Origin of the sequence: Bradyrhizobium sp. HKCCYLS3013 (assembly GCF_051167615.1) — a bacterium.
Classification (GTDB): Bacteria; Pseudomonadota; Alphaproteobacteria; order Rhizobiales; family Xanthobacteraceae; genus Bradyrhizobium.
The window spans coordinates 168,578-226,248 of record NZ_JBNPTK010000010.1; the positions used below are offsets into that span (position 1 = coordinate 168,578).

49 protein-coding genes and 1 riboswitch (2 of these 50 running past the window's edge) are annotated in these 57,671 nt (G+C 66.2%); of the genes, 11 read left to right on the plus strand and 38 right to left on the minus strand.

Translation table 11 applies throughout. The annotated features are described in order from the left end of the window. From ACQR1F_RS19375 to ACQR1F_RS19415, 9 genes are all read right to left on the minus strand, one after another. Positions 1 to 736, minus strand: the 5' portion of a protein-coding gene (locus ACQR1F_RS19375; protein WP_434913686.1) for a pyridoxal phosphate-dependent decarboxylase family protein. The gene continues 701 nt to the left of window position 1, outside the view; only the first 736 of its 1,437 coding nucleotides appear in the window; its start codon is at positions 734 to 736; its stop codon lies off the left edge, out of view. A gap of 68 nt (positions 737 to 804) precedes the next feature. Further along, a complete protein-coding gene (locus ACQR1F_RS19380) occupies positions 805 to 1,995 on the minus strand; it encodes an ATP-grasp domain-containing protein (RefSeq protein ID WP_434913687.1) in 1,191 nt (396 codons plus the stop codon). Between the two features lie 52 nt (positions 1,996 to 2,047). Next, on the minus strand, positions 2,048 to 3,676 hold the full coding sequence (locus ACQR1F_RS19385) for a hypothetical protein (protein WP_434913660.1): 1,629 nt from the start codon (positions 3,674 to 3,676) through the stop codon (positions 2,048 to 2,050). Between the two features lie 11 nt (positions 3,677 to 3,687). Further along, positions 3,688 to 4,494 carry a hypothetical protein gene (locus ACQR1F_RS19390; RefSeq protein WP_315804314.1) on the minus strand — a complete coding sequence of 269 codons (807 nt, stop codon included), beginning with the start codon at positions 4,492 to 4,494 and terminating at the stop codon, positions 3,688 to 3,690. A gap of 94 nt (positions 4,495 to 4,588) precedes the next feature. Then, a complete protein-coding gene (locus tag ACQR1F_RS19395; protein ID WP_434881033.1) occupies positions 4,589 to 6,460 on the minus strand; it encodes a flagellar protein in 1,872 nt (623 codons plus the stop codon). Between the two features lie 15 nt (positions 6,461 to 6,475). Beyond that, positions 6,476 to 8,338, minus strand: a complete 1,863-nt coding sequence (gene flgK / locus ACQR1F_RS19400) for a flagellar hook-associated protein FlgK (RefSeq protein ID WP_316182989.1) — start codon at positions 8,336 to 8,338, stop codon at positions 6,476 to 6,478. Positions 8,339 to 8,382: 44 nt separating this feature from the next. Continuing rightward, the gene (locus tag ACQR1F_RS19405) at positions 8,383 to 10,188 is read right to left on the minus strand and encodes a flagellar hook-basal body complex protein (RefSeq protein WP_316182988.1); all 1,806 of its coding nucleotides are present in this window, start codon (positions 10,186 to 10,188) and stop codon (positions 8,383 to 8,385) included. A gap of 296 nt (positions 10,189 to 10,484) precedes the next feature. Continuing rightward, positions 10,485 to 10,988 (minus strand): peptide-methionine (R)-S-oxide reductase MsrB, encoded by a 504-nt coding sequence (gene msrB, locus ACQR1F_RS19410; RefSeq protein WP_316182987.1) that lies wholly within the window; start codon positions 10,986 to 10,988, stop codon positions 10,485 to 10,487. 97 nt (positions 10,989 to 11,085) lie between these two features. After that, positions 11,086 to 12,516 carry an NAD(P)/FAD-dependent oxidoreductase gene (locus ACQR1F_RS19415; protein WP_315804319.1) on the minus strand — a complete coding sequence of 477 codons (1,431 nt, stop codon included), beginning with the start codon at positions 12,514 to 12,516 and terminating at the stop codon, positions 11,086 to 11,088. Between the two features lie 105 nt (positions 12,517 to 12,621). Here ACQR1F_RS19415 and ACQR1F_RS19420 point away from each other — a divergent pair, with 105 nt between their 5' ends. Together ACQR1F_RS19420 and ACQR1F_RS19425 are read left to right on the plus strand one after the other, a co-directional pair. After that, the gene (locus tag ACQR1F_RS19420; protein ID WP_315804320.1) at positions 12,622 to 13,164 is read left to right on the plus strand and encodes a SixA phosphatase family protein; all 543 of its coding nucleotides are present in this window, start codon (positions 12,622 to 12,624) and stop codon (positions 13,162 to 13,164) included. 51 nt (positions 13,165 to 13,215) lie between these two features. After that, positions 13,216 to 13,641, plus strand: a complete 426-nt coding sequence (locus tag ACQR1F_RS19425; RefSeq protein WP_284420907.1) for a universal stress protein — start codon at positions 13,216 to 13,218, stop codon at positions 13,639 to 13,641. A gap of 486 nt (positions 13,642 to 14,127) precedes the next feature. Here ACQR1F_RS19425 and ACQR1F_RS19430 read toward each other — a convergent pair whose 3' ends face one another. From ACQR1F_RS19430 to ACQR1F_RS19440, 3 genes are all read right to left on the minus strand, one after another. Continuing rightward, positions 14,128 to 14,868 carry a class I SAM-dependent methyltransferase gene (locus tag ACQR1F_RS19430; RefSeq protein WP_434913661.1) on the minus strand — a complete coding sequence of 247 codons (741 nt, stop codon included), beginning with the start codon at positions 14,866 to 14,868 and terminating at the stop codon, positions 14,128 to 14,130. A 71-nt stretch (positions 14,869 to 14,939) separates the two neighbouring features. Further along, positions 14,940 to 15,527 carry a YdcF family protein gene (locus ACQR1F_RS19435; RefSeq protein ID WP_434913662.1) on the minus strand — a complete coding sequence of 196 codons (588 nt, stop codon included), beginning with the start codon at positions 15,525 to 15,527 and terminating at the stop codon, positions 14,940 to 14,942. An 89-nt stretch (positions 15,528 to 15,616) separates the two neighbouring features. Beyond that, positions 15,617 to 16,207, minus strand: a complete 591-nt coding sequence (locus ACQR1F_RS19440) for a hypothetical protein (RefSeq protein WP_434913688.1) — start codon at positions 16,205 to 16,207, stop codon at positions 15,617 to 15,619. 48 nt (positions 16,208 to 16,255) lie between these two features. On the opposite strand from ACQR1F_RS19440, the gene ACQR1F_RS19445 reads away from it, so the two are divergent. Beyond that, positions 16,256 to 16,690 (plus strand): hypothetical protein, encoded by a 435-nt coding sequence (locus ACQR1F_RS19445; protein WP_315712681.1) that lies wholly within the window; start codon positions 16,256 to 16,258, stop codon positions 16,688 to 16,690. 72 nt (positions 16,691 to 16,762) lie between these two features. Here ACQR1F_RS19445 and ACQR1F_RS19450 read toward each other — a convergent pair whose 3' ends face one another. Next, on the minus strand, positions 16,763 to 17,269 hold the full coding sequence (locus tag ACQR1F_RS19450; RefSeq protein ID WP_316239268.1) for a ferritin-like domain-containing protein: 507 nt from the start codon (positions 17,267 to 17,269) through the stop codon (positions 16,763 to 16,765). 388 nt (positions 17,270 to 17,657) lie between these two features. On the opposite strand from ACQR1F_RS19450, the gene ACQR1F_RS19455 reads away from it, so the two are divergent. After that, entirely contained in the window at positions 17,658 to 18,749 is a 1,092-nt protein-coding gene (locus ACQR1F_RS19455) for a lysylphosphatidylglycerol synthase transmembrane domain-containing protein (RefSeq protein ID WP_315804325.1), read from the plus strand. 103 nt (positions 18,750 to 18,852) lie between these two features. Further along, positions 18,853 to 20,802, plus strand: coding sequence for a hypothetical protein (locus ACQR1F_RS19460; RefSeq protein WP_434896312.1), 1,950 nt, complete (start codon positions 18,853 to 18,855; stop codon positions 20,800 to 20,802). Positions 20,803 to 20,989: 187 nt separating this feature from the next. Here the strand turns inward: ACQR1F_RS19460 and ACQR1F_RS19465 are convergent, their stop codons facing one another. From ACQR1F_RS19465 to ACQR1F_RS19475, 3 genes are all read right to left on the minus strand, one after another. Further along, on the minus strand, positions 20,990 to 21,370 hold the full coding sequence (locus ACQR1F_RS19465) for a DUF3551 domain-containing protein (RefSeq protein WP_434848205.1): 381 nt from the start codon (positions 21,368 to 21,370) through the stop codon (positions 20,990 to 20,992). Positions 21,371 to 21,444: 74 nt separating this feature from the next. After that, positions 21,445 to 22,053, minus strand: a complete 609-nt coding sequence (locus ACQR1F_RS19470; RefSeq protein WP_315804353.1) for a DUF2147 domain-containing protein — start codon at positions 22,051 to 22,053, stop codon at positions 21,445 to 21,447. A 171-nt stretch (positions 22,054 to 22,224) separates the two neighbouring features. Beyond that, positions 22,225 to 23,253 (minus strand): NAD(P)/FAD-dependent oxidoreductase, encoded by a 1,029-nt coding sequence (locus ACQR1F_RS19475; RefSeq protein WP_315804328.1) that lies wholly within the window; start codon positions 23,251 to 23,253, stop codon positions 22,225 to 22,227. Positions 23,254 to 23,425: 172 nt separating this feature from the next. Here ACQR1F_RS19475 and ACQR1F_RS19480 point away from each other — a divergent pair, with 172 nt between their 5' ends. Next, positions 23,426 to 23,890: an acyl-CoA thioesterase gene (locus ACQR1F_RS19480; RefSeq protein WP_434913663.1), complete on the plus strand. Its 465-nt coding sequence runs from the start codon at positions 23,426 to 23,428 to the stop codon at positions 23,888 to 23,890. 50 nt (positions 23,891 to 23,940) lie between these two features. On the opposite strand, the gene ACQR1F_RS19485 is transcribed toward ACQR1F_RS19480, so the two are convergent. Continuing rightward, entirely contained in the window at positions 23,941 to 24,261 is a 321-nt protein-coding gene (locus ACQR1F_RS19485; protein ID WP_315707114.1) for a 2Fe-2S iron-sulfur cluster-binding protein, read from the minus strand. Positions 24,262 to 24,344: 83 nt separating this feature from the next. After that, positions 24,345 to 24,689: an Hpt domain-containing protein gene (locus ACQR1F_RS19490; RefSeq protein ID WP_315804330.1), complete on the minus strand. Its 345-nt coding sequence runs from the start codon at positions 24,687 to 24,689 to the stop codon at positions 24,345 to 24,347. A gap of 415 nt (positions 24,690 to 25,104) precedes the next feature. Here ACQR1F_RS19490 and ACQR1F_RS19495 point away from each other — a divergent pair, with 415 nt between their 5' ends. Beyond that, entirely contained in the window at positions 25,105 to 30,717 is a 5,613-nt protein-coding gene (locus ACQR1F_RS19495) for a methyl-accepting chemotaxis protein (RefSeq protein ID WP_434913664.1), read from the plus strand. Between the two features lie 309 nt (positions 30,718 to 31,026). On the opposite strand, the gene ACQR1F_RS19500 is transcribed toward ACQR1F_RS19495, so the two are convergent. The 3 genes from ACQR1F_RS19500 to ACQR1F_RS19510 form a co-directional block, all read right to left on the minus strand. Then, on the minus strand, positions 31,027 to 31,899 hold the full coding sequence (locus ACQR1F_RS19500; protein WP_315804332.1) for an MlaD family protein: 873 nt from the start codon (positions 31,897 to 31,899) through the stop codon (positions 31,027 to 31,029). Positions 31,900 to 32,050: 151 nt separating this feature from the next. Next, on the minus strand, positions 32,051 to 32,821 hold the full coding sequence (locus tag ACQR1F_RS19505) for an ABC transporter ATP-binding protein (protein WP_315804333.1): 771 nt from the start codon (positions 32,819 to 32,821) through the stop codon (positions 32,051 to 32,053). Between the two features lie 6 nt (positions 32,822 to 32,827). Continuing rightward, positions 32,828 to 33,961 carry an ABC transporter permease gene (locus tag ACQR1F_RS19510; protein WP_315804354.1) on the minus strand — a complete coding sequence of 378 codons (1,134 nt, stop codon included), beginning with the start codon at positions 33,959 to 33,961 and terminating at the stop codon, positions 32,828 to 32,830. 158 nt (positions 33,962 to 34,119) lie between these two features. Between ACQR1F_RS19510 and dgcA the strand changes: the two genes are divergently transcribed. Beyond that, a complete protein-coding gene (gene dgcA / locus ACQR1F_RS19515) occupies positions 34,120 to 35,115 on the plus strand; it encodes an N-acetyl-D-Glu racemase DgcA (RefSeq protein ID WP_434913665.1) in 996 nt (331 codons plus the stop codon). Here the strand turns inward: dgcA and ACQR1F_RS19520 are convergent. Then, on the minus strand, positions 35,097 to 36,284 hold the full coding sequence (locus tag ACQR1F_RS19520; protein ID WP_434913666.1) for an MFS transporter: 1,188 nt from the start codon (positions 36,282 to 36,284) through the stop codon (positions 35,097 to 35,099). The genes dgcA and ACQR1F_RS19520 overlap by 19 nt on opposite strands. 75 nt (positions 36,285 to 36,359) lie before the next feature. Here ACQR1F_RS19520 and ACQR1F_RS19525 point away from each other — a divergent pair, with 75 nt between their 5' ends. Together ACQR1F_RS19525 and ACQR1F_RS19530 are read left to right on the plus strand one after the other, a co-directional pair. Next, complete coding sequence (locus ACQR1F_RS19525) at positions 36,360 to 37,979, plus strand: hypothetical protein (RefSeq protein ID WP_434848757.1); 1,620 nt, start codon at positions 36,360 to 36,362, stop codon at positions 37,977 to 37,979. Positions 37,980 to 38,132: 153 nt separating this feature from the next. Then, the gene (locus ACQR1F_RS19530) at positions 38,133 to 39,839 is read left to right on the plus strand and encodes a caspase family protein (RefSeq protein WP_434913667.1); all 1,707 of its coding nucleotides are present in this window, start codon (positions 38,133 to 38,135) and stop codon (positions 39,837 to 39,839) included. A gap of 10 nt (positions 39,840 to 39,849) precedes the next feature. Here the strand turns inward: ACQR1F_RS19530 and ACQR1F_RS19535 are convergent, their stop codons facing one another. The 15 genes from ACQR1F_RS19535 to ACQR1F_RS19605 form a co-directional block, all read right to left on the minus strand. Further along, positions 39,850 to 40,839, minus strand: a complete 990-nt coding sequence (locus ACQR1F_RS19535; RefSeq protein ID WP_434913668.1) for a threonine ammonia-lyase — start codon at positions 40,837 to 40,839, stop codon at positions 39,850 to 39,852. A 47-nt stretch (positions 40,840 to 40,886) separates the two neighbouring features. Further along, positions 40,887 to 41,699: a UDP-2,3-diacylglucosamine diphosphatase gene (locus tag ACQR1F_RS19540; RefSeq protein ID WP_315804339.1), complete on the minus strand. Its 813-nt coding sequence runs from the start codon at positions 41,697 to 41,699 to the stop codon at positions 40,887 to 40,889. Between the two features lie 192 nt (positions 41,700 to 41,891). Then, on the minus strand, positions 41,892 to 43,310 hold the full coding sequence (gene pyk / locus ACQR1F_RS19545; RefSeq protein ID WP_316239278.1) for a pyruvate kinase: 1,419 nt from the start codon (positions 43,308 to 43,310) through the stop codon (positions 41,892 to 41,894). A gap of 171 nt (positions 43,311 to 43,481) precedes the next feature. Further along, positions 43,482 to 44,555 (minus strand): tartrate dehydrogenase, encoded by a 1,074-nt coding sequence (locus ACQR1F_RS19550; protein ID WP_315804341.1) that lies wholly within the window; start codon positions 44,553 to 44,555, stop codon positions 43,482 to 43,484. A 96-nt stretch (positions 44,556 to 44,651) separates the two neighbouring features. Beyond that, positions 44,652 to 46,886 (minus strand): glycogen debranching protein GlgX, encoded by a 2,235-nt coding sequence (gene glgX / locus ACQR1F_RS19555; RefSeq protein WP_434913669.1) that lies wholly within the window; start codon positions 46,884 to 46,886, stop codon positions 44,652 to 44,654. 64 nt (positions 46,887 to 46,950) lie between these two features. Next, a complete protein-coding gene (locus ACQR1F_RS19560; RefSeq protein ID WP_316182970.1) occupies positions 46,951 to 47,226 on the minus strand; it encodes a DUF3606 domain-containing protein in 276 nt (91 codons plus the stop codon). A 790-nt stretch (positions 47,227 to 48,016) separates the two neighbouring features. Next, positions 48,017 to 49,408, minus strand: a complete 1,392-nt coding sequence (locus ACQR1F_RS19565; protein ID WP_316218809.1) for a serine hydrolase domain-containing protein — start codon at positions 49,406 to 49,408, stop codon at positions 48,017 to 48,019. Positions 49,409 to 49,914: 506 nt separating this feature from the next. Then, positions 49,915 to 50,385, minus strand: coding sequence for a GNAT family N-acetyltransferase (locus tag ACQR1F_RS19570; protein WP_315805359.1), 471 nt, complete (start codon positions 50,383 to 50,385; stop codon positions 49,915 to 49,917). A 45-nt stretch (positions 50,386 to 50,430) separates the two neighbouring features. Continuing rightward, positions 50,431 to 50,540, minus strand: a riboswitch (SAM-I-IV-variant riboswitch). A 152-nt stretch (positions 50,541 to 50,692) separates the two neighbouring features. After that, positions 50,693 to 50,944 (minus strand): DUF3551 domain-containing protein, encoded by a 252-nt coding sequence (locus tag ACQR1F_RS19575; protein WP_434893829.1) that lies wholly within the window; start codon positions 50,942 to 50,944, stop codon positions 50,693 to 50,695. A gap of 168 nt (positions 50,945 to 51,112) precedes the next feature. Continuing rightward, the gene (locus ACQR1F_RS19580; RefSeq protein WP_315805358.1) at positions 51,113 to 51,724 is read right to left on the minus strand and encodes a hypothetical protein; all 612 of its coding nucleotides are present in this window, start codon (positions 51,722 to 51,724) and stop codon (positions 51,113 to 51,115) included. Between the two features lie 539 nt (positions 51,725 to 52,263). Further along, positions 52,264 to 52,959, minus strand: a complete 696-nt coding sequence (locus tag ACQR1F_RS19585) for a VIT1/CCC1 transporter family protein (RefSeq protein ID WP_315805357.1) — start codon at positions 52,957 to 52,959, stop codon at positions 52,264 to 52,266. Positions 52,960 to 53,019: 60 nt separating this feature from the next. Continuing rightward, a complete protein-coding gene (locus ACQR1F_RS19590; protein ID WP_315805356.1) occupies positions 53,020 to 53,568 on the minus strand; it encodes a cytochrome b in 549 nt (182 codons plus the stop codon). Positions 53,569 to 53,676: 108 nt separating this feature from the next. Further along, positions 53,677 to 55,095: a sensor histidine kinase gene (locus ACQR1F_RS19595; RefSeq protein ID WP_316239286.1), complete on the minus strand. Its 1,419-nt coding sequence runs from the start codon at positions 55,093 to 55,095 to the stop codon at positions 53,677 to 53,679. Continuing rightward, positions 55,092 to 55,757 (minus strand): response regulator transcription factor, encoded by a 666-nt coding sequence (locus ACQR1F_RS19600; protein ID WP_315805354.1) that lies wholly within the window; start codon positions 55,755 to 55,757, stop codon positions 55,092 to 55,094. Before ACQR1F_RS19600 ends, ACQR1F_RS19595 begins: the two co-directional genes overlap by 4 nt. Further along, on the minus strand, positions 55,758 to 56,063 hold the full coding sequence (locus ACQR1F_RS19605; protein ID WP_315805353.1) for a PepSY domain-containing protein: 306 nt from the start codon (positions 56,061 to 56,063) through the stop codon (positions 55,758 to 55,760). 346 nt (positions 56,064 to 56,409) lie between these two features. Between ACQR1F_RS19605 and ACQR1F_RS19610 the strand changes: the two genes are divergently transcribed. Then, entirely contained in the window at positions 56,410 to 56,655 is a 246-nt protein-coding gene (locus ACQR1F_RS19610) for a hypothetical protein (RefSeq protein WP_316218807.1), read from the plus strand. A 35-nt stretch (positions 56,656 to 56,690) separates the two neighbouring features. Here ACQR1F_RS19610 and arsB read toward each other — a convergent pair whose 3' ends face one another. Continuing rightward, positions 56,691 to 57,671, minus strand: partial view of an ACR3 family arsenite efflux transporter gene (gene arsB, locus ACQR1F_RS19615; protein WP_316218806.1) — the 3' portion only. Its footprint extends 48 nt past the window's final position; only the last 981 of its 1,029 coding nucleotides appear in the window; its start codon lies off the right edge, out of view; it ends in the stop codon at positions 56,691 to 56,693.

The window sequence follows — 57,671 nt, forward strand, 5'->3', positions numbered from 1 at the left end:
GGCAGAGCTCGGCAACAGCCGCGAGGTCGTCGATGGCGCCGATATCGACGGTGCCAGCGGAGGCGACGACGAGAAACGGATGCAGGCCCGCGGCGCGATCGCGCGCGATCGCGGTCCGCAGCTCGCCGACGTCGACGCGATGTGCGGCATCCACCGCGATGCAGCCGAGCGCGTCGCTGCCCAGTCCGCAGATGTCCATCGCCTTGGCGATGCAGCCATGCGCCGCCTTCGACGTGTAGGCGCGCAAGCGCCGCCCCTCCTCACCGAGACCCGCCGAGCGAACCGACGCGCCGAGCTCGGCGCGGCGCGCCACCAGCACCGCCATCAGGTTCGCCATCGAGGTGCCGGTGACGAAGATGCCGCTGGCGCATACCGGAAAGCCGAACAACTGGCGCGTCCAGTCGACGACCTGCCGCTCGATCTCGATCGGCGCATGGTCGCGGCCGCCGAGATTGGCGTTCAGTCCGGCAGCCAGCATCTCGGCAAGCATGCCGACCACGGTGCCGCCGCCGTGCACCCAGCCCATGAATCCGGGATGCACGTTGCCGGTCGCGTAGGGAACGACGAGCTCGCTGAAATCGCGATAGACCTCGGCGAGATCGGTCGGCGCATGCGGCAGCGCGCGGCGGAAGCTCTGCCGTGTCGCCGGCGACATCGGCTGCCACACCGGCCGGTCGCGGATATCGGCGACATAGTCGATCATGTCGTCGAGCATGCGATGACCGAGCGCGCGCATCTGGTCCCAATATTGCGGATCGAGCGTCTCCGCCGTCCGCGACGCGGGATCGATGCGCAGCCCGGCGGTCACGCCGCCTGCTCCGCCCGAGACGCGGCGCGCTTCTCGATCATGGCCGCGAAGGCCGCGAAGATCTTCTGCATCTGCGGCGGCTTGTAGGGGAAGATCTCCGGCGAATCCATGTTGTGGACGACGGCTGTATTGTCGGCCTCGAACACCAGCAGCGCGCCGTCCCTGGTCTCCGCGCAATCGATGATGAAATAGTCGAGACCGACGCGCGCGGCGATCGCATCGAGCACACTGCGATGACGGCGGCCGAAGCCGATGTCGAAGGTCTGCATGAAGGTCGCCTCTTCGAGGCGCTTGCTCTCGCTGCCGGCCATGTTGGCGTTGAGGTACCAGATGTCCCAGCGCCGCGCGATCGCCATGTGGCAGGCATAGGCCTTGCCGTCGACGAACACGATGCGGTACTTGCGGAACTGGCTGTCCTCGCTGGCATAGTCGACGAAGCGCGAGACGAAGAACTCCTGCTCGTCGCGCTCGTCGAGATAGAGCGACAGTTCGAGCGGCTCGTCGACCTTCTCCAGTCCGACGCCGGCATGCGAGCCACGCGGCCGCACGATCACCGGAAAGGCGAGCGACTCGTCGACATCCGCAATCAATTCGCGCTCGTCGGCGATCTCGATCAGGCGCTCGCGGTCGACGGGGATGGTCGCCGGAATGGTGAGCCCGTCGATGCAGGCCAGCAGCGCATGCAGCTTGTCGCGGTCGAGATGCCAGATCCGCTCCGGCGGATTGAGCAGCGGACGCGGCCAGCGCGCCGCGACGGCATCGATCTCGCGCAGCGCGTGCTGGCAATCCTCGGAATCGGAGGCGATGACGATGGCGACGTCATGGGCCGGCAGCGGTGCCAGCAGGTTCGCGCCTGGAACGACGTAGAGCAGCAGCAGCTCGAAGTCGGTATCCTCGAGCAGGAACTCGATCGGCGTGTTGCTGCCCATGTCGGTGGCCGCAGCGAGCGCGAGCACGCGCAGGCGCGGCGTCTCGCTCTTGCAGCGCACGCGATAGAGCTGCTGCGACTGCAGCACGTCGTGCTGGATTGCAAGCCCGGACGATTTCTCGCCGATGAGCTGCGCGATCAGCGCCAGGTCGAGCCCCTCGCCCGGCTCCGCGCGGCCGTCGAGCAGCTTGGCGAGCAAGGCGGCCCACATCGGTTTCAGGTCCTGGCCGTCGAAGGCGGCCTTGGCGAGCTTGGCCATGCCGACCCGGTCGGCACATCCTGCGCCGGTGGCGTCGGCCAGCGCGAGCAAATCAGTCGGCATTGCAGATGTCCCTGAGATCCTGGCTGCTCAGATCCGATACGAGCAGCTCTGTTTTGGCAACGATGTCGGCGACGCGGTCGATGTCGGATTCGAGATTGACCCGGGCGGCGGTGACGTCGTCACACCATGCGTCCGTCACCTGGCGCGCCCCGATGCACAGCCGCAGCGCGGCCGTCGGCGCCTCGCCCGCGCGTTCGATCCGCACCGGCTGGCCGATCAGGCACTGGCGCGCGGCAACCTCGGCTGCTCGCCCGGTGAAGCGGCTGCGGAGATCGCGCTGGAGCGCGCGATACACCGCCTGCGTCTCACCGAGGCCGAGCAGGCCGCCGTCACGCTGGAGCGCGAACGGGAAGATGGTGGGAAAGCCGAACTCGTCGTCGCTCCCATCCAGCGCAGGCGCGCGGGCGGCGATCGGACGCAGCGCCGGCGACAGCATCAGCAGGCTTTCGATGGACTCGCCGAGCTGCCGGATCGCCATCCGGCGGAACGGCTCGGGCACGGCGTGATATGCGGCGATCTCCGCCAGCGCGGCTTCCCAGCGCAGCCATTGGCCGATATTGGCGCGCGGCGCCGTGCGCGCGCGCAGATCCGTCCAGGCGAGCGGCCAATCGCTGCGATTGACATAGTCGAACAGGCCGGGCGCGATCGGATGTCCGCAGCGCAGCGCAGCCGCTGCGGCCGCGGGCACCAGCAGGGCGCCGCTGAAGGCGGGTCCGCCGAAGAACTTCGCGCCCGTGACGAGCACCAGATGGCCGCGATCGAGATGGGCGCGCAGCCGCGCCGTGCCGAGCCGCATCTGGCAGGCATCGACGACGACCTGCACGCGCCCCGGCCAGCGCCGCGCCACCTCGTCCAGGCAGGCCATGTCCGGCGCGCGCCAGCCGAGCTTGGAGGACTCCATGACCTGCAGCAGGACGCTACGGCCCTTCCGCGCCAGCGCCTCGACGCTGTCGAGCACCTCGGCATCGATATCGCCGCGCGGCTGCATCGATGCGCCGTCGAGCAGCGGCAGCGACACGGCGTCGCCCGAGAGCCCCTCGATCGGCGTGTTCGTCCGCACCGCCAGGCCGTTCGCCGTCCGCGTGCTGAAATGGTGTCCCCGGGCGCTCGCGGCAGTGCCGCTTCCGGTCTGGTCGCTGCCGACGACGATGCTCGTGACGCTCTCGCCGAGCATCGCCCGCACCAGCGCCAGCGCATGCAGTTGCGAGTCGGTGCCGGACGGCGAGAACACGATGTCGATGTCGTCGGCAAGGCCGAGATGTCCGCGCAGTTCGCAGCGCATCTCCTCGGTGCGCCGGTCGAGCGCGGCGCCGAGGCCGAGCGAGATCGCCGCATGCATCAGTTGCTCGCGCGCCAGCTCGACGCGCGCGTAGGCGCGTTCCGAAATCGGCGACGCCGTGCTCGATGCGAAGCACAGCACATCGGGTTCGGGCGACGGCCCGCAGCCATAGACGTTGCGGCCCCAGGGGCGATCGAGCGCCAGGCGGGCGTCGCCGCCATCGATCAGGAGATCGCCGAGCAGGGCAAACAGATCACGCAGTCCGGCCGCGACGCCCTGCTCGCGCCGGTCGATGCGGGATGGCTGGGAGATCTGCGACCGGGTTGCCGCCGGGGTCATGGTACGGATCGTCAGGCTGCGTCAGCCGCAGCAGCGGTCGGAACCGCCACCGCCGAGGCGAATTGCGAGGCGACATTGCCATGGAAGACGGACGGACCGACGTGATCGAGCCGGCTGTCGAGATCGGCCCAGATCTCGCCGCCGAGATCGGTCCATCGTCTGCAGAACGCGAAATCCTCGCTGAGATAGGTGCCGGTCGCCGGATCGATCATGCATTCGAACAGCGCGAAGCGGTTCGGGCTGCCGGCCAGCGCATCCTGCGAATGCTCGCGGAAGAACTGCAGCGGCGCGTAGGCCGGATGCGCGATCATCGCCTCGATGACGCGGCGGCGGATCATCAGGAAGCCGGTGCCGGCATAGCGCACGCGGGTAAAGCCGTTGACCACCGCGACGTGGTCCGGATTGTCAATCTCCAGCACGTAGTCGAGCGACGCCGCCGGCACGTCCATCCGGTTGTCGTTGATGGCGCGGCGCGCCTTGCTCCAGTTGACCTTCTTGACCGGATAGACACCGGCGACCATGTCGCCGCCGGACTCGATCAGCCGGAAGACCTGCCTGGGCGTAAAGCCGATGTCGGCATCGACGAACAGCAGATGGGTTGCTGTGGGATCATTGAGGAACAGGGTGACGAGATTGGCCCTCGCCCGGGTGATCAGCGCATCACCGTCGCGCATGTGGACGGTGAGGCCGACGTTGGAGGTGGCGCGCAACTCGCGCTGCAGGGCGAAGATCGAGCTCGCATAGATGCTCGACACCTGGCCGCCGAAGCATGGTGTCGCGACCACCAGATGAATGCGCTCGTCGGTTCCGTCACTCACGTTCCGCCTCCAGACAAAGAGGCTCTCGCCCCAGATCTGAACAAAAGCTAAAGAGACGTGGTTAACGAAAACCTAACCGCCGTCCCCGGGGGCGCTACAGATATTTCACCAGCGTCAGCTGGGCGAGCATCGCCGTCGTCTGGTAGGACGCCTGGAGGTTGGTCTGGAGCTGCAGGATCTGGCTCGCCACCTCCTGCTGCGAGATGCCCTCGGTCTGGTCGACCATGGCCTGCATTGCCGCCTTGGCCTGGGTCTGGCGCGCCGTGGCGTCCTTCATCGTGGTCTGGGCGTTGGCAAACTCGGTCTGGATGTCCGAGATCGCCTGCTGGCCGAGCTGCGGCGTCAGGTTGGCGGCGATGCGCTGGCTGAGCGCGCCGATCTGCTGCGGGGCATTCGCACCCGCCGGCGGCGTGTTGACGGCGGCATAGACCGCGGTCTGCTGCACGAGGTTGCGGATCGCAAACTCGTTGCCCTGGGCGCCGAACTGAATGCTCTGCGCCGTGTCGATCCGGATGGTCGCGCTCGACCGCGCCGAGCCGGGACCGCTGTTGCCGGTGTACCAGGCGACGGTGTTGGCCGAACCGTTCACGAGGCTGGTCGCCGATCCCAGCGGCGAGCCGGAGACGCGCAACGGCGGCGTCGGCGCCGTCACGGTGCCGGAGAAGCCGAGCGCCCCGAACGCACCCGCGTTCGAACTCGACACCGAGAAGCTGGCGGCGTCGTCGGTGCGCAAGGTGATCACGCCGCCGCTGACCGTCGACGGCGTCGACGTGCCGCTGAGCGTATCGATTTTCGACAGCAGCGTCTGCACGCTGTCGCCGACATTGATCTGGTTGTTGCCGTTGGCGCCGGAGGCGACGAAGGTCAGCGTCTGTCCGTTGACGGTGATGGTGTCGCCGGTTGCAAAGCTGGTCGCGATCGAGTCGGAGCCCGCACCGCCCGACAGCAGCGTCGCTCCGGTGATCGGCGCCGGTGTTGCGAGCTTGTTGTTGACCACGGTGCCCGACACGGAGCTCGCCGTGTTGAAGAAGTTGTCACCGGCGACGACCGCCGAGGCGGCGGTCAGCGAGGTGTTGGCCAGCGTCGACAGCGCCGTGTTGAGCGCCGCGTTGAGATTGGCGGAGGTGGCCGCGGGCGTGGCACCGATGGCGAACGTATTGGTCGGCGCCGGCGTCGTGGTGGACGCCGTCAGCTTGATCGATTCCGAGGTGCCGTCGGGCAGCTTGAAGGTGAAGCTGATCTGGTCGCCCGCATTCGGATTGCCGGCGGTGAGATCGACCGAGATGCCCGCGGGCGAGCCGGACGGTCCGGTCACCGTGGCGTTGGTCAGCGACGACGTCACCCCGCTCAGCTTGAAGCCGAACGGCGAGCCGGCGACGTCCTCCGCCAGCGTGATCGGCATGGTGGCCGACGCCGACAGGTTGAGACGCCCGAGACCGTTGAGCCCGAGATCCGCCTGCTGCCGCTCGGCGATGACCTGCTTGAGCCCGGCCTGCGTTGTGGTGCCGTTCAGGATGTCGTCGGCCGATGCGATCGCCGGCCGGTCGGTGGCGCTGCCGGAGAAAATGTAGCGGTCGCCGACCTGCGTGTTGAGAATGCCGGTGATCGCCGACAGGTTGGACAGCGCCGTCAGCTGTCCCGTGGTCTGGCCAGTGCTGGTCAGGTTCTGCGGTGTTGCCGAGGCGCCACTCTGGACCTGGTCATGAATCTTGGACAGCGACTGCAGCGAGGTATTGACCGCGCCGATCACGGTATTGACGTGGGTCATCGTCAGCGTGAACGCCGAGATGTTCGACAGCTGCGCCCGCGCCGCGATCGCGAACCCCTCGTCGGGCCCCATGCCGGCGTAGTTGTTCGCCTTGACGCCGCTCGAGAGCTGCGTGGAAAGGTCCGCGAGCTGGCTCGTGATGTTCCGCACGGACAGGCCGAGCAGAGAGCTTCCGTAATTGACACTGCTGATCGTCATCTTACACGCGCCTCACTAAAACGCCTGGAGCAGGCTCTGCATCATGCTTTGCACGACCGACATGATATGGGCGTTTGCCGCATAGGTGTTCTGGACCTGGATCAGGTTGGACATCTCGCTGTCCATGTTGACCCCCGCGGTGCCCTGGAACTTCTCCTTCAGCGTGCTGACCACGACGGCCTGGCCCTGGCTGAGCTGGGTCGCCAGCGTCGACGCACTGCCCTGCTGGCTGACGAATTGCTGCAGATAGCCGGACACCGTGCCCTGGAACGGCTGCGCCGCCGAGCCGAGGCCGGTGGTCGGCGAGTAGCTGAAGGTCGCCGAGGTGAGCTGCGCGAACAGGAAGTCCGGCCGCGTCGAGTCGCCGGCCGCGGTCTGCGGCGAGGTCGAATAGGTCGACAGCTTGGTCGGATCGTTGAGCAGCGCCGGGTTGACGTTGAGCCGCCCGGCGAGCCCCGTCATCTGCGAGCCCGTCGAGGTGATTGCGCCGGTGTAAAGCGCGCCGCCGTCGGTGAACACCGGGAGCTGCGCATTGCCGCTGGCAAGCGTCTGCGTCGTGGTGGTGGCCGAGGCCGCCTTGACGGTCGCCTGGCTGGTGCCGTCGTCGGTGATCCGCAGCGTGCTGCCGGAGGGATTGGAGAACTGCAGATGCGCCGACCCGAGCGCGCTGTTGAGCTGCGACACCACCGAGGCCATGCCGAGCGAGAAGTCGACGCCGACATAGGACGGGTTGGCGCCGGTCGCATTCTGCAGCGGCAGCGCAGCGGGATCGTTGACGTTGACGACCTTGATCTGACGCTGGACGTTGCTCGAGTCCGTGTAGGTCAGGTTGATGGTGTTGCCCGCCAGCAGCCCTGATGTCGAGACGTCAAAGCCGGCCGGCGGACCGGTCACCGCGGTGCCCGCCGTGGTCTTGTCGGACAGTGCCGAAGCCATCGTCGCCGCGAGCTGGTCGACCTGGGTCTGGGCCTGCACCAGGGTCTGGTCGCGCAGCTTGAGGTCGGCTGCGATCTGGCCCGAGTTCAGGAGATTGTTCGACACGACGTCGAGCGACACGCCGTTCGACAGCTTGATGTTGAGCTGGCCGACGCCGGTCTTGGTCGGATCGCTGTTGTAGAGCGAGGTGGCGTCGAGCGTCCCCGGCGAAGAGAAGGTGAACTCCGAGCTGAGGCCCGCGCCGACCAGCTGGATGCCCGAATTGGTGAATATGCTCGTGCCGTTGGTCGGGTCGGACACGACGCGGATATCGACATATTTGGCGAGCGTGTTGATCGCGTTGTCGCGCTGATCCTGCAGGGTCGCCGCCAGCGGGTCCGAGCTGTCGAGGCCCTGCAGCTGCGTGTTGAGCGTCGCAATCTGCTTGATCGCCGCGTTGGCCTGCGTGACCGAATTGCCGATGTCCTGCTCGACATTGCTGCGCAGGGTCTGGATGCCCTTGGTGGTCGCGTTGAGCTGCAGCGCCACGCCCTGCGCCGCCGACAGCGCCACCGATTGCGCCGACTGGTTGCTCGGATTGTTCGACAGCGACTGCAGCGCCGTGGTGAAATTGTTCAGCGCCGTCTCGAGCGTGCCGCTGCCGCCGGGCGTACCGTACACGGTCTGCAGCTGGCTCAGAATGTTGGCCATCTGATTGGCATAGGTCCCGCCCGAGGTCTCGGTGCGGAGCTGGTTCTGGACGAACAGATCGAGCTGACGGTTGACGCCGGTCGTCGTCACCGTCGAGCCGAAGCCGCCGCTGGCGACCTCGATCTGGTTCGGGTTCTGCGCGACGTAGCCGGGGGTGTTCGCGTTGGCGACGTTCGACGAGATGATCGAGAGCGCGGCCTGCGTCGAACGCAGGCCGGACATCGCGGTGGCGAGGGCAGAACTCAAACCCATGTGCGGTAGCCTTATGTCAATTCAACTGCCACGTCTCAGCGCGATCAGCGCAGCACGTTCAGAAGATCCTGCACCATCGAATTGGCCGTCGTGATCACCTTGGTGTTGGCCGAATAGGCCTGCTGGGTCACGATCAGCTTGGTGAACTCGTCGGCGATGTCGGTGTTCGAGCCTTCCAGCGAGCCGCCCGAGATCTTGCCGGTCGCGCCGATGATGGCCTGGCCGGACTGATCGGTCGCCTCATAGGCGCCGCCGTCGAGCGCCTTCAGGTAATTGGTGCCGTTGAAATGCGACAGCGTGACCTGCGCCAGGTTGATGGTCTGGCCGTTGGAGAAGGTGCCGGTGACGACGCCGCTGTTGTTGACGGCGACCGACTGCAACTGACCGGCGGCGAAGCCGTTCTGATTGATCTGGTTGATGGTCGCCGAGCCGATCGTGCTCGCATATTGCGTCAGCGCGCCCGAGGAGATGTTGAGGCTGACGGTACCGAGCGTGGTGCCGTCGACCACGACGTTGGGGATGGAGATGTTGGAGGTCGTCGGCGACACCAGCGAGCCGTCGGAGGCGAACTGGAAGTTGGTGCCGACGTTCTGCCACGCCACGGTCGAGCCGGTCGCGTTCGAGTCGGTCTGGTAGAACAGGTTCCAGGTGTCCTTGTGGCCGGTGCCGAGCGTCGCGCTGTCGACCTTGCCCCAGCGCAACTGCACGTTCACCGGCGTGCCCGACGAGTTGTAGGCCGTGACCGCGCCGCCAGAGATCGTCTCGTTGTTGAAGTTGGTGAGATCATTGCCGATCACGATGCCGGTGCCGGGACTCGCCGTGCGCGTCAGTGCCACCGGTGACGTGAGGCCGAGCGCGGTGAAACCCGGGGACGCGCTGCTCATGGTCCAGTCCTCGCCGCTGCCGGAATGCAGCGTGATCTTGCCGGCAGTGATGGTCGGCGTCACGCCGGTGACGGCCGCGATCTTCGCCATCAGCGTGCCGACGGAGTCGCCGACATTGATCTGGGTGCCCGAGGCGCCGGAGGCGACGAAAGTGAAGGTGATGACGTCGCCCGCGCTGCCGGTCATGGTGATCGTGTCGCCGGTGGCAAAGTTGCTCGTGATCGAATCGGTGGCCGCACCACCCGACAGCAGCGTCGACGTGGTGATGTTCGCCGCGTTCTTGTTGACCGCCGTACCGCCGGTGACGGTGGAGTCGGCGTAGAAGTTGGTGCCCACCGGCAGCGGCACGTTGGAGAGGTCGGCCGAGTTGAGGCCGCCGGCCGCGACCAGGGTGCCGGTCGCGGCATTGCCGCTCGCGGCGGTCTTCGGCTGCGTCGGCAGGTTGGCGGCGTACTGGATTGCGGTCGTCGCCTGCGCCGGCACGAAATTGTTGGCGAATTGCAGCACGGTCGGCACGTTGCCGGTGGCGTTGCCGGTCTTCGGATCGACCGCGACGCCCATCAGGTAATAGCCGGCGCCGTTGATCAGGTTGCCGTTGGCGTTGAGCTGGAAGTCGCCGCGCCGGGTGTAGTTGGTGACGCCAGTGAAGACCGGCACGTTGTCGACGACCGAGGAGGCCTTCTGCACGTTGAAGAAGCCGTCGCCGTTGATCGCCATGTTGGTGGCGACCGAGGACGTCGAGACGGTGCCCTGGGTGGTGATGGTGGCCTTGGCGAAGGCGGTGACGCCGCCGGCATTCTGGCGCGTCGGGTTGGTCGCGTTGGGGATGAGGTCTTCGAAGCTGGTGCCGATGCCCTTGTAGCCGACGGTCGACGCGTTCGCGATGTTACCGGAAATGTTCTGCAGCGCGAATGATTGAGCGGACAGACCGCTCACCGAAGTATTCATCGCGTCGAAGATACCCATACCAATCTCTCCACTGTGATGCCGGTGACAGGTCGGCCCGCACCGCGTTTCGTGGAGAGCTGTCGCAATCGCTGTGCCAGATGCGAAAATACTGTGAAATCAGCGGGTTGAAAAACAACAACGTCAAAAAACCAGCGTCAAAACTGGTGAACAATTGCCGAGCCGGCAGTTCTTGCCGGGCCGGACACGCCAAATCGCGCTCCGGCGCGGCCGCTCGTCACGGCTACCGGCGCGTCCTCAAGACCCCCATCTGAGCCTTGAACGGACGAGCCGGAATATCCGGGCGCAGATTCCCGTCAGGTCGACGACGGATTTGCCGGGTGGAACGTGAGCGACAGCCCGTCCATGCAGTAGCGCAGGCCGGTCGGCTTGGGGCCATCGTCGAACACGTGGCCGAGATGGCCGCCGCAGCGGCGGCAATGCACCTCGGTGCGGACCATGCCGTAGGTCTTGTCCTGGCGGGTCGCCACGGCATTGTCGAGCGGCTTGAAGAAGCTCGGCCAGCCGGTGCCGCTGTCGAACTTGGTGTCGGAGGAGAACAGCGGCAGGTCGCAGCCGGCGCAGGCGAAGGTACCCTTGCGATGCTCCTTCAGCAGCGGGCTGGTCCAGGGCCGCTCGGTGCCCTCCTCGCGTAGGATCTCGTATTGCTGCGGCGTCAGTTGCGCGCGCCATTCGGCCTCGGTTTTCTCGACCTCGAACTTCTCGGCGGCGCGGGCCGGCGCGGAACCGCCGAGCCAGCGCAGGGCGGCGAAGCCGAACAGTCCGGCGGCGGTGGTCAACATCAGGCGGCGGTCGATCATGGCGGTCTCCGTACGGCGATGGGTTACCGGATCTACGGATGGGATCCCGCGAAGTTACGTCAGGCGCGGGCGCGGCGGCTCACTTTCTTGCGAGGTGTCAGCCCTCCCCGGCGTCGGGATGGCGGTTCAGATCGGATGGCTGCGGCCGCAGCGGCAGCCGCGAGCCGGGCCGCTCGGCCGCCCGGCGCCGCGCTTCGGCCGCCCGGATCTCGCGCATGCGCTCCTGCGCACGCACGCGCTCGCGGTGTCGCGCCAGCGTCCCGGCCGCGGCGGAGCGGCCGCGGACCCAGAGATTGACGACATGCCCGGCAACCCGGCCGCTGACGCCGCCGGCCCAGACCAGCTCGAACGGCGAGAACAGCTTCCAGCGATCGTCGCCGGCGAGGATCGCCTGGGCGATCAACTGTCCGGCCATCGCCGAGGTGTTGAGCCCCTGCCGGCCGAAGCCGCTCGCGACCCACAGGCCTTTGCGGAGCTGGCCGATCTGCGGCATGCCGTGCACGGTCTGGCCGGTGACGCCGCCGAAGGTGTCGGCGATCTCGACCCGGCCGAGCTGCGGAAACACCGTCCGGATCCGGCGCTGCAGCGCCGCGGCAAATCCGCTGGGCCGCGCGTCCCAGGTCGTCTCCGGGCTCGCCCACATCAGCCGGTCACCGTCGACGATACGGAAATGATCGATGCCGTCGGTATCGCTGACCGATCCCTGGAAGGAAATCGCCTCGGCGAGGCGCTCGCCGAGCGGCGCGGTGACGCCGCCATAGCGCCACACCGGCAGCAGCGTATCGGACAGCTTCTGCAGCGGCGCGCCGAGATGGATGTTGCCGGCCAGCACGATGTGCGAGGCCCGCATCCGCGCCGACGGCGTCACGATGCGCTTGCGCACGCCCGACGCATCGATGCTGACCACCGGCGTGTCCTCGAAGATCCGCGCCCCGGCCTTGTGCGCGAGCCGCGCCAGCGCGTGAACGTACCTGCGGCCGTCGAGCTGGAACGCTTTGGGGTAATGGACGCCGTGGAAGTAGCGGTCGGTCTTGAGCTCGGTCCTGACGCGCTCGACCTGCCAGCCCTCGACCTCGGTGTCGAAATCCTCGTGCAGCATCTGCAGGCGGCGGATCAAGGCGTCGCCGGCGTCGACATTGGAGACTTCGAGCGCGCCCTCGCTGAGCCCGATGCCCGGCATCGCTGCCTCGGTGGCCTGGGCGCGGATGAACTCGGCACCGGACCAGGACAACGCCCATAGCGCCCGGGCATGCGCGAGCCCGACGCGCTCGATCAGATCCGGCAGCGGCAGGTCGAACCCAGGCATCACCGTGCCGATCATGTGGCCGGATGCGTTCCACCCGACCTGGCGGCCTTCCAGCACCGCGACGCTCGCCCCCTGCCGGGCCGCGCACAATGCCACCGTCAAGCCGGCCAATCCCGCCCCGACCACGCAGACGTCGACGTCGAGGTCGAAATTCAGCCTGGTGCGGCCGTGTGCACCTGCGGCATCCGCGTCATCGTTCACGCTTGTGGAAGTCTCGCTCATGGCGTTTTCTTAGCGAACCCTGCGCCGGACGTCATGACGCTTTTAATGGCGACAAAGAGACGTGGTACAGCCGGACCCAGCCTGAACGATTCGAGACGGAATTCCATGCGCCGATTGATGCTGCTGCGCCACGCCAAGACCGAGACTGACGCGCCGACCGGCCGCGACCAGGACCGCCGTCTCGACGAGCGCGGGCACCAGGATGCCGCCATGATCGGCGATTTCATCGCCAGCCACCCGCCGGTGCCGGAGCTGGTGCTGGTCTCGACCGCGGTCCGGGCACAGCAGACCTGGGACCTCGCGCTTGCGGCGATGAAGGACCGTGTCCCGGCCCCGCAGGTCGAGACCGTTCCCGGGCTCTACGGCGCCGAGCCGATGCAGATGCTGCATCACATCCGCCTCGCGGCAGTGCACGATCCGAAGCAGCTCCTGCTCGTCGGGCACAATCCCGGAATGCACGAGCTCGCGCTGGCGCTGACCGGCGGGGGCGATTCAGAGGCCCGCCACGAGCTGATGCGCAACATGCCGACCGCGGGTTTGGCGGTGCTCGATTTCGACACCGACGATTGGGGCGACGTCAGCTTCACCCGCGGCCGTCTCCTGAGATTCGTCACGCCCAAGCTGCTCAAGCATGGCTCGGTCGATTGACAGGCAGGTCCGGTCCGGCGCGTAATCCCGGCGGACAGAGGAGGACCTTCGATGTTCAACTCGATTCTGGTGCCGATCGATCTGGCCGACACCGACCTCGCCAAGCCCGCCATCGCCACCGCGGCCACGTTGGCACAGACCTGGAGCGGCACGGTGCATCTGCTCAACGTCATGCCGATGACGCCGGTGATGCTCGCCGAATACGTCCCGGCCGATTTCGACGCGCAGCAGCGCGAGACCGCCGAGGAAGCGCTGTCGATCGTGGCGCGCGAATCCGGCATCCCGGCGGAGCGCATCAGCTATACGGTGCGCCAGGGCGGCATCTATCACGAGATCCTCGAGGAGGCAGCCAAGGTCAAGGCCGACCTGATCGTAATGACCTCGCACCGCCCGGCGATGCGGACCTACTTCCTCGGCAGCAACGCCGGCCACGTCGTGCGCTACGCCAAGTGCTCGGTGCTCGTGGTGAGGCCGTAAGACGCGGCCCGTCCGACGCATCCTGCGCGTGGACCAATTTCCACTTCGTGGTCATTGCCATTGCATTGGCGTTTCTCGATCATATTGCCCGACCGAAGCGCCGACTGAGGACACCGTCATGAGATGGCCTCTGCCTTATCCAAGGGCTGGTGACGTATTGGGTATCCTATTCATCGTCGCGCTGCTTTGCCTTCTCGTTTCTGGCTTCTACTGGTTTCCCAATCCTAATCCGAATACCGGATTTGGTCCGGACTGGGATTGCACTCCTGTCCCCAATGGCCAACCGATCTGCATCAAAAAGATAGGTCAGTGAACGCAGTCCGCTGACGGAATGAACCACGCGGTTGTCCGAATGCCCCCGATCATGCGTCGGCGTGATCTCGATCGAGATCTTGCTTCGGTTGGCTGTGAATAAGGATCCGGCTAGCGTGAAACGATCCCATCGAATCTCACGCGCGTGTTGGAAGACCCTGAGCAAGTGTTGGGTCAGACGGGCGGAGCCCGAACGGCGCGGGCAAGCCAGAAGCTGCGCTCGCCGTTGGCCGGCTCGCCGACCGACTGTGCGATCAGTTCGAATCCATTGTCGCGCAGCAACGCAGCGTACTCGGACGGATCGAGAGACGCATGATAGAGCGGATCGCCGCGGTAGGACCCGATGGCTTCGCCATGTGCGGGTCCGGCGTTGAACAGCAGCACGCCGCCCGAAGCCGCGCAGGCCGCGAAGATCGGAAACATGCGCCGCTGGTCATCATGTCCGAGATGGAAGAAGCTGTCCCACGCCAACACCCCGTCAAATCGCCGCCCTGCGGTCCACGACCGCATGTCGGCAACGACCCATTCCTGATCCGGCATTCGCGTCCGACACAGCGCGATCATCGTCGGCGAGCTGTCCACCCCGGTGACGGAAAATCCTTGCGCCGAGATGTGCGCTGCGACCGGCACACCACCCCCGCAGCCGAGATCGAGCACGTTCGCGCCCGGCCGCAGGAGCGTAACGAAGCGTTCGATGGGAGGCTTGTCAGTCCAGGCGGCCGCGCGGCGGTCAGCGTCCCACGCCAATGCGTGACGCTCATAATGGGCGACGATCCGGCTCGCACCTCGGCTCATGGAAGCTCCGTCATAGAGGTAGGGTCGGCAAAGGCGCGCCCGATCAGCGTGCTTGTCCGTGCCATCTGAGGGCGCCGTGCCCACCGTCTCGCGCGGATGGAGAGACGGTGGGCACATCATCGTGCGGCTCGCGCCCCCCGATGACTTTGCCCACCCTAAGGGGCTCGCACCTTTGCCTCGAGCTTTGCGCCTCACGGCCACTCCGCAATGTAGCCCTTCGCCTTGTACGGCGCGATCTTGTCCCATTCGCCGAGCACGCGGCGGCGGAATTCGGGATGTGTGTGCCAGAGATGGCGCGGCACGCCGAAGCCGTCCACCGTCAGCAGCATCTTCTCCACCTCGGGCCAGTGCCGCTGCAGGGTCATCGCGTAGCGCCGCGCGGTCCAGCTGTTGCCGAGACAGATCACGCTGCCGACATTGGCGAGGCCGAGCGCGGCGTCGATCACCGGCAGCGCGAGCACGACGTTCTCGCCGGTGTTCGTGGCATGATGCTCTTCGAGGATGCGCTCGGCCGGAACGCCGCGCCTCACCATGGCGGCCTTGATCAGCGTACACTCCGAAACATCCGCGCCCGGCGTGATGCCGCCGCTGACGATGGTGTGGCGGAAGTAGCCCTGCTGCCATAGCTTCGCCGCCGTCTCGGCACGCAGCTCCTCGTCGACGCGGGTGCCGAACACGAACAGCAGATCGGCCGGCCGCAGCGGCGTGTCGGCGAAATGCCGCGCGTTGATCGCGGCGATCTCGGCGTCATCCGGCCTGCGCAGCGCGCGATCCTGCATCGTCCCACTCCGAAAGCGACTCGCTCAGTCTGGCATGGTGCGCGAAATCTGCACGATCACATTCGGTGACCGGCGATGCGATTGCGTGATCACGGCAGCAGCGCGGCCGGAATGTCCGCGAACGTGTAGCTGCGCGGCCTGTCGCGGGTGATGAAGCCGCCGACATACCAGGCGAACAGCGCGGCGAAGCCGATCAGGAACAACGCGCCCGACCATTCGGCGATGACGAGCGCACGCACCAGAAGCCCGGCCATCGCGACGGCGATCAGCGCGATCGCGGCGAGCGCCGCGCCGTAGGTGAAGCGGCCGAGGCCCGCGGTCAGCCGCGCGTTGCTGCCGCTGACGGCGAGCCGCGCATGCAACCCGAGAATGAAGGCGCGATAGGCCTCGCTCTGCGGCGCCATCAGGGCAGCCGTCTGCCACGAGACGGAGATGATGCCGAGGCGGCGGCCGTCGCGATGGGTGACGTCGGCCCGAAAACGCTTCGCCTGCATCGACACCGGTCGGTAGGACAGCCGGATCGCGGCGATCTCGGCGTAAGGCCACAGGCCGGTACGGCCGGCGAACCGCCACGACAGGCCCTGCTCCGTCAGTTCGAACTGGTGCGCCGCCCCGATCAGCGACGCCTTGTAGGCGTAGCGGATCGCATCATCGCCGGCCGTGGTGGTGCGCTCGGAAATGGATCGGTCCTGTTGCGTGTGGCGCGCGCCTTATCCTACAAGCGGAGCATGAGCGAAACGATCTATTTTCCGCGCCATTTGATCCTGGCCGGGGCGATGGCCGCCGGCGTGCTGCTGGCGCTGGCGGTGCACATGCTCGGCGCCCGCTACGGGCTCGATCTCGGCGGCCTGTGGCAGACCGAGAGCGGCGCCTTCATGCCGGCGGGATCGGCGATCGCATGGTGGCTGATCGCCACCGTCGGGTTCTCCTCGGGCTACTTCATCGCCAACATCATGCACAGCGCGGTGTCGGGCGAGATCCCGCAGCGGATGCGCAACTTCCTGGTCGTGGTCGGCGTCCTGATGCTGGCCGGCATCGGCCAGGCGATCTCCGGTCCGAGCCCCGTGCCGTCGGCCTCGGGCGTACTGGCAGGCCTCGCCGCGCTCTGCCTCGGCGCCCTGATGGCGTTCTGCGGCGCCAACTTCGCGCTGCGCAAGACCTGACCGGCGCGATCCGCACACGCCGACGCCGCGCGGGCGACCCGCGCGGCGTTTTGCCTCATCAGCGATCGAGCGTCAGCTCGCGGCGCGCAGGTTGACGCTGGTCTCGGCGAGCTTGGTCAGCTTCATGTCGGTCGCCTTCTCCTCGTCGAGCGTCTTCTGCAGCACGGCGGCGCAGTCGCTGCGGCCGAGCTGCTTGGCCCAGGCGATCAGGCTGCCATAGCGGGTGATCTCATAGTGCTCGGCCGCTTGGCCGGCATTGATCAGGGCGGCGTCGAGCACGGTCTTGTCCGCGACCTCGCCGGCGACCTCCTCCGCCTCTTCGATGATGCCGTCGATCGCCGGGCAGTCGACCGCCTTGGGCGCGATGCCATGCATCTCGAACACCTGCTCGAGCCGCTTCACATGCGTCCTGGTTTCGTCGAGATGGGCCAGAAAACCCTGCTTGAGCTTCTGATCCGTCGCCTTTTCCGCCATCTTGGGCAGCGCTTTGACGAGCTGGTTTTCGGCGTAATAGATGTCCTGCAGCTGATGAACGAACAGATCGTTCATCGTCTTGATGTCCTTTGTGAACAATCCCATTTGCTTCACGTCCTCCTGGTTCGGGAACATGGCAGGTCCCGCCCCCGACCGGTGGTCGCCATGTTCGCTGTGATCGCGGGCGCTAACCGGCGGCAGCGGCGGTCGTTCCTGTGTCACCGAGCCTGCCGTCCGGAACCGGGCGCGGAGGACCAGGTTTGCCCGTGAACCCCGCGGGTAACCAGTTGGACCGAACTGAGGCGGATGGGCGGCCAGCCATGTGACCGGAGTGTGACAGACCTGCGCCGCATGGGTCGGAGCTGACCTGTGTCAAGGACTGCACAAGCCGCGCATTTTAGCATAAGAAACAGGCTGTCACGAATTGCCCGCCCCATCGATCAATGGTTTCGCCTCTTTTCCAAGATCTAGTACCGCCCCGCCGGGAGGATGAATGCAGCGCCTGCTGACCACGCTTGGGCGTGGCTTCAAGAAATGGATCGGCTGGAAGCGGCTGGGGATTGCAGCGAGCCTTGCGATCATCGCCTTCGCGATCACGACGCTCGTGCGCACGCTGAAGGGCGTCGACGCCGGCGTCATCCTGACCGCGCTCACCGAAATCCCGCCCGGTCACATCGCGCTCGCGGCCTTGTGTGTGGTCGGCGCGTTCTGCACGCTGACCTTCTATGACTATTTTGCGCTGCGAACGATTGGCAAGAAACACGTGCCCTATCGCATCGCGGCGATGAGCGCCTTCACCAGCTATTCGATCGGCCACAACATCGGCGCCACCGTGTTCACCGGCGGCGCCATCCGGTTCCGGATCTACTCCGACTACGGCCTGTCAGCGATCGACGTCGCCAAGATCTGCTTCCTATCGGGCCTGACCTTCTGGCTCGGCAATCTGTTCGTGCTCGGTATCGGCATGACCTTGCATCCGGCCGCCGCCACCGCGATGGACCAGTTGCCCCCGGCGGTGAACCAGTTGATCGCGATCGGCATCCTCGGGGCGATCTTCGCCTATCTCGGATGGCTGACCGCCGGCAAGAACCGGCGCCAGCTCGGCCAGAATGGTTGGAAGGTGGTGCTGCCCTCGGCGCAGCTCACGCTCGTGCAGATCCTGATCGGAGTGGTCGACCTCGGCTTCTGCGCGCTGGCGATGTACCTCCTCGTCCCCGCCGCTCCGCCGATCGATTTCCTGTCGCTGTCGGTGGTGTTCATCCTCGCTACCCTGCTCGGCTTTGCCAGCCATGCCCCCGGCAGCATCGGCGTGTTCGATGCCGCGATGCTGGTGGCGCTGCCGCAGTTCGGCCGCGAGCAGTTGCTGGCCACCCTGCTCGTTTTCCGCGTGCTGTATTTCGTGATCCCGTTCGCGACGGCGATCTCCATCATGGGCATCAGGGAACTCTGGCTGAATGTGGTCAAGCCGTGGCAGGAGCGGCGCCGGCTGCAGGGCGCGGTGTCGGACGAGATCGCCGCCAAGCGCGCCGCGACCACGGCGCACGCTGCGGTTCCCCAGCGCATCAAGCGGCACTCCCAGCGCTGAGCATCAATTCTCTCGCGGACGACGCAGCGGCTCGCCCCTCGGCCGGTTGAAGTCGCGTGCGATCCTCTTATTTCCGCCCCATCGCTGACGTGAATCCTTGCGCATGACCCGAATGCCCCATCGTCCGTTGCTCGCCGCCTGCGTCCTGGCCGGCCTGCTTGCCCCTCTCGCCGCCACCGAGGCCGCCGCGCAGTTCGGCACGGCGCCGCCGCTGCAGATCAGCTGGGAGGTGCGCAACCGCTTCCGTCTCTTCCGGGAGGAGCGCGACTTCCTGCTGCATACCGAGAGCACGCGCGACCGCTCCATCCTCGCCGCCGAGCAGGCGTTGGCGGTGCAGAGCGACGGCCGCGGCTGGGCCCGCAACGTCGTCAACCGGCTCTGCATCGACCTCGCCGGTCGCATCAACGAGCCATGCACGCGCGACAACGTCAAGGAAAGCTATCTCACGCCGATCGACCACCCGGTCACCGTGCGCCTGACCGGCCCGGTTCCGGTCGGCGCCACCTGCGCGTGGTCGTTCGACGACGGCGACGGGCCGCAGACCTCGACATTCGACTGCGCCGAGCCGGTCAACCTGCGCGTCCGCTACGGCCGGCAGACCGTGGCATCCGTCGATGTCGCCAGCCCGGAAGGGACGCTGCAGGTCTCGACCGGAATCCAGGTCCGCGACGTCCTGATCGCCGGCCTCGGCGACAGCATCGCCTCCGGCGAGGGCAATCCGGACCGCCCGATCGCGCTCGCCGACGAAGGCTTCTGCTTCCGCTCCTATCTCGGCGGTCCGACCGCGCAATATTATCGGCCGAGCCGCGCCGGCTTCAAAGGCGGCCGCGCCTGCGAGGCGCCGGACACGCTGCAGAACTGGCAGAAGCACAGCGCGGTCTGGCTCAACGCCGCCTGCCACCGCTCGCTCTACAGCTACCAGACACGGACGGCGCTGGCGCTCGCCGTGCGCTATCCGCATGTCGCGGTCACCTACCTGCCGCTTGCCTGCACCGGCGCTACCATCGCCGACGGCCTGTTCGGCAGTCAGCGCGCGCGCGAATGCACGCCGGGCCGCTCTGCGGCCACTTGCGCCGGCGGCGTCAACGGCCAGCTCGGCGAGCTGCGCGAGGCGCTGACCGCGGCCAAGCGCCGCCAGCCGGACCGCAAGCTCGATCTGATTCTGCTGTCGATCGGCGCCAACGACATCAACTTCTCCGGCCTCGTCGCCGACGTCATCGTCGATACGCCCACCGAGCGCACGCTGTTCAAGCGCTCCGGCGTGATCGGCTCGGTCGAGGAATCGCGCAGCGAGCTGGCGCGCGACCTGCCGCAGGGTTTTGCCAAGCTGCGCGAGGCGCTGAAGCCGCTGGTCGGCGACCTCTCGCACGTCATCTACACATCCTACGGCAACCCGGCGCTGAGCGGCCCGGGCACGCCCTGCCCGGGTGGTCCGGCCGGCTTCGAGGTCCACCCCTCGTTCAATGCCAATCCGCAGCGGCTCGCCAAGGTCGCGGGCTTCGTCGAGAACGAGTTCCTGCCGTCACTGCGCGGGCTGGCGCAATGCACCGCGGGAGTCCTGTGCCGCGACCCGCAGGCCGACCGCATGACCTTCGTCGATGCGCATCAGGCCGCGTTTGCCGATCACGGCTTCTGCGCCCGCTCGCCGCAGGATCCGCCGTTCGACCGCGAATGCTTTTCGGCCGACGGCGCCAGCTTCGATCCGAACATCGTCAGCGCCGCCAACGAGCCGCTGCTGTGCGGCCGCGGCGCCAGCGAGTATCGCCCCTATTTGCCGCGCGCGCGCTGGATCCGCGACGCCAACGACAGCTACTTCTCGGCGATGACCTATCCGCAAGGGCTGCCGGCGGCGATGCAGCCCTCCGACATCCACGATGCGAGCTGGGGCGTGCTGTCCGCGGTCTATGGCGGCGCCGTGCATCCGACGGCGGAGGGCCATGCCGCGATGGCCGACGCCGCCTTTCCGGCTGCGGCGCAAGTGCTCAACCTCGATGCGGCCGAGCCCAACGTCACCAGCCAGCCGCTGCCGCCCGCGGGCGTGGTGAGGCAGTAGTCGGCCATTCGGGCAGAGATCGCAGAGGAAGAACGGCCTGAAGCGCTCCGCTCCGCACAGCGTCTTTCGGGAGGCCCTCCGTGAGCGGGCGCTCAGGGACAATGGCCGTGTGGCAGCGAGATCTCTGAGCCTCATGGTGAGTTGGGAGCGGACGGAGAGCTGGGCCGCCCCCTCGACGTCCCAACGCTCAGCGCGCAAGTCGGCGGCGACCACCGCCAAGCGATCCTGATTGTCGTTGTGCCCAATATGGGTTGTTCACGCACATGGCCGCGAGACCCCAGCCTGCCCTTCGACACTGATCCCAGGATGTATAGGTGCATTCGAAAGAGGTGCTACCACCCCATTCCCACTTTTGTAGGCAGACAGGATAATTGGAATCATGGGTTTGAGCAGCGGCGATCGGGATCATGGAGATGGCCGCGCTCCCCGCGATTATCCAACGCAGCATCAGCATCGCTCCCTCGTCGAATTCCGACCGCTGCGGCCAATGGCCCGCACAACCACCGGCAAGCAACGCTCGGATGATCATGGAGACCTTGTCGTCGACCACGCGCTTGATCTGGATCAAGCTCTTCGCCGACGCGGTGTCCGAGATCGCGCTCCCTTGTCGGCCCGGAGCGACGGTCGTAGTTCGGAAGCCGTCTACTTGATTGCAGCCGGCTTCTTCATCATCGGCGGCGCCTGCTTGGTGGCAGGGCCTGTTGCCGTCGTCGCTTGCGAGGGCAGATATTTGGCGAGGATCGCCGGATCGATCTGCGCCATGTTGCTGTCCGGCAGGCGGGTCCAGGTCTCGTCCTTGCCGAACAGCGAGATGCCGAGATAGCCGTGCAGGATCAGCGACTGCCCATCCGGAGTGACCCGCATGTTGGCCTTCCAGATGTTGCCGTCGCGCGGGTTGAGCACGTTGCCGCCTTCGTATTTCAGCCCCTCGCGCTTCATGTCACGCACGAAGGAGATGCCGAGCACCGGCGCATTCTTGCGGTCATCGCTGCACTTCGAACAGACCTCGTTCGGATTGTCGCCGGGACGCGGAAACGTCTTGGCGATCACGCCCTCGAACACGCCGTCGTGGTCGATGAAGAGAAACCAGCCGACGGGCCTGCCATCCTCCACCTTCTGCCACAGACCGGCCGCGGTCGGCTCAGCCGCGAGCGCAGGCCGCGTCAGCAGAGCACCGGCAACAACGAGCGCGCCGATCGCGAGCTTCGTCACACCAGGCACCAGCCGAAGTCGGGGAAACGCATTGCGCATCATCATCTCACCTTGACCAAGTCACAAAATGAATGGCCGCACAGTACGGCCGTTTCGAGCATCGTTCCAGCCCATAACAGGTCTGGCGCGCCGGTGAAACCGGCACGCGCAGGAAACATTTCTTCACATTTGAGTTGGTCCGGCGGTGCCGGGTTCCACTGTGCGAACGAATTAGTTGACGCCGAGCTTCTTCTGCAGGCTCGACGACGACGTCGTGTACTGGAACACCAGCCGCTTCTCCGGATACACGTAGCGGTGCGCCTTCTGCGCCATCAGCGCGCCCTCGTGGAAGCCGCACAGGATCAGCTTGATCTTGCCGGGATAGGTATTGATGTCGCCGATCGCGAAGATGCCGGGCACCGAGGTCTCGAACGCCGACGTCTCGACCGGAATGAGATTGTGCTCGAGCGCGAGGCCCCACTCGGCGACCGGGCCGAGCTTCATCGTCAGGCCGAAGAACGGCAGCATCATCTCGCACGGCACGGTCTCGACCGCATTGTCGTTGCCCTTGATGGTGGCCGCGGAAAGCTGACCGTTCGCACCTTCGAGCGCGGTCACCTGACCGATGCGCAGATCCATCTTGCCGCTCGCGACCAGCGCGCGCATCTGCTCGACGCTGTGCGGCGCGGCACGGAAGTCGTCGCGGCGATGGACGAGCGTGATGCGCTTGGCAAGGGGATGCAGATTGAGCGTCCAGTCGAGCGCGGAATCGCCGCCGCCGACGATGACGACATGCTTGTCGCGGAACTGCTCCATCTTGCGCACGGCATAAAATACCGAGGTGCCTTCGTAGGCCTCGATGCCCGGCACCGGCGGACGCTTGGGCTGGAACGAGCCGCCGCCGGCGGCGATCACCACGACCTTGCACTCGAACACCTTGCCGGCATCGGTGGTGACGCGAAAACCGGGATCGCCGATCTTCTCGACCTTCTCGACCATCTCGCCGAGATGGAAGGTCGGACTGAACGGCTTGATCTGCTCCATCAATTGATCGGTGAGGCCCTGCCCCGTCACCATCGGCACGCCGGGAATGTCGTAGATCGGCTTCTCCGGATACAGCTCGGCGCATTGGCCGCCGACCTTATCGAGGATGTCGATCAGATGCGCCTTGATGTCGAGCAGCCCCAGTTCAAAAACGGCAAACAGTCCGCAAGGGCCCGCGCCAATGATCAGCACATCGGTCTTGATCGCTTCGCTCATGTCGCTCTTCTCGTTGGAGGCGCCGCTCGACGGATGGCGGCAGATGGCGGTTCCGAATTTGTAGCCAACGGGCTGGTCGCAGGGAAGGCACAAAAGCCGCCCTTCGCTCGCGCGGCTTGCAGCGGCGGGCTTAGCCGGGTTTGAAGGGGACATGAATGATGGAGATCAATCGGTGACAGAGACGGCCCGTCGCGACCACGCGCCACGCCTGGAGGACTTTCCCTACCGCCTCACAGACAATGTCCGCTTCGGCGACCTCGACCCCAACCAGCACGTCAACAACGCAGTCTACGCGACCTATTTCGAGACCGGCCGGGTGACCCTGATGAAGGACCCGCGGCACGGCCTCGGCCAAGAGGGGCTGGCCTGGATCATGGTGCGGCTCGACATGCATTTCCGGGCCGAGCTGCGCTGGCCGGGCACAATCGAGCTGGGACTGGGGGTCGTGAGGCTGGGGCGCACGTCGGTGACCTGCGAGCAGGTCGTATTCTCGGACGGGCGCTGCGTGGCGTCGGCCACCGCGGTCATGGTCCTGATCGACGAAGTGACGCGCAAGCCGGCGCCGCTGACGCCGAATCTCATTGCTGCGCTAAAGCCCTGGGTCCGCCGCGGCGTGACGATCGCGCCGCCGGCATAGGCTTGGCGGCGATCATCGGAGGCGCGGCGACGAGGGCGCGAGGCGAACGGTCAGGCCTGACGCTCGGGGGTGGAGACGACGAGGCCGTCGAGTTCGTCGGAGACCTTGATCTGGCAGGAAAGACGGGAATTCGGCCGGACATCGTAGCCGAAATCGAGCATGTCCTCTTCCATCGGGGTCGGCGGGCCGACCTTCTCGCGCCAGGCTTCGTCGACATAGACGTGGCAGGTCGCGCAGGCGCAGGCGCCGCCACATTCGGCCTCGATGCCGGGAATGGCATTGCGGATCGCCGCTTCCATCACGGTCGCGCCGTTCTCGATCTCAACGGTTCGGGATTCGCCGGTATGGTCGACAAAGGTGATCTTGGCCATGTGTGCTCGTGCTGCGCAGGAAATGAGGTCGGGCTGTCCTATAACGGACCGCTCCGCTCCGCGCTAGTGCTGCCGCCGGCCGCTCAGGCCGCGCCGAGCATCTCCGAAATCGCCGCGCGGGCCTGCGCGATCGCCGTGCCGAGCCAGGCCAGCGCATCGGCCGGATCGCCCGCCCGCAGCGCCGCTTCGAGCCCTTCCGCCGCGTCGGCAACGTCGAGCGCGCCGACGGCGCGGGCCGAGCCCTTCAGCGTGTGGGCGACGGTGGCGGCATCCTCGGGCATCACCTGCAACCGCTCCAGCAGGCGGACGGCCTGGCTGGAGAACATGGCGAGCACCTCGCGCTCGAGCGCGCTGTCGCCGAGCGTCATCCGGCGCAGCAGGTCCAGGCTGATCGGCCCGTCGTCGGGAACCAGCGGGGGCGAGGGCATCCATTCGATCCGTGAAAGGTCGGGAATCATGGCGGCAATCCGGGTCCGGCGGGCGCGCCGCGCGCGCCTGTGGTAAGCCAAGCACGACAATGGTTAATGCATTGTTACCGGCCCAATTGCCGCGGGTTTGCCGCGATTTGGGCCCGGCTCTGCCCCAATCGCGGCAGAAACGGGAATTCGCAGAACTTCTAAAGTGTTAACGGCGGCTGCTGTTAACGATGATTAAGAATCTCTTAACCACGGCCATTTCTTTCAACAGGCACAGCCAATAGGATGATGCCCGGATGGAGTGGGTCACCTGGCGGAATTTGCCACCCCTGGTGCCTGCGAGGGATGACGTCCGGTTCGAGCGTTGCGAGAGGGCACTCGTACGCGGCTCGCCGGATCGAAATTAAGACGAGGGCTCGGACTCAACATGGCGAACACTCCGAAAAAGGTCAAAGACCCGACTGAAGTTGCGCTGTCCGCCATTCAGGAGGCTTTGAACATCAGCGATTCGTCCGCGCCCACGGACTCGCAGAGCTCGGTCCACGCTGACGGAGCCCCGCCGGTCATGCCGAACGGCGTGTCGAGCCTGGATTCGTTCGACTCCCGTCCGGGCATCGATCGCAGCAGCCTTGACGAGATTGAGCCGCCGCCGCTCGCCGCGCGCCGTCCGGCCAATGACGACCGCGAAACCATCGGCCAGTTGCTGCAGGCGATCCAGAAGGGCCGCCCGTCGCGCGGCGTCTACACGCTGGCAACCGCCTTTGCAGGCATCTGGATCGTCGGCTGCGTGCTGCTGACCATCGGCTTCCTGCCCGCCTTGCAGGCCTTGATCGGCCAGAGCGGCGGCGTGCTGGTGCTCGCCGGCCTCGCCGCGGTGTTCTTCGCACCCGTTCTGCTGTTCTATTTCCTCGCGAGCCTCGCCTGGCGCGGCCAGGAGCTGCGCATGATCGCGCAGTCGATGGCGCAGGTGGCGATCCGCTTCTCAGAGCCGGAGGGCGCCGTCAGCGATTCGATCGTGACCGTCGGCCAGGCCATCCGCCGCGAGGTCGCGGCGATGGGCGACGGCGTCGAGCGCGCGATCGCGCGCGCGGGCGAGCTCGAGATGCTGGTCGCCAACGAGGTCGCGGCCCTCGAGCGCGCCTACAGCGACAACGAGGTCCGCATCCGCGCCCTGCTGCAGGACATCGCCCACCAGCGCGACAACCTCGTCGGCCAGGCCGAGCAGGTCCGCAGCGCCATCTCGGGCGTCCAGATCGACCTTCGCCACGACATCGCGCTGATCTCGGACGCCATCGCCTCGCGGGTCGACGAGGTCGCCAAGAGCATCACCGGCGCGCTGGAAGAGCGCGGCGCCCACATCACGGCCGCGCTCGGCAACGCCGGCGACAACATGATCCTCGCGCTCGGCGAGCGCGGTGGCGATCTGCTCGACCGGCTCGAAGAGGCCAGCGCCGAGACCACCCGCGCCGTGCTCGACGCCTCGGAGCGGCTCACCACCAGCCTCAATTTCAAGACCGGCCACGTCCACGACGAGTTCGCCGACCTGTCGGACCGAGTCCACGAGATGCTCAACGAGCGCATCGACCGCATCACCGGCGAGTTCGAGCAGCGCACGGCGGCCATCGTCGACGGCATTTCGGTGCGCACCGAGCAGCTCCACGACCAGCTCAAGGCCTCCGGCGAGTCCCTCCTGCTGGAGCTCGAACTGCGCAGCGGCGATCTCGTCACCAAGATCGACGAGGCGAGCCAGCGCATGTCCGGCCACATCGTCACGTCAGGCGAGAAGGCGAGCGAGTCGCTCGATGCGACCGTCAATTCGCTGGTCGCCAAGGTCGTCAGCCAGACCGAGAGCACCCACGACACGCTGTCGATCCAGATCAGTGCCTTCGACGAGCTGGTGAAGAACCAGGGCACCGAGCTCGCCGAGCGCTTCGCACGCGACAGCTCGACCTTGGGCGCGCTGATCACCCGGCACATCACAGAGTTCGACCGCACGGTGAAGACCTATGGCGGCGAGATCGTCGAGCGCATGGGCCAGCGGACCCAGGAAATCTCCGACAATCTCAAGTCCTATGTCGACACGTTCGATACGCGGCTGTCGTCCAACAGCGGTGAGATCACGGCGACGCTGGATCAGCGGCTGAACCAGTTCGAGACCAATCTGCAGGCCCGCATCACCACCCTCGACACCTCGCTCGATGCGAAGATCAAGACCTTCGACGACAGCGTCGAGGGCCGCCTCAAGTCGCTCGAGGAGAACTTCGACACCCGCGCGACCTCGGTCACCTCGACGATCGAGGGCCGCCTCGGCACCCTGTCGAATTCGCTGACCGACGGCGCGGCGCAGGTTCTGCACGCGATCGACTCGCGGCTGACCGTTCTGACCACCTCGCTGACCGACGGTTCGGCGCAGGCGATCCAGTCGATCGATTCCCGCCTCAACATTCTGACCTCCTCGCTGACCGACGGCACCGACAAGGCGCTCGAAGCCATCGATCAGCGCATCCACAGCCTGTCGAACATCATCGACGGCCGCAGCTACGAGCTGACCGAAGCCGTCACCGCGCGCTTCCAGGACATCCATCAGGGCATCGAGACCCGCGTCGGCTCGATCGCCAAGGACATCGACCAGCGCGTCTCGCAGTTCGAGGACCTCTTGGGCTCGCGCGTCGAGGCCGTGGCCGGCCGCATCGAGAGCAGCGGCCGCCAGGCGAGCGACGAACTGATGACCCGCGCCGAGCTGCTGTCCGCCAGCATCAAGTCGCATGTGGAAGATGCGGAGCGGGCGCTCACAAACCTCGTGGTCAACACCAGCGAGACGATCCAGACCGGTGCCCGCTCGGCACAGCAGTCGCTGCTCAACGTCTCGACTGACGTCGGCTCGCAGCTGAAGAACACGTCCGCCGAGGTCGAGCGTGCCCTGTCGAACGCAGGCAGCGGCGCGGCCGAGGCCGTCCTGACCAGTGCGCGCGAGGCCCAGGCCGCGCTGGTCGCGGCCTCCGGCGAGACCGCCGACCAGATCAAGTCGCTGTCGGCCGACGTCGAGCGTACGCTCACGGCGGCAGGGTCGACCACCGCAGCCTCGATCCTCGCCGGTGCGCGCGAGGCCCAGAACACGCTGGTGTCCGCCTCCTCCGACGCCGCCACCCACGTCAAGTCGCTCGCCGTCGACGTCGAGCAGGCGCTGACGGCCGCCGGCTCAGCCACGGCAGCCTCGATCCTCGCCGGTGCGCGCGAGGTCCAGAACACGCTGGTGTCCGCCTCCTCCAACGCAGCCGACCACGTGAAGTCGCTCGCAGCCGACGTGCAGCGCTCGCTGACCAGTGCCGGGACGGAAACCGCCGAAGCCATCACGGCGGGCGCTCGCGATGCCCAGCATGCCCTGCTCACGGCATCGAGCGAAGCGGCCGAACAGGTCAAGGCGCTGACCGTCGACGTCCAGCGCTCGCTGTCGATCGCGGGGACGACCACCGCGGAAACGATCACCGGCGGCGCCCGGGAAGCGCAGAACACGCTGATCAGCGCTTCGTCCGAAGCGGCCAATCACGTCAAGTCGCTGGCGGCCGACGTCGAGCGCACGCTCGCGGCGGTCGGAACCAGCACGGCCGCGGCGATCGTCGACAGCGCCCGCGACGTCCAGTCGAAGCTCGTCACCGCGTCGACGGAAGCAACCGAGCACGTCAAGTCGCTGGCCGTCGACGTCGAGCGGACGCTGTCGTCCGTCGGCGCCGATACCGCGACCTCGATCCTCAACAGCGCGCGCCAGGCGCAGATGTCGCTGACCGCCACGTCGGCCGACACCGCAGCCACCCTGGTCGGCAGCGCACGCGAAGCCCAGGCGGTGCTGACGACGACCACGACCGAGACGGTCGCGGTGATCGTCGGCGGCGCGCGCGAGGCGCAGAACCTGCTGACGGCCACCTCCACCGACACCGCGGGCCAGCTCAAGGCGATGTCGTCGGAGATCGAGCGCGTCATCAATTCCGTCGCGGCGAACACCACCGACGCGATCCAGAGCAGCGCGCTCAATGCGCAGAGCGCGCTCGTCGCCGCCTCCAACGAGGTCTCCACGCGGGTCAAGTCGACCTCGACCGAGATCGAGCGCTCGGTGCTCGCCGCCGGCAACTCGTTCGGCTCGGCCATGACCGGCAAGACCGACGAGATCGTCACCTATGTGCAGCAGCAGAGCGAGCGGCTGTCGCAGATGCTCGACGGCAAGCGCGGCACCCTGGTCGAGGCGCTCAACTCGAAGACCAACCAGCTCACGATCGAGATCGATCGCGTCACCACCGACGCGCTGAAGGCGATCGAGGTGCGCGGCCAGAACTTCGCCCAGAGCGTCAATGGCAACGGCTCCGAGGTCGCCCGCACCATCACCTCGGCGGGCGAGCTTGCGACCACCGCGATCACCAAGTCGCTCAAGGAGCTGGAGCAGGCCTCGCGCGCGGCGATCGAGCAGTCGCGCCAGGTCTCGGTGGCCGCGGTCACCGAGATGCAGGAGACGAGCAAGATCCTGCGCACCGACACGGTCGCCCTGTTCGAACGTCTGCGCGAGGGCAACATCCTGCTGCAGGAGGTCCTGACCGGCGCCCACGACAACCTCAATTCGCTGGAGCGGGCGCTGGTCACCCGCGTGGCCGACTTCGTCACCGCAATGAACGACGTCACCGCGCGCAACGGCACCGCGACGCAGACGCTCGAGGACCAGCTCAACGTGTTCAACTCCAAGACGTCGCGGGCGCTGGAGGATCTCAACTCGCTGTCCAGCCAGTTCGACGCGCATGGCAAGGCGCTGATCGAGGCGGCGGCCGTCGTCGAGCAGAGCAACCGCGATGCGACCGTCTCGATCTCGGATCGCAAGACGACGCTGGAATCGCTGGTCACCACCATCGATCTGCGCACGGCCGATCTCGACCAGCGTCTGACCCGCTTCACCACCCTGCTCGACGAGTCCTTGGCGGCCGCCGAGGAGCGCGCCCGCGACATCGCCCGCGTCGTGGCGGAAACGGCGGGTGCCGGCTCCACCGCGCTCAGCCGCCAGTTCGAAGCCATCCGCACCAACGCCGAGGAGGAGCGCCGCCTCACCACGTCGCAGATGCAGGAGATCTACCAGCAGAGCACGCAGGAAGCCGATGCGATGTTCAAGCAGTCGGCCGAGAAGTTCGCCACGCTGGTGTCGAGCATGAAGCAGATGACCGCCGAGATGCATCGCGAGCTCGAGGCGACGCGCAACGAGCTGCGCCGCGGCGTGCTGGAGATGCCGCAGGAGGCCGCCGAGAGCACGGCGCAGATGCGCAAGGTCATCGTCGACCAGATCGAGGCGCTGGCCGAGCTCAACCGGATCGTCGCCCATCATGGCCGCGGCCTCGACGTGGTCAGCGCGTCGCGCCCCGCCGCGGTCGCCGCGCCCGCCGCCGTGATCCGTCAGGAAGAGCCGATCGTCGCCGCAGCCGTCGGCGGCCGGCCCGACATGCGCCTGCGCGAGCCGGCTGCGACCAGCGTCGCCAACCTGCCGCCGCCGGATCTCGGCATGCAGCCGCCGGCCCCGCCGCCGCAGCCACGCCGGGTCGAAGCGCCGCCGATGGGTCCGGTCGCCGATCAGCGCAGCGACAACTGGCTGTCCGACCTGCTCAACCGGGCCGACAACAGCACCGCCGGCCAGCCGCAGCCTCCGCGTGGCCGCGGTCCGGCGCAGCAGTCGGGCAATCCACTGGAGTCGCTGTCGCTCGACATCGCCCGGCTGATGGACCGCAATCTCGCGGCAGAGATGTGGGACCGCTACCAGCGCGGCGAGACCAAGGCGTTCTCCAAGCGTCTCTACACCCCGGCCGGCCAGAAGGCATTCGACGAGGTCGCCCGCAAGTACCGCGCCGACCGCACCTTCAAGCAGACGGTGGACCGCTACATCACCGAGTTCGAGCGACTGCTCGACGAGGTCGCCCGCGACGACCGCAATCCGCAGGCGCTGCGTGCCCAGCTCACCTCGGAGACCGGGCTGGTCTACACCCTGCTCGCCCACGCCGCCGGAAGGCTGGCGTGACGAAGGGGGCGAATGTCGAGTAGCCGACCAACGATCGAAAAACAAACGGAGGCCGCGAGGCCTCCGTTTTGCTTTTGCAGGTCCAGCAACGCTTTTTCCGGCTTCGCTCGTTCCCGCCCCGCTTCCGCTCAACCGGACAGGAAGGCCTGGCGCTGGATGGCGCATCCTGCAGTCGAGGTCGCCCAGGACTCGGACGTCACGGTCCGTCAGACGAGACGACGACGCACCGACCAAGGAGCCACCAGCGGCGCGCGGCAGGAGAGCTCACGCACCCTATTCGCTATTCCCCGTTCGCTATTCGCCAAGGCCTCACCGCCGTCCGCTGGCGGAGGGCGCGGGCGCCGGCTGCGAGGCCTGGGCGTTGCTCGGGCTGGAGTTGCTGGCCCCGAACAGGACCCGGGTCGGATTGCGGTCGAAATTGTTCACGGCGCGGCTGATGTCGGACAGCGTGCGCCGTCCATCGGCCATCAGCGCGCCGGAGCGCTTGTCCAGATCCTCGGCGAGCTCGCGGATCGACTTCACCGTCAGGAACAGCTCGCCGCCATCCTTGCCGCCGGCCAGCGTGTTGAGACCGAGCATCAGGGTATCGGCCTTGCCCATGATGCCGTCGACCCGGCTCATGACGCCATCGATGCGCTCGGAATTGCGGGCCAGCGACTGGGTGAACACCTCGAGATTCTTGATCGAGTTCTTTACGGCGTCCTGGTTGTCGGCGACGACCTTGTTGATGTTCTGCAAGGTGGCGCGGATCGCTTCGGTCACGTCCTGCAGCCGGGTCGGATCGGCACGCAGCACCGGCACGCCATCCTCGTCGAGCGGCGGCGGCGGCGCAGCCTCCTCGCCGCCCTTCAGCGAGATCGCGGCGACGCCGGTCAGGCCCTGGAACTCGAGCCCAACCAGGGTGTCCTTGCGGATCGGCGCGTTGTTCTCGACCATCGCCAGCGCCACGACGCGGCGCGGATTGTCGAGCTTGACCGAAATGACCTCGCCGACCCGAATACCATTGAAGTTGACGCTGCCGCCGTTGCGCAGACCCGCGGCCGGCCCCTCGAACACGACCCGCAGCGGGCTGCGCTGCTTGGTCGTGTGCAGGCTCTGAAACCAGAGGACAAACCCGATCGCCGCGGCAATCACTGCCAGCGTGAACGACCCGATCAGGACGTAATTCGCCCGCGTTTCCATTACCAACTCCGGTACTGGCACGTCACGGCGGTCATCCAGCCCCCGCTTCCGCGCACTGTCGGTTGGCGCCGGACAGCGGCACCCACCCCATCAACTTTGTCGCGGCAGTCCCCACTCCCGCTCACAAAAATCGTCCCTGGGGCGCGTCGCGCTACCCCATCACGGCTCGGGCACGCTTGCCGTGGAAATACTGTCGGAGCCACGGATGTTCCGAGGCCTGCATGTCGGCCATCGATCCCGCGGCGATAATCTTGCCGTCGCCCAGCACGGCGATGCGGTCGCACGCCGTATACAGGCTGTCGAGATCATGGGTTACCATGAAAACCGTCAGTCCCAAAGTGCGCTGCAGGGTCCGGACGAGCTCGTCGAAATCGCCGGCGCCGATCGGGTCGAGTCCCGAGGTCGGCTCATCGAGGAACACCAGTTCCGGATCGAGCGCGAGCGCGCGTGCCAGCGCGACCCGCTTGATCATGCCCCCCGACAGCTCGCTCGGGAAACGATCAGCAACATCGGGCCGCAATCCGACCATCACGAGCTTTGCGATCATGATCTCGTCGAGCAGACGCTGCGAGACCTTGAGATACTCCCGGACCGGGAACTGGATGTTCTGCCGCACCGTGAGCGAGGAGAACAACGCGCCCTGTTGGAACAGCACGCCCCAGCGCCGCTCGACGGCGCGGCGGCCGGCACGATCGGCGGCGTCGAGATCGACGCCGAACACCTCGATGTTGCCCGACAGCTTCGGCACCAGACCGATGATGGTGCGCGTCAGCACCGACTTGCCCGCGCCAGAGGGACCGACGAAGCCCAGGATCTCGCCGCGCTTGACGTCGAGGTCGAGCCCGTCGAGCACGCGCGTCTTGCCGAACTGCACGGTGACGTCACGCACGCGGATGATGGGATCGGAGACCTGCTGCACCATCTCAGCTCACATCCCGACCGCGGCGAAGAAGATCGCGAACACGCCGTCCATCACGATGACGAAAAAGATGCCCTTCACCACCGACGAAGTGGTGTGGCGCCCCAGCGACTCGGCGCTGCCCTGCACGGCCAGTCCTTCGACGCAGGCGACGATCCCGATCACGGCAGCCATCACCGGCGCCTTGAGCAGGCCGACCTTGAAATGATCGATCGAGATCGCATCGCGCAGGCGCAGCAGGAAGGCCTCGGGATCGACGCCGCCATAAAACCAGGCCACCAGCCCGCCGCCATAGAGCGCGGCGATGTCGCCGAGGAAGGCCAGGATCGGCAGCGCGATCACCAGCGCCAGCATGCGCGGCAGGATCAGGACCTCGATCGGATCGAAGCCCATGGTGCGCAGCGCGTCGATCTCCTCGCGCATCTTCATCGAGCCGAGCTCGGCCGTGTAGGCGCTGCCCGACCGGCCGGCGATCATGATCGCCACAAGCAGCACGCCGATCTCGCGCAGCACCAGCACGCCTAGCATGTCGACGACGAAGATGTCGGCGCCGAACCTTCGGAAATGGAAGATGCCCTGCTGAGCGATGATGCAGCCGATCAGGAAGGTGATCAGCACGATGATCGGCACCGCGCGCCAGCACACCTGCTCGAGATGATGAATGGTCGAGGTCAGTCGGAAGCTGCGGGGATGAATGAGGACCCGGCCGCTGGCGACGATCACGGCGCCGAGCATGTCGATGAGTGCGGCGACCGTGCCGAAGATGCCGGCGACACTGAGGCCGATCTGGCCGAGCATGCCGGTGATGGTCACCATCGTCGCGTCGCCATTGGGCGCGGTGCTGACGCGGCGAACCTCGTCGACCAGGCTGGCGTAGTTCGCAGAGAGCCCATCGATCCGGACCTCGACGGTTCCGGTCGTGAAGCTGCGGCGCAGCCGCTCGATCAGCCAGGCGCCGAACGTGTCGAGCTTGGACACCTGGGAGACGTCGATGGAGACATCGATCTTCTTGCCGGCGAGCTTTTCGGCATCGGCGACGAGCCGTTCGAGCGACGGCGCAAAGGGCGCAGTCCAGGCGCCGGTCGCGCGCAGCGACAGCGCATTGCCATCCCCGCTGCGCTGCAGATCAGGGCCGCCCTTCACGACGGCCATCCTCGGAGCCTTGGACGTCCGCTCCTTGACGAGAAAAATCCCACCGCGTCGCTACCACCTTGCCGGAGACCACTATCAACAGCCATAGTCGGTCACATCGCGCAAGTCCCAAGCGCCTCATTCCGGTTCACAAAGCGCCAGACTTTCAAATGACTTCCAACGGTTTTCCAATACTGGACGCCCGGATCGGCCACTGGCCGATCGCCGGCAGCTTCACGATCAGCCGCGGCGCCAAGACCGAAGCCGTGACAGTGATCGCGGAGCTGCGACACGGGACGATGGTTGGCCACGGCGAATGCGTGCCCTATCCGCGTTATGGCGAAACGCCCGATGCGGCGCTGAGCGCCCTGCTCGCGATGCGCGATGCGATCGCCTCTGGTCTCGACCGCAACGCCCTGCAGACGGCGATGCCGCCGGGCGCGGCGCGCAACGCGCTCGATTGCGCGCTGCTCGACCTCGAAGCCAAACGAAACGGCCGGCGCATCTGGGACCTGCTTGGACGCCGCGCACCGGCGCCGTGCGTCACGGCCTACACGATTTCGCTCGGGACCCCCGATGTGATGGCCAAAGCTGCGGCCAAGGCCGCGCACCGCCCGCTGCTCAAGATCAAGCTCGGCGGCGACGGCGATCCGGCGCGGATTGCAGCCGTGCGAGCCGCGGCGCCGCAGTCACAACTGATCGTCGACGCCAACGAGGCCTGGACCGAGGCCGTCCTGGAATCCAATCTCGCAGCCTGCGCCGCCGCCGGCGTCACGCTGGTCGAGCAGCCGCTGCCCGCAGGCAACGACGAAGCGCTCGGAAGGATCGCGCGCCCGCTCGCCGTCTGCGCCGACGAGAGCGTGCACGACCGCAGCTCGCTGGACGCGCTGCGTGGGCGCTACGACGCCGTCAACATCAAGCTCGATAAGACCGGAGGACTCACCGAGGCGCTTGCCATGGCCGATGCCGCGCGCGCGCTCGGCTTCGACATCATGGTCGGCTGCATGGTGGCGACATCGCTGTCGATGGCACCGGCCATGCTGCTGACGCCGTTCGCCCGTTTCGTCGATCTGGACGGTCCGCTGCTGCTTGCCGAGGATTGCGAGCACGGCCTGCACTACGACGACAGCCTGGTCTATCCGCCCGATCAGGCGTTGTGGGGCTGAAGCGAGACGCCGCGGCGCGCGAGCCACATCAGCGCGCCGCCCGCTCCGGCCATCGCAGCCATCACGTAGTAGACGCCGGGGCCATAGGCCGCATAGACCGGCCCCGAGAGGGCCGACGCCGCCGAGCCGACCACGCCGCTGGCGGCGGCATAATAGCCCTGCCCGCGCGCGGTCAGATGCGCCGGCACCTGGCGCACCAGCAGCCCCATGGTTCCGACCAGCGTCAGCCCGAAAGTGAGGCCATGGCTGATCTGGACCGCCGCGAGCCCCGCCGCATGCGGCTCCTGCGCCGTGAGGCTCCAGCGCAGCACGGCCGCCATCGCACCGATCATGACCAGGCTGGCGGGCGCCAGCGTGAACCGTGGCGACAGGGCAAACACGACGATCTCGGCGAGCACGCCCATGGTCCAGAGCCAAGCGATGGTCAGCCCGCTGAAGCCCTGCGCCTTCCACTCGATGGCGGAGAACGTGTAGTAGGCCGCATGGCTGGCCTGAATCAGCGCCGAAGCTGCGATGATGCAGAGGAAGCTCGGATTGGCCAGCAGACTGCGGCCGTCCCGCGATGGGCCGGCGCCATGCGGCAAGGGCGGCAGCGCCTGCAGCAGCAGGCTGCTTGCCGCACCGCACAGCGCAACCGAGACGATGATCCAGATCAGCTCGGACGACGGCGCGAGATCGGCCAGCCCGCCGCACAGCAGCGTTCCAGCGATGAAGGCCGCCGATCCCCACAGCCGCAGGCGACCGTAGTTCAGGCCATAGCTCATCACGCCACGAAGCGCATAGGCGTCCGTCAGCGGGACAACGGGTGTCCATAGGCAGCAGGTCGCCACGTAGACCAGGAATACCAGCCAGGGTTCGCGCTGGAAGGCAAGAACCACAAAGCCCGATGCCGTTGCGAAGGTGGCCAGCCCCATCGCGGTGCGCAGGGCCTGCCGGCGCTCGGCGACCGCAGTGATCAGCGGCAGGACGGTGAAGCGGGTTACGGCGGGAACCGCAATGATGACGCCAATCCATGCGGCATCCAGCCCGATCGCCCGTAGCCATACGGGAAAGAACGGCAGATGCGTGCCCGACAGCATGAACACCGCGCCATAGAACAGCCCCAATCTGTCCGCGAATCGGCGCGACAATACCGGCGATGTGGTGGAGATTTGTCGGGACAGTGGCATCAATTCAATTGCGATTCGATCAATATCATGGTGATCGTTATGCCAACGCGCAGCAATGTGCGCGATAGGTTTGCCATGGTCGATGAAGTCTTCGCCCTCTCGCCGATATCCGCCCGTGCGGCTCAGCCGAACGAGGCCGATTACGAGGCGATCCGCGACGCCTTCATGGAGACGTCCCGAGGCCGCTGGTTCCTCGGTGAATATGCCAAGCGCAACCGCAATGCTGACACCAGCATGGTGCTCGACGCCGTCGCCCGCATCGAGCACGCTCTTGCCTCGCAGCGTCAGCAGCAGCAGGAATTCGAGCAGGCGGACAGCAAGGCGCTGCCCGAAGCGCTCGCCGCGATCCGTGCCACGGTCGAAGACGCCGCGTTGGCCGCCGCCTCTGCGGTCGACCGCATGGCCCTCGAGCAGAACCTGGCGCCGGTGCGCAAGGGCATCCGAATCATCAAGGAGATTTCCTGGCGCTGGCGCGAGATCGGCGCCGATTCCCGGATCTGTGACCTGATCGATTCGCAGGTGACATCGATCGAGGCCGCCTGCGATCAGCTTGCGAGCGCCGACCCCAAGGTCGCGCTGCTTGCGGCGTTCGAGATCATCAAGACGCGGCTGAAGGAGCTCGAGGCGGAGAAAGCGAGCGTTCCGCCTGCGGCCGACGAGATCAGTCCGGCGGCCGAGGCCGCCGCTTCGCCAGCGCCTGATGTCGCATCAAGTCCGTCCGCCGAGATGGTGGTCTCGGAGCCGGAGCCTGCACCGGAACAGAGCGAGGCGTCCCAGGCAGCGCTCGAGATCGCCATTCCGCTCGTTGCGGCGGTGGCCGCGATGGAAGTGGTTGAGACCTCCTCGGCTGCTGACGCTGTGATCGTGGCGGCCGCAGCAGTCGACGCCAGGATCGTTGACGCCGAAACTGCGGCAGTGGTGCAGCCCCCGGAAGCTGCGACGGAGCCGTCGGTGGACGAAGCCCTGCTCGAGATCGAGCAGCACGCCGCGGCGGCCCTGGATGACGCCGCCGCCGCAGAAGCCGAAGACGAAGCTATTCTGGAATTGGTCGCGGCGGAGATGGGTGTCCTCGACCCGATCGACGACGAGGAGTTCAGCCGGGTCAGGACGCTCGGCTTCGACATTGAGGAGCCGACCTCGGTCGACGACGACATCGTCGCGAGCTTCAGCGAGACAGCGCCGTCGGAGCCGGATCTCGTGCTGACCACGGCAGAAGCCCCGGTTGCCACGGCGGCGCCGGCTCCGGCTGCGCCCACGATGCCTGCCCCGCCGGTGTCTGCCCCGCCGGTGTCTGCTCCGTCGATGTCTGCCCCTCCGATGCCGGCCCCGCCCACGGCGGCCCCGCGCATGGCATCGCCTCCAGTCCCGGCGCCAATCCCCAGCGCGCCCGTATCGCCACCGCTTCCGGAGGCGATCACCATCGAGACCCTGGCCGCCGTGGCGGCTGCGGTCGCAGCTCAATCTCCCGCAGCGGCCCCGCAGGCCGACGTTGCGCCGAGCCAGCAGGTCCGCCCGACCGCTGCCGCGGCTCACAGCACCAGCGCATCCGCGATGCCCAAGCCTGCCTACGAGCCGTCGCTGGGATCGACACTCCTGTCGAACGGCCTTCTGCAGCGGCCACAGGCGCCCGCCAATGACTCGCTGGCACCGATCCGTCGCATGACCCAGCCTGAGAAGATCGCATTCTTCTCGTAGGCCGAGAGCATCTCGGCCACCTCCTGTTGAACCTCGATCACTGAGCACCAAGGGTGCCGCGTTGATGGGTGACGCGGATCACGTACGCCACTGCGTGATCTGCGTAGCCTGCTCCTCAAGCCATTCGCTTTGCGCATGCTTGAGGAGAACGCCGTGTCCGTTCCGAAATTTCGCGCTGTAACGTCCGCCTGGAAATCCCTGCTCATGTCCGCGCTGCTGGGCCTGATGGCCTGGATCGGCCCGGACTCGGCGTTCGCCGCCGGCGGTGAGCTCGACACCCTTCACACGCCACCACGCGCGCTGGCAGCTCCCTCACCGGCAAGGGAGAGCAACACGCCCGCCGCGATCCCTCAAGGAGCCGAGCCACGCGTCGCGCTCGTGATCGGCAATGCGAGCTATCAGAACGCGCCGCCGCTGGAGAACCCGGACAACGACGCCCATGCTGTTGCCAAGCTGTTGAACTCGGCCGGCTTCGAGGTGATCACGGCGACCGACCTGACGCAGAACGAGATGCTCAAGGTCGTGGAGGATTTTTCGAGCCGGGTGGCAGCACACGGCCCGAACACCGTGGCAATGGTCTACTACGCCGGCCATGGGGTTCAGCTCGCGGGGGAGAACTATCTGATCCCGATCGATGCCCGTATCTCAGCGCCCTCCGACCTGACGACGGGGACCATCCGGCTGGTGGATCTGATGGCGACGCTCGACGCCATCCCGAGCCGCATGCGGATCGTCGTACTGGACGCCTGCCGCAACAATCCATTCCCTGCCATCAACGATGCCGGACGCGGATTGGCCATCGTCGACGCGCCGAACGGCTCCATCCTCGGATACTCGACCTCGCCCGGCGCGGAGGCGCTCGACGGCCGCGGCGAGCACAGCCCTTATGCGCAGGCCTTCCTCAACCTCGCGCGACAGCCGAACCTGCCGATCGAGCAATTGTTCAAGCGCATCCGTCTGCAGGTCAACCAGACCACCGACGGCCGGCAGACGCCGTGGGAAAGCTCTTCGCTCACCGGCGATTTCACCTTCTTCGGGGATACGCTGGTCGCGGCCGCGCGCCCTGCCGAGAATGCGCCGGTGATCCAGATGGCGGCCGACCTGCCCAGCCGGTCCGTGCGGCAGGCCTATGACTACGTGCTGTCGGAGAACCGTCCGCAATATTATCGCGAGTTCATCGCGATGTATCCGCGCGATCCGCTCGCCGACCGCATCCGCGCCCTGCTCGCCGGCCTCGTGCAGGCCGCGGCGTGGCACGAGGCCGTACTGGCGAATTCGCCGGCCGCCTATCGGAGCTTCCGTGAATCCTATGCCGACAGTCCATATGCGCCGGTCGCGCTGCGGCTGCAGGGACAGCCTCGGCCCATCCCCGTGCTCCAACCGAGCCGCCTCATGATGCCGCCGCAACTGGCGCCGATCGCGCGACCGTTCAATCCGGGCGCCCAGATCCCGCAGCCGAAGCTGCCGACCACCACCATGCCGCCGCACGGGCCGCTGCCGCCCACGGTCGTCACGAAAGGCGATGCCGTCAACAACACAGGCCCCGGCAAGGTCGCTGATCCCAGGCCAATCGCTCAGACCAGGTTACGCGACAGGATCATGCCGCCGGCAAATCCGCCCGTGACTACGAAAATCCAGCGCGACCCACTGAAGCGCAGTCCTGGTCGGCCATTCGACACCCGCGAGGTCCGGCGTCCCTTCCCCGGCAATTCCGGACCGTTCAAGCCGAACATCAACGCGTCGCATCCGTCGATGGCGCGGGGTCAAGGCGGCCCGACGCGGGGCGCGCCGCACGTCGCGCAGTCCGGACTGCGGATGGGTGGTGGAGGATCGGCAAGAGGCGGCCTCGGCTTTCGCTGAGGCTTGATCGTCAGGCAATCAGCCGGGCGTAGAGCTCAGCGTCGACATTGCCGCCGGAGAGCACGATCACCACCGTCTTGCCCGCCGCGTCCAGCCGGCCGGCCAGCAATGCCGCGAGCCCGACCGACCCGCCGGGCTCGACCACGAGCTTCAGCTCCCGGAAGGCAAAGCCGACCGCCCGCCCCACCTCCTCATCCGAGGCCTCGACCGCAGCCGACAGAAGTTGGCTGTTGATCGCGAAGGTGATCTCGCCGGGAATCGCCGCCATCAGCGCGTCGCAGATGGTTCGGCCCTTTGCATCGTGGGCCTCGCGGTGACCGGCCCGCAGCGAGCGCGCATGGTCGTCGAAGCCCTTTGGCTCGGCAACGATCATCTGCGTCTGCGGATATCGCGCCTTCACCGCGGTCGAGACGCCGGCAAGCAGCCCGCCGCCGGAAGCAGGCACAATCACCAGATCCGGCGACAGGCCGAGCGCAGCAAGGTCGTCGGCGATCTCGCGGCCGACGGTGCCCTGCCCGGCGATGACAAAGGGATCGTCATAGGGCGGCACCACCGTCGAGCCGCGCTTTGCAGCGATGTCGCGCGCGATCGCTTCGCGGTCCTCGCGGTCGCGATCATAGAGCACGACGTCGGCGCCGAACGCCTTGGTGCGCTCGCGCTTGGCCGCCGGCGCATCCGAGGGCATCACGATCGTGGCGTCCATGCCCAGCAATGTGGCGGCATGGGCGACGCCCTGCGCATGATTGCCGGAGGAGAATGCGACGACGCCGTTGCCGCGCGCTGCTTGCGGGATCGACGCCAGCTTGTTGTAGGCGCCGCGGAACTTGAACGAGCCGGTCCGCTGCAGCACCTCCGGCTTCACGAAAACGTTCGCTTTGAAGCGCTCGCTGAGCACGGGAGCCGGCAGCAGCGGGGTCCGCACGGCCACGGGCGCGAGGACGCGTGCCGCCGCATCGATGTCGGCGGCGGTCACGGGCAGGATCGGGGAATGAGCTGTCATGCCCCGATTTTACCGCGCCCGATTGCCGAGAGGCAAGGGAGCCGGTGTCAGGCGGCGCGGGCGGCCAGCTGCGGAACCGGCGCCGGCTGCCGCTGCGGATCGGTCCAGGTGAGGATCTCGAAGCGGCCGTCCTCGTGCTCGACCAGCGCCGTGCAGCTTTCGACCCAGTCGCCGCAATTCATGTAGCGGATGCCGTCCTGGTCGCGGATGACGGCGCAATGGATGTGGCCGCAGATCACGCCGTCAGCGCCATGCCGGCGCGCCTCGGAGGCCAGTGCCGTCTCGAACGCGCCGATATAGTTCACCGCGTTCTTGACCTTCTGCTTGGCCCATTGCGACAGCGACCAATAGGGCACGCCGAACATGCGGCGGAAGAAGTTGACCAGCCGGTTCATCTGGATCGCAAAATCGTAGGCCTTGTCGCCGAGATGGGCGAGCCAGCGCGCGTTCTGCACGACCAGATCGAAGATGTCGCCATGGATCACCAGATAGCGTTTGCCGTCGGTGCCGGTGTGCACGATGTTCTCGACGACGTCGATGCCGCCGAAATGCGTGCCGTAGTAGCCGCGCAGGAACTCGTCGTGATTGCCGGGGACGTAAACGACCTTGGCGCCCTTGCGCGCCTTGCGCAGCATCTTCTGCACCAGGTCGTTATGCGACTGCGGCCAATGCCAGCTCGATTTGAGCGCCCAGCCATCGATGATGTCGCCGACCAGATAGATCGTATCGGCATCATGGTGGCGCAGGAAATCGACCAGGAGATTGGCCTGCGAGCCGCGGGCTCCGAGATGAACGTCCGAGATGAACAACGTCCGAAAGCGCCGAGCCGGGCTTTCTTCACCAGCAGTCTCAAGTCCCATGCGCGCCCACCTAACAGCCCCTGATGACACCGCGATGACGAACGGCCTCACTGGCAGAACCCGTCCTGCCGGACCGCGACCGGACACCGCTCGTTCGACGACTCGCGACGCCCTTCGTCACTGCCCCGCGATACCAGCGCGGTGCGACAATCAGGCGACAGGCGGGCGGCGCGAACAGGGAAAATCGGCCTCCTATCTCGGCATGGTGACGACGCGCAGATTGTTGGTGGTGCCGGCCTGCGCGAACGGGATGCCGGCGACGACGACGAGCAGGTCGCCGGCTTCCGCGAACTCCTCCTGCATGGCAAAGAAGGTCGCGCGCTCGACCATTTCCTCGTAGTTCTGCACGTCCTGCGACAGCACGCTGTGCGCGCCCCACAACAGGCACATGCGCCGCGAGGTGTCCTCGTTCGGCGTGATCGCCAGAATCGGCAGGCTCGGCCGCTTGCGCGCAACGCGGGAGGCCGAAGTTCCGCTCGACGTATAGGCCACGATCGCCCTGGCGTGGATCGCCGACGCCAGGTCGGCCGCGGCGGTCGCCACCGCATGCGGTGCGGTCTGCTCCTCGCCCGGCTGCGTCGCCTCGACGATGGAGCGGTACATCTTGTGGCCCTCGGTTGCCTTGATGATGCTGTCCATCATCGCGACCGCCTCGCGCGGGTATTGCCCGCTGGCCGATTCCGCCGACAGCATCACCGCGTCGGCGCCGTCATAGATCGCGGTCGCGACGTCGGAGACCTCGGCGCGGGTCGGCGTCGGCGTCGCGACCATCGAATCCAGCATCTGCGTCGCGACGATCACCGGCTTCACCGCGAGCCGGCAGGCGCGCACCAGCTCCTTCTGCTTGCCCGGCACGTCCTCGTTGGGAATCTCGACGCCGAGATCGCCGCGCGCGACCATGATCGCGTCCGACAGCTGGATGATGTCGTCGATGCGCTCCAGCGCCGCCGGCTTCTCGATCTTGGACATGATGCCGGCGCGGCCATTGATCAGGCCCCTCGCCTCCAGCACGTCGGACGGCTTCTGCACGAACGACAGCGCCACCCAGTCGACGCCGAGGTCGAGCCCAAAGGCAAGATCGGAGCGGTCCTTGGCCGTCAGCGGCGACAGCTCCAGAATCGTGCCCGGCAGATTGACGCCCTTGTGATTGGAGATCGCGCCGCCGACGATCACCTTGGCTTCGATCCAGTCGTCGCCGAGGCCCATGACGCGCACCCGCACGCGGCCGTCATCGATCAGAAGATCGTGACCGGGCGCGACCGCCGCAAAGATCTCCGGATGTGGCAACGGAATCGACGTCTTGTCGCCCTCGGTGCCGTTGAGGACAAACCGAATCGTCTCGCCGGCTTCGACCTGGATCTTCTTGTCGCGCAGCGTGCCGACACGAATCTTCGGACCCTGCAGATCCATCAAGATGCCGATTGGCCGCTGCACCTCCTTCTCGAGGGCGCGGACCGCGGCATGGACCCTGGCGTGATCGGCCTGCGTGCCGTGACTGAAATTGAGACGAAATGTGTCTACACCGGCGAGGAACAGCGCTTTCAGCATCTCCGGAGAATTGCTCGCGGGACCGACAGTCGCGACGATCTTGGCTCGACGGTGACGACGCATGATGTGTCCTTTCTCCTGAAGCCCAGGTCACTTAAGTCCGTGTCTCGCGTCACCATGACATGCATGTGATTAGCATGCGCGGACGCAGCGGAAGCGCTGATATACGCCCCGCAGCGTCCATTGCAAGCGCGACGCGGAACACGCCGAAATTGTGCAAGAGAGTGGCACGCCTCAGACGTTGGAGCCGTGGATCGCGTCGATGACGGCGTCGGTCACCTCCTTGGTCGTCGCCTTGCCGCCCACGTCGGGCGTCAGGATGCCGGCTGCACACACCTTTTCCACGGCCGCCATCAATCGCACGGCCGCGTCCCTCTCGCCGAGATGCTCGAGCATCTGCGCGCCGGTCCAGAACGTCGCCACCGGATTGGCGATGCCCTTGCCGGTGATGTCGAACGCCGAGCCGTGGATCGGCTCGAACATCGACGGGAAGCGCCGCTCCGGATCGATGTTGCCGGTCGGCGCCACGCCGAGGCTGCCGGCGAGCGCGCCGGCGAGATCGGACAGGATGTCGGCATGCAGGTTGGTCGCGACGATGGTGTCGAGGCTCTTCGGCTGCAGGGTCATGCGCACGGTCATCGCGTCGACCAGCATCTTGTCCCAGGTCACGTCGGGGAATTCCCGCGCCACCTCGGCGGCGATCTCGTCCCACATCACCATGCCGTGGCGCTGCGCATTCGACTTGGTGACGACGGTGAGGAACTTGCGCGGCCGCGACTGCGCCAGCTTGAACGCGTAGCGCATGATTCTGGCGACGCCGACGCGTGTGAAGACCGCGACCTCCGTGCCGACCTCTTCAGGCAGGCCGCGATGCGCGCGGCCACCCATGCCGGCATATTCGCCCTCGGAATTCTCGCGCACGATCACCCAGTCGAGATCGCCGACGCCGACATTGCGCAAGGGCGAGGCCACGCCGGGCAGGATCTTGGTCGGGCGCACATTGGCGTACTGATCAAAACCCTGGCAGATCGGCAGCCGCAGGCCCCACAGCGTGATGTGATCGGGCACGTCGGGCGCGCCGACCGCGCCGAAATAGATCGCATCGAATTTCTTGAGTTCGGTAAGGCCGTCGGCCGGCATCATCACGCCGTGCTTCTTGTAGTAGTCCGAGCCCCAGTCGAAGGTCTTGACGTTGAAGCTGATGTCGCCCGCGCGCTTGGCGAGTGCCTCGAGCACGCGGACGCCTTCGGAGATGACCTCGGGGCCGATGCCGTCGGCGGGAATGGCGGCGATGGAATGGGTGCGCATTTGAGCTTTTCTTGACCTCTGTCCGGGCGTTTCACCCGGACAGCTTTTGCACGACATCCCGCGAACGACAAGCCGGCGCCGGGCTGTGTCGCCGCCCTACCCCAGCGGCGCCTCCGCGATGTCGAGCAGCGCGCCGAGGCCGTGGCGCAGGCCGCGCATTGGCTGCTGCTCCGAGGACAGGCCGAGCGCCAGCATGGACCGCCCCGTGACCTCGTAGACATGCCCGAACGGAAACGACTGCGGCTGCGCATCCGGCTGGTTGGTGTCGAGCAGCGCCAGCCAGTTGTGGCCCTCGGGCACGGACGGCAGCGTGAAGTTCACGACGTCGTAATGCGCGTTGTAGACCAGCAAGAGCGTCGCGTCCGAGCCGCGCCGCTTGACGCCGGTCTCCTGGGCGCGGCCGTCGAGCAGCATGCCGAAACAGCGCGCATGATCGTCGGTCCACTGCTCGGTCGTCATCTCCTCGCCGGACGGATCGAGCCAGGTCACATCCTTGACGTCGAGCTCCTCATTGTGCGAGCCGACCAGGAAGCGGCTGCGATAGAGGATCGGGAAGGCCTTGCGCATCGCGATCAGCTTGCGCGTGAACTCGCGCAACGCCCTGCCCTGCGGCGTGATGCCCATCCAGTCGAGCCAGGTGGTCTCGTTGTCCTGCGCATAGGCATTGTTGCTGCCGTTCTGGGTATGGCCGAACTCGTCGCCAGCCAGCAGCATCGGCGTGCCGTGCGACAGCAGCATCGTGGCCAGGAGATTGCGCTTCTGCCGCTCGCGCAACGCCGTGATCTCGGGGTCGTCGGTCGGCCCTTCGACGCCGCAATTCCAGGAATGATTGTTGCTATGGCCGTCGCGATTGTCCTCGCCATTCGCCTCGTTGTGCTTCTCGTTGTAGGAGACGAGGTCGTTGAGGTTGAAGCCGTCATGGGCGGTGATGAAGTTCACGCTCGCCCAGGGCCTTCGGCCGCGCTTGTTGAACAGGTCGCCCGAGCCCGAGATGCGCTTGGCGAAATCGGCCAGCGTGCCGCCGTCGCCCTTCCAGAACGCGCGCGCGGTGTCGCGGAACTTGTCGTTCCACTCGGCCCAACCCGGCGGAAACTGCCCGACCTGATAGCCGCCCGGGCCGATGTCCCAGGGCTCGGCGATCAGCTTGACGCTGGACAGCACCGGATCCTGCCGGCAGGCGTCGAGGAAGCTGCCGCCTTCGTCGAAGCCGTAGGGCTCGCGCGCCAGGATGGTGGCGAGATCGAAGCGGAAGCCGTCGACCCGCATCTCCGTCGCCCAATAGCGAAGCGAGTCCGCGACGAGCTGCAGCACGCGCTGGTGCGACAGGTTCACGGTGTTGCCGGTGCCGGTGTCGTTGATGTAGTAGCGCTTCTGGTCCGGCATCAGCCGGTAGTAGCTGGCATTGTCGATGCCCTTGAACGACAGGGTCGGCCCGAGCTCGTTGCCTTCAGCGGTGTGGTTGTAGACCACGTCGAGGATGACCTCGATGCCGTTGGCGTGGAACTGGTTGACCATGGTCTTGAATTCGGTCGCGAAGGGCGTCTTGAGATAACGCGGCTCCGGCGCGAAGAAGCCGATCGAATTGTAGCCCCAGTAGTTGCGCAGGCCCTTCTCGACCAGATAGCTGTCGTCGATGAAGGCATGGATCGGCAGCAACTCGGCAGAGGTGATGCCGAGGGAGCGCAGATAGGCCGGAATATCCTGATGCGCGAGGCCGGCGAAAGTGCCGCGATCGGCCTCGGGCACCAGCGGATGCAGCTTGGTGAAGCCCTTGACGTGCATTTCGTAGAAGATCGTCCGCTCCCACGGAATCTCCGGCTTGCGTGAGGTGCCCCAGGTGAAGGCGGGATCGATGACCCGGCATTTCAGCATCAGGGGCGCACTGTCACGATCGTCGAACGACAGATCCTTGTCGGCATGATCGAGCTGGTAGCCGAACAGCTCCGGGCCCCAGCGCAGGTTGCCGACGAGCTGCTTGGCATAGGGATCGATGACGAGCTTGTTCGGATTGAAGCGGTGGCCGGCGTCGGGCTCGTAGGGTCCGTGCACGCGATAGCCGTACACCGTGCCGGGACGGGCGGTCGGCAGATAGCCGTGCCACACCTCGTCGGTGTATTCCGGCAGCTCGATGCGCTCGAGTTCGGTCTCGCCGGTGTCGTCGAACAGGCACAGCTCGACCTTGGTCGCATGCGCGGAAAAGATCGCAAAATTGACGCCGAGACCGTCCCAGGTCGCGCCGAGCGGAAACGGACGGCCTTCGCTGATCTTGGCCTTGCGCAGGTTGAACGCCGCCTGCATCAAAGCGTCACCGTGATCGGTGCGTTGGTCCATTCTTTGCCCCCTTCGTCCAATGCCCGGACCGATTGCCGGGCGTCTCGATCATCCGCGCCGCTGGCTAGGTTGCCGCCGGCGTCTCGTCCGGCATGATGACTTCCGCCTTGGTCTCGGTCACCGTCACCGAGGCGATGACGGCTCCTTCCGGCGCCGAAGCCTTCGCGGCCCGCTGCTGCGCGACTTCCTTGGTGATGGCCGCGATGGAGTTGCCGATGCGCTCGACCATCTCGGCCAACTCGCCGGGCGACATCTTCAGCCGCTTGGTCACCACGCGGACCTGGGCCTGATCGGCCATGTCGAGCTTGTTGCGGGACGGCTGAATTTTCGGACGGCGCATGTGGGGGGGTCTCCTGCATGCCAGCTAACCTTGGCTGCGGAAATTGGTTCCCGCGACGGGGCTCCCTCCCCTCCGGGTGTCGCCACGAAGACGTGCGTCACCGACCTCGCGGCGCCATGCGCCCGAGGGATGTCATCGATGTTGCCCCCTGATCAGGCAGAGGGCGCAGGGAATGCCGGGAGCTGGCCGCCCCCATGGCCCGCCTGCAGAAAAAAAGCAGGCGGCAGTCACCACAGGTTCAGCCGAGACATCCCGGCATTCCCCGCGCGATGGTTTTCACGCTTATACGCGATCTCCCCGGTGTCCGGCTTGTGAGCCACCGTCGCCCTCGGGATCATTGCCCGACGACTTGGCGCCAGCGTCGGGGCGCCAGGACCACGCGACTTCGCGTCCGCAAGCTGCCGTTCGTCCGCGCGGGTCACCCCGCGCTGCGGCATCCTGCAGCCACCGCATCCCGCGCCCAACGTTCCGTGACGATCGCGAAGCGCCCCTCTCGAGGAGCACGGGATGGCGATGATCTAGCACGTTTTCTGGAAACGCGAAATAGAAATTTTCAGTCGACGACGAGCACCTTTTCGCACACGTTCGACGGGGTGGCCGGTCCAACTGCCCTTGCACCGGTCGGGCGAAGGAGCGGCGGGAGCCCGCGACCGGAGTCGACCCGAGCACTCCGATTTGCGCAGTGCTTCAGGAAGGATCTGGATGCAGGACGTCAGCACCAATGCGCGCGACAAAGCCACGTCCGCTTTTGACCCTGAACCGACGTCGCGAGCCGATTGCTGCATGCAGATCACTGAGGCAGCGCCACCCCGGCGATTTGCATGACGCCAAGCTGGTCGAACAACTCAATCTGCTCACCGTTCAGCACTGGAATGTAGCAACGACGTCTAGCAGCCGAGATCAAGATACAGAGCTTATCCTCCGCGACCGCCCATGTCCCCGTTGCAGGCCCAAAGGACTCGTCCCAGTGCGGATAAGTCATCCGGCCGTCGGGCTCGAATCGCATGGATAACGGACCATTCTTGAGCTTCGGACCGAAGCTGATCGTCTTGCCCTTGAATTTTGCGGCCAGGGTCTCACCTGTCGGTCTTTCGCCGGTTGCTGCGGTGAGCGAGGCATCGGGCCCCGGATCATAGCCATCGGCCTTCAGGATGAGCCAGAAGAGCCTAGCCATGTTGCGAAATGAAGGTTCGACGTACGGCGCATCGCGGTCGACACGATGCACCACGACAAGGTCGAGTGCGGGTACGACTAAGGCGTATTGGCCGCCGGCACCTTGGGCCATAAAGCTGCCCTCGGGCAAAGTCACCGTAGGCGCAACGTCACCGCCCAGAAAGCCGATCCACCAGAGATAGCCATAGCCCATCCCGAACGCTGCTTTCGAATAGCTGCGCGTGCTCTCTTCCACCCACTCCCGCGGCACGATCTGGTGTCCGGCCCAATTGCCTTTGTGAAGATAGAGAAGTGCAAAACGCGCCAAGTCCCGTGCGCTCATGCGGATCTCATAGGCGGGGTGGATAGACGCTTCGCCGCGGACGTAGCTGCCATCCTGTGGCCGGTAGTCCTGCATGCCGATTGGCTTTGCGATCTTTTGGTCGAGCGCCTCGAAGAGGCCGATGCCAGTTGCGTGCTCGTAGATCGTGCCAAGCGCGTTGAAGTCCCAATTGTTGTAATACCAGAAGGTGCCGGGCGGGTGACTGCCGCGCGGCGGTCTCATCTTGGCATTGTCCGGCGTCTCATAGAGCGCCGCGTGGTAGACCCCGGAACGCGCTTCGAGGAGTTCGCGTACCGTCGCGCCCTTCTCGACCCCGGTCAAGCCAGGCGGGTTATCGTCGATGCCAAGTTCGCCAAGCGTGCTGTCAAGGTTGATCTGGTGATCCGACACTGCGATGCCGATCAGGGCGCTGAGCATGCTCTTGCGGATTGAAGCGACTTCCATCGGCTTCGTCGTACTGCCCCACTCGGCCACGACCTTGCCGTGCTGAACGATCACAACCGCGCTCGAATGAATCTGATCCGAAAAGGATCGCGCTTGGGTCAATCCGGTTTCTGACCAACCCAATTCTGCAGGCGTGACGCGCTCCCACTCCGCTGCTGGGAAGCCATCTTCAGCTTGGGCATGCTCGAACCGAACCAAAGCGCCGAGCAGCACGACAGCGAAAACAATCTGGCGAATATGCATAGGATGATCCCACCCGTTGCGAGCTTGACCAGATTGCTACACACTAATCATTAACGGAATTAAGCAGAACGCCTGTTGAAGTGTTTTCTTTGGATACCCGCCAACCATCCTCATGGCGACGTCTCTTGTTGGCCCACAACGGACATGGAACGAACGGAACTCCCTTACGACCAAACTGTGTGACCGGCTGGTGAGAAATCGCTACTCATCCTTATTCAACGCGGCGATGAGGACGCCAACCTCTTCAACAGGTAAGGATCGTCACGCGCTATCAACTCTTCTGTCCTTGGGAGCTTTCCGAAAGCAAACCGTGCCTCCTCGATGCAAGAAAAATAACACAAGCATCTCCGTGCCATCTGAATGCTCGACCTCAACCATGTAGGATGCTAGCGATGGCGGAGTAACCACCCCATGTAAGGCTGGTCTGAGAGGCGATCTCGATTGTGCAACACGATCGAAAAGCAGACTTGATCATCTATTCCTTGTCGTCACATCGCCCTCGACCATCATTTCGTCAGCCATCTCTCGAAGTACAAATTGATCGGGTTGGAAACGTAAGGGCCATACGCTGGGCACGGAACGAACCCCTTCGCCCGATAGAGCCTCTGGGCATCGGGAAGAAATTCCGTGGTTTCCAGCCGCAGAACCGACAGCTTGGCGGTCAAGGCCGCTTCCACAACGCGCGTCAGGAGCCTGCTGCCTATTCCAGTTGTCCGAGCCTCGGTGACGACATACATGCGCTTCACCTCCCCGGTACCATCCGCGAACACCTGCAGCCCTGCACAGCCAACGGCTTGTCCGGCAATCCGCGCGATAAACATTTGCGTGTCGTCGTGCGCTAGCCGATCAATTGGAGAGCCGTGATTCCTCTCCACCCCGCAGACCTTGTTTAAGAAATCGTCCAGCGCGGTTACGAGATTAATCAGGTCCGGGGACCTTGCATCGGCCAGCTCAATTTCGATTCGATCGACAGTCATTCTCGTCCCCTTCTTCGAAGAGATGAGCGCATGACGCCGTGGTGGCTTGTCCCGTTTAGTTGCCGGACCGGCCACATCTTCTTCCAAAGGAAGAAAGCCACCTTGCTCGGGGAGCAGGTTGGCGCTGGGCGTCGGCCCAACTCTTGATGTTGGAGTTGACGATAGCGGGCACTATCGAGCTTGGCAAGTACGCCCCCAGTTTGAGGAACAACGCGTGGCCGCTCCTGGCTCATCTCGAACCTTTTGGTCGGCTCCGACGATGGCCGCTCCGTCGAAAATTGGAGTCTTGTCAGGCCGCAATCGGCGCCTACCGGGGAGGCCGACGGCGGCTTGGCTCAGGCGGGCGCTGTGCATAGGGGTTCAGCAAGCACATGGCCGAAAGGCCCGCAGCTCCTGCTCTGCACGCCTCCCACGACCTGTACTGGCACGAGACCGTGCTGGACCCGCCCCATTCCCATGTCTGGAGGCACACCGGATCATTGCCATCGAACCGCTGAGCCGCGGCTGGAGCGGTTGCAAGCACGATGATTGAAGTCATGAGGAGAAGCGCGCGCATCATCACACATCATGGCATGAGGCTGACCAATCCGAAAGGGTCTGCCGGCGCGGCCACGTCCAGGCGGGCTTGATCTGCAGGCGTAGCGGGTTTCGGTATTCGCGTTGTCAGGTGACCATCTCTTGCTCCACGAAAAGCAGGCGATCGCAGCTAGCTTCGGCGGCTCATGACTCAGAAATAGGAGCGCGGCTGCTGCTTGATATGTTGGCCGAGGTAGCGTCTCACGGTCGAAAGATTTTTCGGTTCAGAAAGCTTCTCAAATACCTGATGCACCAATTCATCGTGATCGGAGGCAACCATTGCGACGGCGTCCCTCAGGTTTCTAAGCTGACGCCAGGAAAGAGCAGGCTCCGCTGCTGCCACCAAAGCCCAAAATACAGGGCGCCATAACCCGGTGTCGAAGGGCTTTGACGCTTGAAATATGGAAAACAGCGCCTCTGAACGACTCCCCATGTTTTCAATGGCGCTGGAGGCAGCGACATACTTTGTGAGAAGTTCTTTGGCGGGTGGCCCGTTGCCGCGCTCGAGGTATGCCCTGATCGGCCATGCCGAGACGGCTACACGATTGAAAATATCCTCCTGACAGTCGGCTGCCAGAATCGCCTCTTCAAGGAGGCGGCTATACCTTTCATCGGGCCAATGGCGTGCGACGTGAGATAACGCCTGACACCTGAACCAAGGTGCTTCTATCCCCCTTGCGACGCTTAGCGCTTCGTCAGGGCGAGCAGATGCGAGGCGGATCGCGAGGTCTCTTGCTTTGGTCGGGGTCAGGGTCTTGCTCACCCAAACCGACTACCATAACTCCCCGCAACGGCCAATTGGATGGAACGTCAGATTCTGGCCTAAAGGTGAGCTATGCTGGTTCAAGGCTGACGCATGGTCTCAACCCAACGCCGTCGTCAGGACGTCCAGATCCGCAGAGCACCAACAGTCTCGAACTCGGCGAGCCTAAAGCTCTTTGTCACAGACAACGCTGCCGTAGGGTGGGCAAAGCGACGCCAAGGGCGGCGCGTGCCCACCATCGGTGGCGCTGGGTGTAGGCGGTGGGCACGGCGCGCGTGAAAGCTCGCCCGACAAGGCCGCATCCCGGCGCGCCTTTGCCCACCCTACGGCAGGTTGTTAGTTCAGCGTGCCATCAATCTTGACGCTGCTGGCAAAGCGGCGCGTGACCACCATCGCCACCGCTCGAAACGCGCGGTGGGCCCGATGCGACGCGGCGTTGCCGCGTACGCCTCTTTGCCCACCCTACAGCTCGGGTGACGGGATCATGACCGGCCCGGTGACCTTCGTCCGAACGGCCTAGACCGCAATCCCGCTCCACCTCACCCGAACAGATGCGCCAGCCAGAACGCGGCGCCGGCGGCGAGGCCGCCGACGAGGGCGGTCTGCAGCGCAGACTTGATCTTGTTGACGCCGGTGAAGTGGCCCTTGATGGCGCCGAAGATCAAGAGCGCAATGCCAGTGGCGATCACGGAGATGCGGAGCGCCGACGAGATGTCGGCCGCCAGCATGTAGGGGATCAGCGGGATCAGGCCGCCGATCACGTAGGAGCCGCCGATGGTCACCGCGCTGACCGGCGCGCGCTTCGGATCCGGGCGTTCGAGGCCGAGCTCGAAGCGCATCATGAAGTCGACCCACCGCTTGCGATCGGACGCGATGGCGTCGACCACGGTGGTCAAGGCCTGGCCTTCGAGACCATAGCCGCGAAAGATCGCCGCGACCTCCTCGACCTCGCGACCGCGGAGCTTCTCGATCTCGTCGTGCTCCCGCTTCTCCTCGGCGGCGTAGTGCTCTGCGTCGGAGCGGGCGGCGAGATAGCCGCCGAGCCCCATCGCGATCGCGCCGGCGACGACCTCGGCGAGGCCGGCCGTGACGATCACGTCGGTCCTGGCGACCGCCGCCGAAAGACCGGCGGCGAGCGCGAACGGCACGGTGAGGCCGTCGGCCATGCCGATGACGACGTCGCGGACGACCTCCGACGCGGTGAAGTGCTTTTCGATGTGCGGCGTTGCCGGCATGGCGGCCTCCGATGGCGTGTTCGACGGAGACCTTCTAGCAGGCCCGGATGACAGGCGCGATCACCGCAGTCCCGGCACCATCCGCCGCAGGGTGCGATCGTGCAGCCAGTAATGGTGCAGCAAGGCGGCGCCTGCGTGCAGGCCGATCAGGATCATCAGGCCATTGGCCAGCGCCTCGTGGATCTCCTTCATGTCGTGGGCGAAGCCGCGGTCGCCGATCCAGGGTGAGGCGATCTCGAACAGGCCGAACACCGGCAAGCCGTAGCCGCGGGCAAACTGTGTGACGATGCCAAGCACCGGAATGGCGAACATGATGCCGTAGATCAGCAGATGCGTGATCTCGCCGACATGAACGGTCCACGCGCCGAATTTGGTCGCTTCAGGCACCGGCGGCGGATCGGCCAGGCGCCAGGCCAGGCGCGCCAGCGCGAAGCCGAGCATCGACAGCCCGAGCGAGACGTGCATGAACAGGCCCATGTCATGAGCGGGACGTGGCAGCACGTCGCCGAGATGGCCTGAAATCCAGGCCGCCGGCACCAGCACGGCGACGATCCAGTGCAGTGCGATCGCGACGGAGCCATACGTCTTGGCGGAGTTTCGAATGCGCATGATCAGCTTCCTTCGGCCATTGGCCCCCGCTGCCGGCAGGCCGGAGCGCGGGGTGGTAGGACCGGAGGAAATAGCCGACCGGGGGCGTCGCGCCGCTGACGCGGGATGTCAGCCTGCTGTCAGAATGGACGGCGCCGGGGTGGCCTGCGACGTCGCGGGCTGCGACCAGCGGAGCGCCGAGACGATGGCCGGCGCGATCGTGATCCTGGCGCCGCCGAGCTGGGAACGTCCGATGTGCAGCCGCCAGCCATAGGCTTCGAGCACGTCCTGCACGATCGCGAGCCCCAGCCCGCTGCCCGGCCCCTGCTCATCGAGGCGGCCGCCGCGTTCGAGCACGCGGCCGATCTTCGCGTCCGGAATGCCCGGACCGTCGTCCTCGACAGTGACGATCAGAGGGGTCGCACTGGCGACGATGCGAACCGTGCTCGCCGCATGACGCGCGGCGTTCTCCAGGAGATTGCCGAGCACCTCGGCGAGATCCGTGCGGTCCATGCCGACGCGCAGGCTTGGAGGCACCTCGCCATCGAAGCTGACATGGGCGGCCGCCGGCGTGCGGCCGAGCGTCCCGAGCAGCGCATTCACCAGCGGCGCCAGCTCGGTTGCGGCCTCCGGCCCGCCGCGAGCCTTGCCGCGCAGCCGCGCCAGCGCCAGCTCGCGATCGACCTGCCGGCTCATCGCCTCGGCGACATCCTCGACATTGCGCGCCAGCTCGATCTGGCCGAGCTCCTTCAAGCGCGCGGCGTCGGCCGCGAGTGCGGCGAGCGGCGTCTTGAAGCCGTGGGCGAGATCGGCCGCACGGCTGCGCGAGCGCATGATCTCGCGGCTCTGCGCATCGAGCAGCGCGTTGACCTCCTCGACCAGCGGCGCCACCTCGGTCGGCACGTCCACGGGAAGATGCTGGCGCCGGCCGCTGCGGATCTCGGCGACGCCACGGCGCAGCACGCCGAGCGGACGCAGGCCGAGAGTGACCTGAACCGAGGTGCCGACGGCGAGGATGACGGCCAGCACGGCGAGCGCGATCGACAGATCCTTGGCGAAGGTCCGCACCGCACTGGTGGCGCCGTCGAGGTCGTAGGCCACGGCCGCGCGCACGCGGATCTGGCTTTCCGGATTCATCAGGATGCCGCGCTCGGCAACCAGCACGTGTTCGCCATCCGGCCCGGCGAGCTCATGCTGATGCACGTCGCTCGGTCCGGGCTCGTCGATGGGCAGCGGCAGGATGGTGTCCCACAGCGAGCGCGAGCGCAGCAACTGGCCGTGATCGTCCGAGATCTGCCAGTACAGCCCCGACAGCGGCACCACGAAGCGCGGATCGGCCGGCGGCCGCGCGACCACGATGCGCCCTTCCGCATCGACCTCGAGGCCGTTCAGCAATTGGCGCAGGTGGATGTCGAGATCGGAGGCGAGCGTGCGCGCGACGTGGCGCTTGAACAGCACGACCATGCCGAAGCCGGCGACGCCGAGCGCGACCAGCAGCGCGATGGTGCCCGCCGCCACCAGTCGCAGCCGCAGCGAGCCGAGCCTCATTCCGTCGTCTCCGGGATCATGTAGCCGAAGCCGCGGCGGGTCTCGATGATGTCGGCGCCGAGCTTCTTGCGCACGCGCCGGATCAGCACCTCGAGCGCGTTGGAGTCGTGCTCGTGGCCGAGACCGTAGACGTTCTCCTCCAGCTCATGCTGCGGCACGACGCGGCCGCTCTGCCGCAGCAGATAGGCGATCAGCCGGTATTCGAGCTGCGACAGCGTCACCGGCACGCCGGACAGGCTGACCTTCATCTGGCGCTCGTCGAGCATCAGGTCGCCCGACGAAAGCACCGGAGCGGCATGGCCGGCGGAGCGCCTGATGATCGCGCGCAGCCGCGCCAGCAGCTCCTCGTTGCGAAACGGCTTCGGCAGATAATCGTCGGCGCCGGCATCGATGCCGTCGACCCGCTCGGCCCAGCTCGCGCGCGCCGTCAGGATCAGCACCGGCATATGCCGCGCCGCGCCGCGCCAGCGCTTCAGCACCGACAGGCCGTCCATGCCGGGGAGGCCGAGATCGAGGATCACGGCGCCATAATCCTCCGTGTCGCCGAGAAACCAGGCCTGCTCGCCGTTGTCGGACGTTTCGACCAGATAGCCCGCCGCCTGCAGCGTCCGCGCCAGGTCGGACGACAGCCGCGGATCGTCCTCGACCAGCAGCACACGCATCTATTTTTCCTCGATCCGCTCGATCTCGCCGCTGCGCGCATCGACATAGACCTCGCGCACGCGGCCATCACGGCCGATCACCCGAAACTCATACCGCCAGCGGCCACGCTGGCGGTCGACATCGATTCCCATCACGTCGCCGGCGATCCGGCCGCGCAATCTCGGCAGGATCTGCGACAGCGGCAGGACGTCGCCCGCCTCCACCGCGCGACGCACGGCATCACGGCGCTCGCGATCGTCCTCGCGCGCCACCGTCGCCGCGGACGCCGCCGTCGAGATCAGCATCGCAAATGCCGTGATGCGCATGAACCGTCCGATTTGAGGCAAATGCATGATCTTCCCGGGGCCTGACGCTCTGATCTTCAAAGCTCGTCGTCATTCGTTGCGCGCGCGCCACTGGGTTCGAATTGCGGGGGTCGACTTGCGGAGCGTTCGCAGATGCTAAGGAGCTGGTGCGGATTTTAGTTTGAACTTCCGATGTCGGAATTGCGCTCAGGCCGATGCGCGGGTGGAAACTCGCAAGGGATCGGCATCCTGCCCGAGACAAGCTGACGTCTCGCTGACTCAACCTGACAGGATGCCGTCAGCCTCGTTGCGACATGATCCCGCCCGGACGGAGCGAGCCGGGGGCGCGGTGAGTTCGGAGACGAGAATGCGTAAGACGATGACATTGGCAGCCGTGCTGGCGGGGCTGGGCGGCCTCCTGGGGATGTCACAAGCCGGCCGGGAGACGGCACCCACGCTGGTGCCGGTGGCCCGTGCCGATGTCGGCACCCTGGCGGCCTATGCGCATCTCGCGGCGCTGCATGCGCGGGCCGACAGCCAGCTGCTGAGCTACGAGCCCGCGCGCCGGGACCGCGAAGGCGACGACGACGATCAGGACGAGCCGCGGCGGTGAGGCGAACCGGCTTCTGACCAAGGCACGGACCAAGGCTAGGCCGGCAGGCCCGCTTCGTACCAGCGACGCGTCGCCTTGACGATGCGCACGACCGAGAGCATCACGGGGACTTCGACGAGAACCCCGACGACGGTCGCGAGCGCAGCCCCCGAGTCGAGCCCGAACAGGCTGATCGCGGCGGCAACCGCCAGCTCGAAGAAATTGCTGGCGCCGATCAAGGCGGCCGGAGCCGCGACGCACCAGGCCACGCCGAGCCGGCGGCTCAGCCAATAGGCGATCCCCGCGTTCAGATAGACCTGGATCAGGATCGGCACGGCCAGGATCGCGATGACGACCGGCTGCTTCAGGATCTGCTCGCCCTGGAAGCCGAACAGCAGCACGAGCGTCCCGAGCAGCGCCACGAGCGAGACCGGTTGCAGCACCCGCAAGGTGCGCTCCAACGCCCCGTCCGTGCTACGCAGCAATGCCCGACGCCAGAGTTGCGAGACGATGACCGGCACGACGATATAGAGCAGCACCGACAGCAGCAGGGTGGTCCAGGGCACCGAGATCGAGGCGACGCCGAGCAGCAGGCCCACCAGCGGCGCGAACAGGAACACCATGATGACGTCGTTGAGCGCGACCTGGCTCAGCGTGTAGTGCGGCTCGCCGTCGCACAGATTCGACCAGACGAATACCATCGCCGTGCACGGCGCCGCCGCCAGCAGGATCAGACCCGCCACGTAGGACGACAACTGGCCTGCGGGAAGCATCGGCGCGAACACGTGGCCGATGAAGATGCTGCCGAGCAGAGCCATCGAAAACGGCTTGATCGCCCAATTGACGATCAGGGTGACGCCGATGCCCCGCCAATGCTCCTTCACGTTGCCGAGCGCGGCGAAATCGATCTTCAGCAGCATCGGGATGATCATCAGCCAGATCAGGGCCGCGACCGGCAGATTGACCCGCGCCACCTCCGCCGACGCGACAGCCGCGAACAGCCCCGGCATCAGATGGCCGAGACCGATACCGACGAC

Bases quoted from the DNA above. Each gene is read 5' to 3' on its own strand.
- ACQR1F_RS19380 (WP_434913687.1), bottom strand. From the start codon at position 1,995: ATGGCCAAGCTCGCCAAGGCCGCCTTCGACGGCCAGGACCTGAAACCG.
- ACQR1F_RS19385 (WP_434913660.1), bottom strand. From the start codon at position 3,676: ATGACCCCGGCGGCAACCCGGTCGCAGATCTCCCAGCCATCCCGCATC.
- ACQR1F_RS19395 (WP_434881033.1), bottom strand. From the start codon at position 6,460: ATGACGATCAGCAGTGTCAATTACGGAAGCTCTCTGCTCGGCCTGTCC.
- flgK (WP_316182989.1), bottom strand. From the start codon at position 8,338: ATGGGTTTGAGTTCTGCCCTCGCCACCGCGATGTCCGGCCTGCGTTCG.
- ACQR1F_RS19405 (WP_316182988.1), bottom strand. From the start codon at position 10,188: ATGGGTATCTTCGACGCGATGAATACTTCGGTGAGCGGTCTGTCCGCT.
- msrB (WP_316182987.1), bottom strand. From the start codon at position 10,988: ATGATCGACCGCCGCCTGATGTTGACCACCGCCGCCGGACTGTTCGGC.
- ACQR1F_RS19415 (WP_315804319.1), bottom strand. From the start codon at position 12,516: ATGAGCGAGACTTCCACAAGCGTGAACGATGACGCGGATGCCGCAGGT.
- ACQR1F_RS19420 (WP_315804320.1), top strand. From the start codon at position 12,622: ATGCGCCGATTGATGCTGCTGCGCCACGCCAAGACCGAGACTGACGCG.
- ACQR1F_RS19425 (WP_284420907.1), top strand. From the start codon at position 13,216: ATGTTCAACTCGATTCTGGTGCCGATCGATCTGGCCGACACCGACCTC.
- ACQR1F_RS19430 (WP_434913661.1), bottom strand. From the start codon at position 14,868: ATGATGTGCCCACCGTCTCTCCATCCGCGCGAGACGGTGGGCACGGCG.
- ACQR1F_RS19435 (WP_434913662.1), bottom strand. From the start codon at position 15,527: ATGCAGGATCGCGCGCTGCGCAGGCCGGATGACGCCGAGATCGCCGCG.
- ACQR1F_RS19445 (WP_315712681.1), top strand. From the start codon at position 16,256: ATGAGCGAAACGATCTATTTTCCGCGCCATTTGATCCTGGCCGGGGCG.
- ACQR1F_RS19450 (WP_316239268.1), bottom strand. From the start codon at position 17,269: ATGGGATTGTTCACAAAGGACATCAAGACGATGAACGATCTGTTCGTT.
- ACQR1F_RS19455 (WP_315804325.1), top strand. From the start codon at position 17,658: ATGCAGCGCCTGCTGACCACGCTTGGGCGTGGCTTCAAGAAATGGATC.
- ACQR1F_RS19460 (WP_434896312.1), top strand. From the start codon at position 18,853: ATGACCCGAATGCCCCATCGTCCGTTGCTCGCCGCCTGCGTCCTGGCC.
- ACQR1F_RS19470 (WP_315804353.1), bottom strand. From the start codon at position 22,053: ATGCGCAATGCGTTTCCCCGACTTCGGCTGGTGCCTGGTGTGACGAAG.
- ACQR1F_RS19475 (WP_315804328.1), bottom strand. From the start codon at position 23,253: ATGAGCGAAGCGATCAAGACCGATGTGCTGATCATTGGCGCGGGCCCT.
- ACQR1F_RS19485 (WP_315707114.1), bottom strand. From the start codon at position 24,261: ATGGCCAAGATCACCTTTGTCGACCATACCGGCGAATCCCGAACCGTT.
- ACQR1F_RS19490 (WP_315804330.1), bottom strand. From the start codon at position 24,689: ATGCCCTCGCCCCCGCTGGTTCCCGACGACGGGCCGATCAGCCTGGAC.
- ACQR1F_RS19495 (WP_434913664.1), top strand. From the start codon at position 25,105: ATGGCGAACACTCCGAAAAAGGTCAAAGACCCGACTGAAGTTGCGCTG.
- ACQR1F_RS19500 (WP_315804332.1), bottom strand. From the start codon at position 31,899: ATGGAAACGCGGGCGAATTACGTCCTGATCGGGTCGTTCACGCTGGCA.
- ACQR1F_RS19505 (WP_315804333.1), bottom strand. From the start codon at position 32,821: ATGGTGCAGCAGGTCTCCGATCCCATCATCCGCGTGCGTGACGTCACC.
- dgcA (WP_434913665.1), top strand. From the start codon at position 34,120: ATGACTTCCAACGGTTTTCCAATACTGGACGCCCGGATCGGCCACTGG.
- ACQR1F_RS19520 (WP_434913666.1), bottom strand. From the start codon at position 36,284: ATGCCACTGTCCCGACAAATCTCCACCACATCGCCGGTATTGTCGCGC.
- ACQR1F_RS19525 (WP_434848757.1), top strand. From the start codon at position 36,360: ATGGTCGATGAAGTCTTCGCCCTCTCGCCGATATCCGCCCGTGCGGCT.
- ACQR1F_RS19535 (WP_434913668.1), bottom strand. From the start codon at position 40,839: ATGACAGCTCATTCCCCGATCCTGCCCGTGACCGCCGCCGACATCGAT.
- ACQR1F_RS19540 (WP_315804339.1), bottom strand. From the start codon at position 41,699: ATGGGACTTGAGACTGCTGGTGAAGAAAGCCCGGCTCGGCGCTTTCGG.
- pyk (WP_316239278.1), bottom strand. From the start codon at position 43,310: ATGCGTCGTCACCGTCGAGCCAAGATCGTCGCGACTGTCGGTCCCGCG.
- ACQR1F_RS19550 (WP_315804341.1), bottom strand. From the start codon at position 44,555: ATGCGCACCCATTCCATCGCCGCCATTCCCGCCGACGGCATCGGCCCC.
- glgX (WP_434913669.1), bottom strand. From the start codon at position 46,886: ATGGACCAACGCACCGATCACGGTGACGCTTTGATGCAGGCGGCGTTC.
- ACQR1F_RS19560 (WP_316182970.1), bottom strand. From the start codon at position 47,226: ATGCGCCGTCCGAAAATTCAGCCGTCCCGCAACAAGCTCGACATGGCC.
- ACQR1F_RS19565 (WP_316218809.1), bottom strand. From the start codon at position 49,408: ATGCATATTCGCCAGATTGTTTTCGCTGTCGTGCTGCTCGGCGCTTTG.
- ACQR1F_RS19570 (WP_315805359.1), bottom strand. From the start codon at position 50,385: ATGACTGTCGATCGAATCGAAATTGAGCTGGCCGATGCAAGGTCCCCG.
- ACQR1F_RS19575 (WP_434893829.1), bottom strand. From the start codon at position 50,944: ATGATGCGCGCGCTTCTCCTCATGACTTCAATCATCGTGCTTGCAACC.
- ACQR1F_RS19585 (WP_315805357.1), bottom strand. From the start codon at position 52,959: ATGCCGGCAACGCCGCACATCGAAAAGCACTTCACCGCGTCGGAGGTC.
- ACQR1F_RS19590 (WP_315805356.1), bottom strand. From the start codon at position 53,568: ATGCGCATTCGAAACTCCGCCAAGACGTATGGCTCCGTCGCGATCGCA.
- ACQR1F_RS19595 (WP_316239286.1), bottom strand. From the start codon at position 55,095: ATGAGGCTCGGCTCGCTGCGGCTGCGACTGGTGGCGGCGGGCACCATC.
- ACQR1F_RS19600 (WP_315805354.1), bottom strand. From the start codon at position 55,757: ATGCGTGTGCTGCTGGTCGAGGACGATCCGCGGCTGTCGTCCGACCTG.
- ACQR1F_RS19605 (WP_315805353.1), bottom strand. From the start codon at position 56,063: ATGCGCATCACGGCATTTGCGATGCTGATCTCGACGGCGGCGTCCGCG.
- ACQR1F_RS19610 (WP_316218807.1), top strand. From the start codon at position 56,410: ATGCGTAAGACGATGACATTGGCAGCCGTGCTGGCGGGGCTGGGCGGC.